The organism is Kribbella sp. NBC_01505 (assembly GCF_045040285.1).
In the GTDB taxonomy this organism is placed as follows: domain Bacteria; phylum Actinomycetota; class Actinomycetes; order Propionibacteriales; family Kribbellaceae; genus Kribbella.
This window is the reverse complement of the sequence record NZ_CP109425.1, coordinates 9,802,608-9,859,017: the sequence shown is the minus strand read 5'-3', so window position 1 is coordinate 9,859,017 and position 56,410 is coordinate 9,802,608. Positions and strand designations below refer to the sequence as shown.

Genomic DNA, 56,410 nt, shown 5'->3' with positions numbered 1-56,410 from the left:
GAACCGGCCGTTCACGACGACGCCGTCGACCCGGGCGTAGGTCGGTTGGGTGCGGGCCGCGGAGAGCGCGTTCTTGGCGCTCTCCAGGGTGGCGGGAGTCGGCTCCTCGAGCGTCGACACGCCGCCGAACATCTGCTGCACCCGGTAGTCACCAGCTGCCGGGCGCTTCACGACCGCGTGGCTGTACTCGCCGCCGAAGAACAGCAGCGACCACTCGCCGTCGGTCTGGATCTCCGGCAGGAACGGCTGCACGAGGTAGACGTCGTCGGGCAGCTCGCTGAGCGCCTGCTCGAGCTCGGCCGAGCCGGCCAGGCCGCGGACGGTGTTGAAGGCCGCGCCGCTCACGGTGGGCTTGACCACGATCTGCTGACCGTCGAGCCCGGCGACGACCTCGCGCAGGCAGGCGCCGGCCGCGACCTGGGACGGCACGATCGCGACACCCTGCTCACGCAGCTCGAGCAGGTACCGCTTGTCGCTGTTCCAGCGGACCAGGTCGGTCTCGTTCAGCACCAGCACGCCGGACTTGTCGAGCAGCTCGAGCCACTCGGTGAACTCGACGTGCCGCTTGTAGTAGTCCCACACCGAGCGCACCAGCACCGCGTCGTAGGCGGACCAGTCGATCGACGGATCCGTCCAGACCAGGGGAACGGCGTCGAGGCCGGCTGCCTCGAAGGCGGCCAGCAGTGGGCCCCGCTCTTCCGGGAGCAACTCGGGCCAGTCGGCCGACGTCGCGACCGCGATGCGCTTCTTGAGACCGTTAAGTGTCACGTTGCTCAGTGTTGGTTGGCGGTCAGGCTCTCGTCAAACTGCTTTGCGGCGATCGGACGGTGACGCAGGGTAGTAACGATGACAACGATGACAAGGGCGGTCATGTAGATCAGTCCCTGCCGGCTGTCCTGCCCGACGGTGGCATAGGCCAGGTAGGCCGCCAGCGGTACGACGATCCACTCGGGCCGTCGGGAGAGCGCGGCCAACGCGATCAGCGGCAGGCCGTACCACGGGTAGGTGGGGGTGGCGAGCAGCAGCGCGGCGCCGTACAGCCAGCAGCAGGTGACGGCCAGGGGCTCGCGGCCGCGGCGCCGGAACGCGAGTACGGCGAGCGCTCCCGCGATCAGAACGGCGACGAGCTGACGGGCCTCAGGAGGCAGCAGGAGCGAGAGAATCGTGAACCGGGTGCTGCCGTCGGAGAACCCTTCCTGCGACAGGTAGCCGGGGAGGAAGCCCAGCACCAGGGCGCCGGATGCCACCAGGTACGGGATGTAGGTCGCGATGAAGGTGCCGAAGGCAATGAACGACTGCTTGACCCGGAATGCGGGCACGAGCAGCAACGGCAGCAGTTTCACGCTCGCGGCGGCGCCGAGCAGGATCCCGGCGAGTCGGGGACGCCGGGCGGCCACGATGACCGCGCCGGTGATCAGCACTGCGCCGAGAACGTCGACATGGGCTGCGCTTCCGGCCTCGAGAACCACGATCGGTGACCAACCCCACAGCGCTGCCCAGCGGCGATCGCTGCTGCTCGCGGCGAGTAGCCAGGTGAGTACAAGCGCGAGGAGACCGGCGGCGATCTGGAGTCCGAGGGTTCCGGCCGCCCAAGGGGTGACGGCCGCGACCGCGGTGAAGTACACCTGCGCTATCGGCGGATAGATCGTCGGAACTCGCGGGCGGTTGATCAGGGTCCGCGGGTCATCGGCGGCAAGTGCTGCCACCACGGCGGGATCGCTGGAGAGACTCGGGGGAGCGCTCACTCCCGATCTCTGGGTCGGCGACAACCCCGGGAACAAGAGCGGATCCCGCAACCCCGCCAAGGCGTCGTCCAGCGGGACATGCGCGTACGGCGAGTGCCCGGCCAACTGCACGCGGCCGTCCCACACGTAGCGGTACGCGTCGGTGCTCGTGATCGGGGCGTGTGTCAGACCTGGCACCTGGCACAAGGCGGCAACCACCATCACGCCCGCGATGCTGAGCCCGCGTCCGAACCGCCAGATCAGCCCGGCCACGACCAGACAACCGGCCACCATCAGCAGATTCGGCCACCACGAGACAGCACGAGCCCAGATCGTCACCACCGCAACGCCGACCGCAACGCCCCCCGCCAGCCAAGGGCTCAAGGAGCGAGGCGCAGGGGAGCGGTACGGGTCGGCAGACCGGTCTGTGGGGTGGTTCATGCGGTGCGGCGGAGGGTTAGGAAGGCTCGGTGTGGGGTGCGCCAGTCCTCGGTGGGGTGGAGGGTTGTTGTGCGCGCATGGCGGAGCAGGGTCCGGCTGCCTACCCTTGCCCAGGGCAAGGGAAATGACCGGCGGCCGGTCGAGCTGCGCAGGACGATCGGATCGGTGTCGTCGAGATCGTCGTCGGGATCGACCTCGACCAGGACGAGGCCGTTGGGCCGCACGAGCTCGGCGCAGCGACGAAGCAGATCGGCGGGATCGCCGCCGATCCCGATGTTGCCGTCCATCAGAACGACGCTGCCCCAGCGCCCCTCGGCCGGCAGCCGATCTTGCACCGGCCGTTGCAGGGCTGCCGCGCCACGTGACGTCGTCAGGGAAATTGCTTGTGGCGACACATCGACTCCGAGCGCGGGAATCCCTTGCTCAGCAAGGGCTGTGACGATCCGACCCGGTCCGCAACCGATATCGAGCACCGGTCCCTCGCAGCGGCTCAAGGCGAGTCGATCGACCTCATCTGCCGGGGATTGCCAGCGGTCCAACTCCGAGAGCGCCGGCAGGGTGCGTCCGTCGATGCCAGTGGCAACCACTTGCGCCGTACCGCCGAGTGCCTGCTCGAACAGCAAGGCCGGATGGGCCGTGTGCTCCAGCCGCCGGAACAGCCTCGACATCCGCAGCGACGGGTACTCCGCGGCGATCGCGGCTGCGTCCCACGGTGTGTCCATGTCGCGCAAGGTCGGGAGCAGGAGAACGCGCTTTCCGAGTTTCTCGAGGCGTCGCAGCTGATCCTGGCCGGTGTGATCGGTCGACATCGGTACGCCGATCAGCGCGTCGTCATCGGGTTCGCGGAACCCGAGACACCAGTACCCGCCGTCCTCGGTCAGCCCGAGCACAGCGTCGTACCCAGGCCAGTTGAAGCCCAGCAGTTCGGCCGGCAGCTGCGGTGTGTCCATGCCGACCAGCAGCATCGGCGAGCCGTCGTACGAGTCTCGGAAGGCGGCGGCGAGTCGCTCGTCGAGGCCGCCGCCGCGCTGCGGGACCACCTCGAAGCCGGGCGGTAGCCACGGCCCCGGACGGCCTTCGAGGACGATCACGCGGCGTGCCGCGGCAGCCGACCGCACCGTGGTCAGCGTGTCGACCAGAGACGCGCGGGCGAGCGCGGCCGCCTCCGCCGGGGTGAACTCGGTCTGCAAACGAGTCTTGACCCGCCCGGGGAGCGGTTCCTTCGCGATCACGATCAACGTGCCGCTCATGCCTTCAGCACCTTCGACATGTCGATGACGGCCCGAGCAGCGCCGAGCGGCGTACCGGTGACCTTCGAGCGGCCTGAGCGTGGCAGGTAGTCGATGTCGACCTCGGAGATCCGCCAGCCCGCATCGGCGGCGCGGACGACGGTCTCCAGCGGGTAGCCCGAGCGTCGGTCGAGCAGCGCGAGATCCAGCAACGCCGTTCGCCGGGCTGCTCGCATTGGTCCGAGATCGTGCAGGAGCACGCCGGTACGGCGCCTGATCCGGCGGGACAGTTCGGCGTTCGCCAGCCGGAGATGCCACGGCCAGGCGCCGCGAGAGACCGCTCTCCGGCGGCCGACCATCAGATCCGCGTTCCCGGCCAGGATCGGGGCGGTCACCCGGACCAGCTGCCGCGGGTCGAGGGAGGCGTCGGCATCCATGAACGCGACCACCTCGGCCTCGGCCGCCTCCAGGCCGGCATGACACGCCGCGCCGTACCCGCGGACCGTGCAGCGCACGACGGTCGCTCCGAGCTCCGCCGCGATCTCCGGCGAACCATCGGTCGAGCCGTTGTCCACGACAACGGCTCGGACACCGGCCGGAAGCCGGGTGAGTACCCAGGGGAGCGCCGCCGCCTCGTCGAGGCACGGCAGTACGAGATCGACAGCCACCCTTCGACCGTAGGGAAGATCAGGCCCGTCAGGGGCCCGCCGGCGGCTACGGGTCGCTTACGGTGAGCGCTCTCTCAGGGTCTCGGTCCAGCACCGGGGCGGCCGGAAGACCCAGTGCCCCGCGTCGGAGGTTCTTTGGCGCTTGCGACGCCCAGCCACGCGCCTCACGGCACCGGAGGGACGGCCACGATGGAAAAGCATCGAGGCCGCCCCTCCGGCACCGCGATCCACGCACCTGAACGCCGCAATCGCTCAAACAACCTCCGACGCGGGGCACTAGGCTCTGACCGTGGCTACTCGTGTGCTCGTTGTCGATGACGACCCGACCGTGTCCAACGTCGTCTCGGCGTACCTGACCAAGGCCGGGTACGACGCTCGCGTGGTGGCGGACGGAATCGCGGCCGTCGAGGTCTGGCAGCAGTGGAAACCGTCGGTCGTCGTCCTGGACGTGATGCTGCCCGGGATGTCCGGTCTGGAGGTGCTGCGCCGGATGCGCGCGGCCGACGACGGCGCCGCGGTGATCATGCTCTCGGCCCGCGGCGAGGAGGAGGACCGGCTGGTCGGCCTCGAGTTCGGCGCGGACGACTACGTCGTCAAGCCGTTCAGCCCGCGCGAGCTGACGCTCCGGGTGCAGGCGATGCTGCGGCGCGAGGAACGGCTGGCCGGCCTCGATCTGACGCCGACCAAGCTGAGCGCCGGACCGATCTCCATCGACACCGCGGCCCGGATCGCTTTACTGGACGGGACAGAGCTCGCGCTGACGCATCGCGAGTTCGATCTGCTCGCGTATCTGGTCTCGCATCCGGGCAAGGCCTACACGAAGGCCGAGCTGCTCCGCCGGGTCTGGGGCTGGGACTTCGGTGACTCGTCGACGGTGACCGTCCACGTCCGCCGCTTGCGGGAGAAGATCGAGGCGGATCCGTCGGATCCGCAGCTCGTGCTGACCGTGCCGCGCACGGGCTACCGATTCGCGGGGGAGTCCGAATGAACCGCGACACGATGACGATCCTCGCGCTCACCACCCTGTGGACGCTGGTGGTCGCGGTGATCGGCGGCGCGATCCTCTGGCAGTTCCGGCGCCGTTCGTTGCGGGTCACGATGATCGTCGCCGCGCTGGCGCCGATGGCGGCGGCCCTGGCCGCGGTCCTGCAGAGCGTGCGGGCGATGTTCATCTCCGAACACGACTCGTGGGTCGTGCTCTGGACACTCGCGTTCGCGGCCCTGCTCGGGCTCGGGATGTCGGTGCTGCTGGGCCATTGGATCAGCAAGGGCTCGCGCGACGTCGGGCAACGGTTGCGGCGGTTGGGTACGACGTATGAACCCTCGGATCGCTTCAGTGGCGCCGTACCGGCTGAGCTGGCTGCGCTGACGGATGAGCTCGAGATGACGCGGGAGAAGTTGGCCGCGTCGCACGCCCGGGAGCGTGCGTTGGAGGCGAGCCGGCGGGAGCTGGTCGCGTTCATGTCCCACGACCTGCGGACTCCGCTGGCCGGGTTGCGGGCGGTCGCGGAAGGCCTGGAGGACGGGGTGATCGACGACGTACCGGGGGCGCTGCGGCAGATGCGGTCGACCGTCGATCGGATGACTGGGCTAGTGGACGACCTGTTCGAGCTGTCGCGGTTGTCGGCGGCTGCCCTGCCGCGGAAGCGGTCCGCGGTCAGCCTGCGCGAGCTCGCCGAAGACGTGGCGGGCGAGAACGGTGCGCACGCCCGGGCGTCCGGTGTCGAGCTCACGCTCTCGACGCCGTCCGGCGCCGATCGGCTTGCTGTGCAAGGGGATCCGGACGAACTGACGCGCGCGGTGACGAACCTGGTGGGCAACGCGATCCGGCACACGGCACCCGGCGGGACGGTCACTCTGGCCGTCGACCGGGAGCCGGATGGACGAGTGCGGCTCGCGGTGACCGACGGATGTGGCGGGATCCCGGCCGATGACCTGGAGCGGGTCTTCGACATCGGCTGGCGCGGCGACGAACAACGGACCCCGGCTCCGGCCTCGACCTCGGCTCCAGGCACAGCGGCGGTGACAGCGTCGGGTGGCGGCGGTCTCGGGCTGGCGATCGCACGCGGCGTCGTCGAGTCGCACGACGGCCAGATCGGCGTGACCAACATCGACGGCGGCTGTGCCTTCCAGATCGACCTACCCCCGGTCCCCGCCAACGCCTCCGCCACCGCCGACGTCAGCTAGCCAGCCCGGGTGGGGCGGCTGCTGCTTGGAGGGCGGTGCGGGCGGCGGTGATGGCGGGGTGGTTGGCGGTGCCGCGGCGGTAGGCGAGGTGGGTACGGCGCTGGATGAGGAGCGGCGTGAGGACGACGCCATGCGGTGGGGTGGCGACGGCCAGGTCGGGGACGAAGGCGGCACCTTGGCCAGCGGCGACCAAGGCTAGTACGGCGCCGAAGTCGTCGGCGTGGTGACGGATCTGCGGGGTGAAGCCCGCGGCCTCGCAGGCCCTGATGGTCAGCGTGTGGCAGAGCGTTCCGGGTGTGCCGGCGATCCAGGGGGTGGCGCGGAGGTCGGCCAGCGATTCGGTACGGCGTGCTGCCAGGTGAACGGTTTCTTCGAGCAGCGGCTCGGTGTGCAGGCCGGGATGGGGTGCGACCGGTACATGGTCGTACTCCTGGACGAGCGCGATGTCGACCGCCTCGGTACGGAGCGCGTCGGGGACCGAGGCGGGATCGAGCTCGACGACGGTCAGGCCGAGACCGGGATGTTCGGTGCTCAGGGCAACTATTGCCGGGGTGACGACGGCGGGGATCGCGGTCGGGAACGCCCCGATCCGGAGCACGCCGGAGAGCGCTCTCGCCACGTTCTCGAGGTCGGCGGCGGCCTCTTCCAGGCGGGCCAGGATCGCTTCGGTGTGCTCGACGAGGCCGTGGGCGGCTGGGGTGAGCGTGACCCGGCGGCCGGTGCGTTCGAGCAGCGGTACGCCGGTTTCGCGTTCGAGGGCGGTGAGTTGCTGGGAGACCGCGGACGGGGTGTAGGCCAGCGCCTCGGCGACGGCCGCGATCGTGCCGCGGTGGGCGAGTTCGCGGAGCAGCCGGAGTCTGCGGACATCGAGCATAAGGTCAGCTTACGCTCGACGATGGAAACCCGAACTAGACCTGATGGATCGCGGTGGGCGATCGTCGAGGAATGGCATTCACCGGGCTCTTCGTTCCCCTGATCACCCCGTTCACCACGACCGACGAGCTCGCCGAAGACGCGCTGGAAGCGCTAGCTCACGCCGTACTGGACGGCGGCGCGACCGGAACCGTTGCCCTCGGCACGACTGGTGAGCCTGCCACGCTGACGTCCGGTGAACGTCAGCGAATCCTGGAGATCTGCACCTCCATCTGTGCTGAGCGCAACGCCCCACTGATCGTCGGCGCGGGCTCGAACTCGACCGCTGCCTCCAGCAACGAACTCGCCGTCCTCGGCCGCGGCGTCAGCGCTGCGCTGGTCGTGGTGCCGTACTACACCCGGCCGTCCGAGGACGGAGTCGTCGAACACTTCCGCCAACTTGCCGCTGCGAGCCCGGTGCCGCTAGTGATTTACAACATCCCGTACCGGACCGGCCGGACGCTGAGCGCAGACACGCTGGTTCGGTTGGCCGAACTGCCCAATGTCGTCGGCTTCAAGCATGCGGTGGGCGGGATCGATGAGGCCACCGTCGAGTTCATGGCGCGGGTGCCCGCTGGCGTGAGCGTCCTGGCCGGAGACGACCTGTACGCCGGTCCGATGCTCGCCCTGGGAGCCGCCGGAGCAATCCTCGCGAGCGCGAACGTGGCGCCTCGCCAGTACGCCGAACTCGTCGCGCACTGGCAGGCCGGAGAGCTGGTCCTTGCCCGAGAGAGCGCTCACCGCCTGGCCCCGCTGTCACAGGCGCTCTTCGCGGAGCCGAACCCGGTGGTGACCAAGGCGGTGCTCGCTGCCCAAGGCCGGATCCCCACACCGCACGTACGGCTGCCGTTGCTTCCGGCCGGCCCGGCCGCACTCAGCCAGGTTCGTCGGCTGGCTGAGTGGTTGCGGCCAAGCTGGCAAGAAGCCTGAGGCTGTCGGCGGTCGGCGTACCGGCGGCTGCCGTGTAGATGAGCAGCGTGAGGCCAGGGTGGGCAGGGAACTCCATTGCCTCGAAGGTGAGATCGAGGTTCCCGACGGCCGGGTGGCGCAGATACTTGATGCCGGTGCGGTGGAACCGGACGTCATGGGCGGCCCACCGGCCGCGGAAATGGTCGCTGCGGGTGGAGAGCTCGCCGATGAGCTCGATCAACTTCTTGTCGTGCGGGTTGCGACCGGCTTCGGAGCGCAGCATGGCCGCGATGTCGTCGGCGGTCCGTTCCCAGTTCTGGAAGAAGTCCCGCGAGGCCGGGTCGAGGTAGACGAACCGCGCGTTGTTGCCCGGCCGGCGCGGATCGGCGAGCAGCGGCGCATAGAGCGCACGCGCCATCTGGTTGGTCGCGAGCATGTCGTGGCGCGCGTTGCGCACCCAGGCCGGCGCGTCGGTGATCGCATCGAGGACCAGTTGGACACTGGCCGGCACGGTCGACGGCGCGGGTTTCCGCTGCCGCGCAGTGGCGGGCGTGGCGGCACGGGCGAGGGCGAACAGATGGGTGCGCTCGGCATCGTCCAGCTGCAGCGCGCGGGCCAGCCCTTCGAGCACGGTGTCCGAGCAGCCGGTCAGGTTGCCGCGCTCCATCCGGACGTAGTAGTCGATGCTCACTCCGGCGAGCAGCGCGACCTCCTCCCGCCGGAGCCCCGTGACCCGGCGATTGCCGCCGTACGCCGGAAGTCCGGCCTGCTCGGGGGTCAGCCGGCCACGCCTCGAGACGAGGAACTCACGGACCTCAGCTCGGTTGTCCATGCCACCACCGTAGGCGAGGTACGGGGCGGCAAGGAGGTACTGGCGTTACCCGGAAGAGCAGGGACTCCCGGGCGCGCCGTAGTCGCTGTTGGCTGGTCGGGACGAACGCGAGAGGGAGTGGAACGATGATCTACCGCAGACTCGGCAGTTCCGGCCTGAAGGTCAGCCGTATCGCGCTGGGGTGCATGAGCTTCGGCGACATCTCCCGGGGCGGCAACCCGTGGGTGCTCGACGACGCGGCCGCCGAGCCGATCTTCCGGCGGGCGCTGGAGCTCGGCATCACCTTCTGGGACACGGCCAACATCTACGGCCACGGTACGTCGGAGGAGATCGTCGGCCGCGCGATCCGCACGTACACCCGCCGCGAGGACATCGTGCTCGCCACCAAGGTGAGCCGCCCGATGCACGACGGGCCGGGCGGCTCCGGTCTGTCCCGCAAGGCGATCCTGGAGCAGATCGATGCCTGCCTGACCCGGCTCGGCACGGACTACGTGGACCTTTTTCAGATTCATCGCTGGGATCCGGAGACTCCGGTCGAGGAGACGATGGAGGCGTTGCACGACGTGGTCAAGGCCGGGAAAGCGCGCTATCTCGGGGCCTCGTCGATGTGGGCGTGGCAGTTCGCCAAGCTGCAGCACGTCGCCGAACGGCACGGGTGGACGAAGTTCGTCGCGATGCAGAACCAGTACAGCTTGATGCAGCGCGAGGAAGAGCGCGAGATGTTCGGTCTGCTCGCCGATCAGGGCGTCGGGTCGAACCCGTGGAGTCCGTTGGCCAAGGGCCGCCTCGCCCGGGCCTGGGGCGGCTCGACGGTGCGGTCGGGCAACGATCCGGTAGCCGACCGGATCTTCGCCGCCGACGACCGCTCGATCGTGGACGCGGTCGAGGGCGTTGCCGCGGCGCGCGGCGTACCGATGGCGCAGATAGCGCTCTCCTGGGTTCTCCGGAACCCGGTGGTCTCCGCCCCGATCGTGGGTGCCACCGATCCGCAGCACCTCACCGATGCCGTGGCCGCTCTCGACCTCACGTTGACCGACGACGAGGTGGCTGTGCTGGAGGGTACCTACAGTCCGCGGCTTCCGACCGGATACTGAGCCGGTGCCTAGTTGCCGCTGGCAAGTAGGTCGGCGAGGCCGGTGCGGAGGTCGAGGGTGGGCTTCCAGCCGAGGTCGTTGCGGAGTTTGGTGGAGGACGCGGTGATGTGGCGGACGTCGCCGAGGCGGTACTGGCCGGTGACGACAGGGGGCGGGCCTTGGTAGGCGTGGGCCAGTTCGGTGGCGAGGTCGCCGATGCTGTTCACGGTGTCGGTGCCGACGTTGTACGCCGTGAACGGGGGCTGGTGGGGGAGAGCGCCGGCCGCGGTGGTGACGGCGGACGCGATGTCGTGGACGTGGATGAAGTCGCGGCGTTGCCTGCCGTCCTCGTAGACCTTCGGGGCCTCGCCGCGCTCCAGAGCTGACCGGAAGATCGCGGCGACACCGGCGTACGGCGTATTGCGCGGCATGCCGGGGCCGTAGACGTTGTGGAAGCGCAGAGCGGTGACGCGGCTGCCGGTTTCGCGGGACCAGGAGGCGGCGAGGTGTTCGCCGTTGAGCTTGCTGGCGGCGTACGCGTTGCGAGGATCCACGGGAGCGCTCTCCGCGATCAGGCCGGGGCGCAGCGGTTCGTCGCACAGCGGGCACGGTGGGTCGAACTGGCCGGCGTCGAGATCCTCCGGACGGCGTGGGCCGGGCGCGACCTGGCCGTGCCGATCGCAGTCGTAGCGGCCCTCGCCGTACACGACCATCGAGCTGGCGTAGACGAGGTGGCGCAGGTTCGCGTGGGCCATTTCGCGGAGCAGGACGGCGGTGCCGAGGCTGTTGGTGGAGACGTAGTCGTCGATGTCGTCCAGGTCGACGCCGAGCCCGACCTTGGCGGCCAGATGGATCACCGTGTCGACCCCAGAGAGCGCTCTCCGGAGATCTTCGGCGTTCCGGATGTCGCCGACGACCAGGTCGTCGCTCGGCTCCGGGCGGGTCCGGTGTACGTCGGGGCGCAGGGAGTCGAGCACGAGTACGTCGTGCCCCTCGCCGGTCAGCTGGGTATGCACGTGCCGCCCGATGAATCCGGCACCGCCGGTCAGCAGAACCCTCACCGCTGTCCCACCTCGCTGAGCTCACTCGGGGCGGCGGCGGTGCCGTCCAGGTGATGGTGGCAGGTGCAGTCGGTGGTGGGGGAGGGGAGGCGGGGGATGACATCGGTGAGGAGGGATTTGAGGCGGTCGATGCTGTGGGCAAAGACCTTGTAGACCTCGGCTTCGGTGACACCTTCGCCTTGCTGCAGCCCGGCGTCGTGGTCGGTGACGAGGGCGAGCGAGGTGTAGCAGAGCCCGAGTTCGCGGGCGAGGGCCGCCTCGGGTGCGCCGGTCATGCCGACGACCGACCAGCCTTGGGCGGCGTGCCACAGGGACTCGGCGCGGGTGGAGAAGCGCGGACCGTTGATGACCACCATCGTTGCGGCCGGTACGACGTTGCCGGTGGCAATGATCGTGTCGCGCCCGAGCGGGCAGTACGGGTCGGCGGCCGAGGTGTGGACCGCGATGTCGTCGTACACGGTCTGCGGCCGGCCCCACGTGCGGTCGACGTACTGGTCGGGGACGACGAAGGTGCCGGGGGTCAGCTCATGCTTGAGCGAGCCGACGGCGCAAGGGGCGAGCACCTGGCGGACACCGAGTTCGCGCAGCGCCCAGAGGTTGGCCCGGTAGTTGACCCGGTGCGCCGGGAAGCGGTGGTCGGCGCCGTGCCGCGGGATGAACGCGACCTCGCGGCCGGCGAGCTCTCCCACGACCGGCGGTTCGCTCGGCGGACCGAACGGCGTACTGACCTCGACGCGGCGTGCGTCCGCCAGGAACGAGTAGAAGCCGGAACCACCGAGGACACCGATATCAGCCATGACTCCGACGCTAAATGCCGCGGAGCCGCCGATGACGCGATTCGGCCGGACCGTGAGCGCTCCGTAAGGGTGGTCCAATGTGGTGGTGAAGGTGACCACGGCACTGCTCGCGCTCGGCGTCGTGCTGCTGTTGTGCAGCGGCTACGCCAGCTGGACCGCAGGTCGCCTGGACCGGTTGCACCACCGTGTTGAGCTCGCCCGGGCCGCATTGGAGACAGAGCTCGCCCGCCGCGCCGCACTGGTCGCAGAGCTGGCCTGTGCTGGTGTCCTGGACGCCGCCTCCTCGCTGTTGCTGCTCGACGCCGCGCACCGGGCGCGCACCGCCTCACCTGAGGACCGTGAGCAGCGCGAGTCCGCGCTGACCCGAGCGGTGAACGCTACTGGGACCAATGCCGAGCCATGGTCGGGTGAGCTGGCGCTGGCGATGCGCCGGGTGCAGCTGGCTCGTCGCTTCCACAACGACGTCGTCGTCTCGACCCGGGACCTCCGACAGCGCCGCCTGGTGCAGTGGTTCCGGCTGGCCGGTCGTGCGCCGATGCCGTGCACGATCGAGCTGGAGGACGGGCGTTGACCGCCTTCGAGGCCGGGATTGAGCAGTACCGGCACGAGCTGCGGGTGCACTGCTACCGACTGCTCGGTTCGTACGACGAGGCCGAGGACATGGTCCAGGAGACCTACCTCCGGGCCTGGCGTGGTCGCGACACCTTCGAGGGTCGGTCCAGTCTGCGCGCTTGGCTCTACCGGATCGCGACGAACGTCTGCATCGACGACGTACGCCGTCCGCGCCGCGTGCTGCCGTACCAGCTCGAGCCCGCGTCGTTCCCGGCCACGGCACTGCCGGCCAGGGACGACCTGCCGTGGCTGCAGCCGTACCCCGACGTGCTGCTGGACCGAGCCGAGGAACCGGACGCCCAGCTGGTACGGCGCGAAACGATCGAGCTGGCGTTCCTGGTCGCGATCCAACACCTGCGGCCGAGACAACGCGCCGTACTGATCTTTCGCGACGTACTCGGCTGGTCCGCCAAGGACACCGCCGCCGTACTGGACCTGACCGTGGCGGCGGTCAACTCAGCACTCCAGCGCGCCCGTCCGGTACTGCGGGAGCAACTGCCGCCGCACCGGCTCGAGTGGTGCGCGACGCCGTCGACCGCCGAGGAACAGGCGTTGCTGCGCAAGTACGTCGACGCGTGGGAGGCGGGCGATCCGGATGCGCTCACCGCGCTCATGCACGAGGACGTGCGGATCACGATGCCGCCGTACCCGTTCTGGTTCGAGGGAAGGGCCGTGGCGCGGCAGACGATCGTCGCGAACCTGGACCCGGCCTACCGCGGTCAGTGGCGTTACCTGCTCACCACCGTCAACCGTCAGCCCGCGCTCGCCGCCTACCTGCGCGGACCGGCGGACACGGTCTTCCGGCCGTTCGGCCTGGACGTGTTCCGGATCGAGGGCGAGCTCATCGCCGAGCTGACCGCCTTCCAGTTGACCGACTTCTCGAGCCACCACCTGCCGCCCTACTTGGCCTCCGCATAGGTCTTGACGGTCGCCGTACTGAACGCGAACTGCGTCGGCGTCGGCCCGAAAGTCAGTGTGCCGGCGAGATCGCTCGCGGTCTGGATCGCTTCGGCGACGACCGGGGCCTCCTCGCTCGGGCAGTGCACGATGACCTCGTCGTGCTGGAAGAACACCAGCTCCGCCTTCAGCGGACCGAGCGCCTGCCGTAGCGCCGCGAGCATCAGCAGCGCCCAGTCGGCGGCGCTGCCTTGGACGACGAAGTTCCGGGTGAAGCGGCCGCGGGCCCGCGCGTGGCGGGAGTCGGTCTGCGGCTCGTCGACGGGTGGACCTTCGAGCGTCGCGTCGTCGAGCGGTGCGCCGCTCGGCGGGCAGGTGCGGCCGAGCCAGGTGCGCACCAGTTTGCCCTCTTCACCCGCGCGGGCGGCGTCGTCGACGTACGCGACGGCTTGGGGGAATCGCTTGCGCAGCATGGCGAGGTTCTTGAGTCCGTCGCCGGAGGTCTGGCCGTAGATCGCGCCCAGCACGGCGAGTTTGGCCATCGCGCGGTCGCCGGAGAACGCCTGGTCCGACACGGCTTTGTAGAGGTCGCCGGGGTCAGCCGCCACCTCCATCAGGGCGCGGTCCCGGGAGATCGCGGCGAGGATCCGCGGCTCCAGCTGGGACGCGTCGGCGACGACCAGACTCCAGCCGGGATCGGCCACGACCGCGCGGCGGATCACCTTCGGGATCTGCAGCCCGCCGCCGCCGTTGGTGATCCAGCGCCCGGACACCGTGCCGCCGGGCACGAACCCGGGCCGGAACCGGCCGTCGTGCACCCAGTCGTTGAGCCAGGACCACCCATTCGCCGTGTAGATCCGGTAGAGCTTCTTGTACTCGATCAGTGGCTCGACGGCCGGGTGGTCGATCGTCTCCAGCTCCCAGCGCCGCGTGCTCTTCAGCTGGAACCCGGCCTGCTTGAACGCCTTCAGCACGTCGGCCGGCAGATCCGGCCGGACTCTGCGACCGAACGCGGCGGACACCTCATCAGCCAGCTCGGTCAGCCGACGCGGCTCACCGGTCCCGCCGAACCGCTCACCGAGCAGCTCGGCCAGCATCTCGCGATGCGTCGAAGCGCTCCACGGCAAGCCGGCCCGGTCCATCTCCGCGGCGACGAGCATCCCGGACGACTCCGACGCTGTCAGCAACCGCATCCGATCCGGGTGCTCGGTATCGCCGTGGCGCCGCAGTTGATCGGCGTACACCCGGAGCAGCGCCTCGAACGCAATCGGCTCCTCCTGGATCTCGAACAGCGACGACTGTTCACCCGGTACGACGGCGCGCAGCGGCGGGTCTTGTGGAACAGTCGCACCGGTCATCCGGGCCCACGCAGCCGCCGCCGACCGCGGCTCGCCGAGCCGACCGGCATGACCGAGCAGCAGGCCCTCACTGTTCTCGATGTCGTAGCAACGCTCGACCCGTACGCCGCTCGCCAGCAGGCGCGGGTAGATCTCGGCCGACGCCCGCCAAACCCACCGCGTCACCTGCGGCCGCGACCCCACCGCCGCCGCGAGATCCGGCTCGTGCACGACCGGCCCAGCAGGCTGCCCGTCCGGATGCAGCGCAACGAGAACCGCCCCGCCACCCTCCTCCGGCGCCACCGCCCACCGCTCGTCCATACCCGCATCCTCACACCCCCCACCGACACAACCCCACCCGCGAGCCTCCTCACCCCCTCCCAACCACCCCCACGCCCGCCCCAACGCTCCCCAAAGTCCCCCTCGCGCCCAAAGGTGGGCCGCCTGCTCTTTGTGCACCGAAGCGATCTTTGGGTAGCCACCAGCCGTTCTGGGGCGCTGGAAGTGGTTGGTGGGCGCCCAAGGTTGCGGTTCGTGCCCAAGGTTGCGGTTCGTGCTCAAGGTTGCGGTTGGTGCCCAAGGGTGGGTCGGCTGTTCTTTGTGCATCGGAGGGGTCTTTGGGTAGCCACCAGCCGTTCTGGGGGCGCTGGAAGTGGTTGGTGGGCGCCCAAAGTTGCGGTTCGTGCCCAAGGTTGCGGTTCGCGCCCAAGGTCGCGGTTGGCGCCCAAGGGTGGGTCGGCTGTTCTTTGTGCATCGGAGGGGTCTTTGGGTAGCCACCAGCCGTTCTGGGGGCGCTGGAAGTGGTTGGTGGGCGCCCAAAGTTGCGGTTCGCGCCCAAGGTTGCGGTTCGTGCTCAAGGTTGCGGTTGGTGCTCAAGGTTGCGGTTGGCGCCCAAGGGTGGGTCGGCTGTTCTTTGTGCATCGGAGGGGTCTTTGGGTAGCCACCAGCCGTTCTGGGGCGCTGGAAGTGGTTGGTGGGCGCCCAAAGTTGAGGTTCGCGCCCAAGGTTGCGGTTGGTGCTCAAGGTTGCGGTTGGCGCCCAAGGGTGGGTCGGCTGTTCTTTGTGCATCGGAGGGGTCTTTGGGTAGCCACCAACCGTTCTGGGGCGCTGGAAGTGGTTGGTGGGCGCCCAAAGTTGCCGTTCGCGCCCAAGGTCGCCCCTCGCGCCCAAAGGTGGGTCGGCGGTTCTTTGCGCATCGGGGCGGGGTTTGGGTGGGCGTTGGCCGTTGTGGGTTGTGCTCGGAGGGGGCGGGGTGAGGCCAGTGGTGGGAGACTGGACTTATGTGGCGGGCGGGGGAGCTGGAAGCGGCGGACGGGACCAAGACCGAGCAGGTCGAGGCGCTCGTACTGCGGCGGATCGAGCGGGGGGAGTTGTCGATCGGGTCGCGGTTGCCGTCGGAGCGGGTGCTGGCGGAGCGGCTCGGGGTCAGTCGGGTCACGGTTGTCCGGGCGCTCGATCACCTGCGGGCGGACGGCGTACTGGAGACTAAGCGGGGTTCGGGGACGCATGTGCGGCCGACTGACCGGTTGCTCGACCCGATCGCGCCGGCGTCGACCTTCAGTGGGGCTGTCCGGGCGGGTGATCAGCCTTTGCTCGACCTCCGGTTCGCAACGACCGCTGCGCCGCACGATGTGGTTGAGGCGGCGGCGCAGATGGTCGAGGACAGCCTGCCGCAAGCCATGGGTGGTGACGGTCCGCCGTCAGGTGGCTCCATTGAGCTCCGTACGGCGCTCGCCGCGCGACTGACCTCTGAGGGCGTACCGACCGAGCCGGACCAGCTCACGCTCACCGTCGGCGCAGCAGCCGGTCTGAATGCCGCACTGGCGGGGCTGGACCTCGGACCGGGCGTAGCGATCACCGAAACCCCGACGTACCCGGCCGCCTTCGACCTGCTGCGCAAACACCGGCTGGACGTCGCCGGGTGGCCGGCTGGGGTCTGGGACACCGATCAGCTCGCTCACCTGTGCAGACGGCACCGGCCGAAGGTCATCTACCTGCAGGCCGACAACCACAACCCGACCGGCCTCAGCCTCCCGGCTGATCGACGTACGACGGTTGTTGAGATCGCCCGGCGCTATGGCGCCGCACTGATCAGTGACGAGACCATGCGACCGCTATGGCTGGCCAGTGGCGAGCAGGCCGACCCACTGAGCCGCTATCCGCGCACAGTGAGCGTTGGGTCGTTGTCGAAGACGGTCTGGGGCGGACTCCGGGTCGGCTGGGTCCGCACCGGCAAGCAACTAAGAAGGCGGATCAACACCGCGGCACAGCTGAGTGTTGCGTCGCCCAGTGCGCTGGACGACCTGCTGGCCCAGGCGATCGTGCAGAAGCTCGACAAGGTGATCGGCAGACGCCGTACCCGGCTCAGGGCCAACCTGCATGCCCTGGAGACCGGGCTGAAGACGCTGGACGGGGTGACCTGGACCACGCCGACCGGTGGGATGACGCTCTGGCTGGAGCTGACCGACGTACGGGCCCGACGGGTTCTGGACGCGGCGCGGGAACACGGGTTGCTGCTCGGTTCAGGCGACCTGTTCACGCCGGACGGGACCGACCGGCGGCACATCCGGATCCCGTTCACCGCGCCACCGGCCACTCTCCGGCTGGTGGTCGCCCGGCTCGGGGATGCGCTCGCTCAGTCCACTTGAATCAAGGTGGACTGAAGATTGGTCACTCGTGAGCCCTAGCCTGGTGAACGGAGCCCCACGACCAGGAGGAACGCAGTGAGTGAGAACGTGACCCCGCAAACCGGTACCGCGAAGGTCAAGCGCGGGATGGCGGAGATGCTCAAGGGCGGCGTGATCATGGACGTCGTCACCGCCGAGCAGGCGAAGATCGCCGAGGACGCCGGTGCGGTCGCCGTGATGGCGCTGGAGCGTGTTCCGGCCGACATCCGCGCGCAGGGTGGCGTCTCCCGGATGAGCGACCCGGACATGATCGAGAGCATCGTCAGCACTGTGTCGATCCCGGTGATGGCCAAGGCCCGGATCGGTCACTTCGTCGAGGCGCAGGTGCTGCAGAGCCTCGGGGTCGACTACATCGACGAGTCCGAGGTGCTGACCCCGGCCGACTACGCCAACCACATCGACAAGTGGAACTTCACCGTTCCCTTCGTCTGCGGCGCGACCAACCTGGGCGAGGCGCTGCGCCGCATCACCGAGGGCGCGGCGATGATCCGCTCCAAGGGCGAGGCCGGTACCGGCGACGTCTCCAACGCGACCACGCACATGCGGCAGATCCGCCAGGAGCTCCGCAAGCTGCAGAACCTCCCCGAGGACGAGCTGTACGTCGCCGCCAAGGAACTGCAGGCGCCGTACGAGCTGGTCAAGGAGGTAGCCGCCCTCGGCAAGCTCCCCGTCGTCCTCTTCACCGCCGGCGGCATCGCCACCCCCGCCGACGCCGCCATGATGATGCAGCTCGGCGCCGAAGGCGTCTTCGTCGGCTCCGGCATCTTCAAGTCCGGCAACCCCGCCCAGCGCGCCGAAGCCATCGTGAAGGCCACCACCTTCTACGACGACCCCGACGTCATCGCCAAGGTCTCCCGCGGCCTCGGCGAAGCCATGGTCGGCATCAACGTCGACGAGATCCCGCAGCCGCACCGCCTCGCCGAGCGCGGCTGGTAGCCGACCGGAGCCGGTATCCAGGGATCGGCGGTCCCTGAATCCGGAGGCGGCGATCCGGCAGGCTGAAGTGGACATTCCAGCTGAAGGCTTGAGGAGTCCACGTGAACGCCGATCCACAACAACTGCCGGAGCTGGTGCTCGCCCGCTCGGTCGCGCCCAGCGACACGAGCACCAGCATCGTGGTGTCCGGGGCTTCGGAGCCGCAGATCCGCACCGGCGTCGTGGGCGTCACCGCTCATACCGACGTCGTCTATGTGACTCGTCAGGATGCCGATGGCGCGGACCTACCGATGCGTCTTGATCTCCTGGTGCCACAGACTCCTGGACCTCAGCCGGTGGTGATCTTCCTGCCCGGTGGCGGCTTTGTCCTGGCGAACAAGGAAGCGGCGCTGCAACGCCGCACTTTCGTGGCCGAGGCCGGGTACGCCGTTGCGAGTGTCGAGTACCGGACGGTGCTTACCGGGGCGACGTACCGGGATGCCGTTGCCGACGTGGGATCGGCGATCCGCTTCCTGCGCGCCCATGCGGCTGAGTTCGGTCTGGATGCCGCGAACGTGGCGGTGTGGGGTGAGTCGGCGGGCGGCTATGTGGCCTCTCTGGTTGGCACCAGCCAGACTACGGACCTGGGCGTACGGGCTGTGGTGAACCAGTTCGGTGTGAGCAATCTGTTGAAGTTTGTGGACGACTTCGCTCCCGACGAGCAGCAGGCGCTGCTGCGACCCGGTACGGCTGCGGCGCGGTTCGTCTTCGGTCCGGGGACGAATCTGTCGTTGGCGGATGATCCAGAGGCGGTCGCCGCCGCCGATCCCGCTCGATACGTGACCGACCAGACGCCGCCTTTCCTGCACTTCCACGGCAGCGCGGACAACGTCGTACCGCCTCGTCAGTCTCTGCTTCTGCATACGGCATTGCTCGAACACGGTGTGGAGAGCACCCGGTACGTACTGACCGGTGCCAGGCACGGTGATCTGTCAGCCGTGCTCGGCGACCCGGCGGCTGCACTTCCGTGGTCCACCGAGGAAGTTCTCGGTTACATCACGGGCTTCCTCGGCAAGCACTTGCACGCGTGACCACAGCCCTGAGCGTGTGATGCTGCTGGTAGTGGCCGTTGGCAACGGTCCGTTAACCAGGGATCGGCGATCAGTGGATAAGTGAGCTCTGAATGCGGGTGCTGGATCGGCGGATCATGGCTGTTATCAGGCCGATGCAGCGGACCGGGTCCGCTCAATAAGGAGACTTTCATGGCACGCCACGTCGATATCGCCGTTCCGGATCTGACCGGCAAGCTCGCGCTCGTCACGGGTGCGAGTGACGGGATCGGGTTCAACATTGCCGCCCGGCTCGCTGGCGCGGGTGCGGAGGTAATGATGCCCGTGCGCAACGAGGCGAAGGGCGAGGCAGCCGCGCAGCGGATCCGGCAGGCAAGGCCGGGGGCGAAGGTTTCGGTTCGGAGTCTGGATCTGTCGTCGCTGGGCTCGGTCGGTGCCCTCGCCGACCAGTTGCAGGGGGAGGGGCGGCCGATCAACATCCTGATCAACAACGCCGGGGTGATGACACCGCCGACGCGTCAGGTCACGAAGGACGGCCTCGAACTGCAGTTTCAGACCAACCACCTCGGTCACTTCGCGCTGACGGCGCAGTTGCTGCCACTGCTACGTGCGGGCAAGGCGCACGTGACGACTCAGGTGGCGCTGTCGGCGAACCAGAACGGCATCAACTGGGACGACCCGAACTGGGAGAAGGACTACCACGGGTTCCGGTCCTACAGTCACTCCAAGATCGCCCTGGGGCTGTTCGCGATGGAGCTGCATCGCCGCAACATTGCGCAGGGCTGGGGGATCCAGAGCAATCTGGCCCACCCCGGAGTCTCGCCGACGAACCTGCTGGCTGCACAACCAGGGATCGGCCGTCCGCGGGACACGATGGCGGTGCGGAGCATCCGGACGATGTCGCGTCTCGGATTCCTCTTCGGTACGGCGGAGTCCGCGGCGCTGCCCGCTGTCTACGCGGCGACGAGCCCCGATGCCAAGGGCGGCTTGTTGTACGGCCCGAAGGGTTTCCATCACCTCGGCGGTGCGCCCGCGGAGGAGCCGATGTACACCCGTCTGGCCGGCCCGGACGACGGCCGCAGGATGTGGGAGCTGTCGGAACGACTGGTCGGCGTATCCACTTCATGACCTTCACCCTGCCTGGTGGAAGTGCCGGGCCTCGCTACGCTTGGCGAGCGGATCATGCCGCGTCTTGCGGAGATCGGAGCCTGATTCATGGACAGAGCGCAGCTTGCGGACTTCCTCCGCCGGCGCCGCGAGGCGCTGCAGCCTGAGGACGTCGGCCTCAACCGCGGACCCAGACGGCGCGCCGAAGGGTTGCGCCGCGAGGAAGTGGCTGCCCTGTGCGAGATGTCTGTGGACTACTACAGCCGCCTCGAGCAGAGCCGTGGACCGCAACCGTCCGAGCAGATGCTGGCCGCGATCGCCCGTGGACTTCGCCTGACCCTCGACGAACGCGACCACCTGTTCCGGCTCGCAGGCCACAACGCACCGGCCCGGATGTCCCGCAACGAGCACATCTCGCCAGGCCTGATGCGCGTCCTGGACCGGCTGCAGGACACCCCGGCCCAGGTGATCACCGAGTTCGGTGAGACCCTTCTGCAGACGCCGACTTCGCGGGCCATCTTCGGTGACGAGTCCCAGCTCACCGGCCTGTCCCGCAGCGTCTTCTACCGATGGTTCACCGACCCGAACTCGCGGGCCATCTACCCGCCCGAAGATCACCCGGCTCACAGCCGCAACTTCGCCGCGGACCTGCGCACCATCTACACCAAGTACGGTCCGTCCTCACGCGCCGGCGTCATCGTGGACGCGCTGCGCAAGGAGAGTCCCGAGTTCGTCGACGCATGGGCAGTACACGACGTGAACACCTTGCACTCCTACGAAAAACGGTTCCAGCACGCCGAGCTCGGCGTACTGAGCCTGCAGTGCCAAATGCTCCACGACCACGAACAGGGCCAGTCCCTGCTGGTCTTCACCGCAACCCCAGGCACCGAGAGCTACCAGAAACTGCAACTCCTCGCCGTCATCGGCAACCAGCGACTCGCCTCCTCAGACCAGTAGGACCTGCGGGCCGCTGCCGAGATACAACAATCTTGAATCACGGCATCAACGTCGACGAGATCCCGCAGCCCCACCGCCTCGCCGAGCGCGGGTGGTAGGGGCATTGGCAGTCTGCAGGATCAGTTGGACGTGTGCCTCCGGCCGGCTTCGTGTATCTGGGTGCCGGCTGTCCCGGCGACGACGGCGGTTGCGTCGTCGAGGGATCCGATCGCCGCCCGGCCGTTGGTGGCTTCGACGAAGAGGCGGGCTGCGGTGACCTTGGGGCCCATCGACCCGGCGGGGAAGGCGTACTTGTCGAGGTCGGTGATCGCGACCGCGTGGAGTGGTCGTTGGCCGGGGGTTCCGAAGTCGACGTACACGGCTGGTACGTCGGTGAGCATCACCAGCAGGTCGGCGTGCAGCTCGGTGGCGATGAGGGCGGCGACGTAGTCCTTGTCGACGACTGCTTCTACTCCGGTGAGCCCGTCGGGGCCGTCAACGACCGGTACGCCGCCTCCGCCGGCGAGGATCACCGTCGTGTGGTTGCGCAGGAGCAGTTCGGCGGTGTCGAGCTCGACGATCCGTTGTGGTCTGGGGGAGGGGACGACTCGTCGCCAGGTGGATCCGTCCTGGCGAACGGTCCAGCCGTTCTGTGCGGCAATCTCCCGAGCGGTGGCCTCGTCGTAGCCGCTTCCCACGAACTTGGTTGCTTCGTGGAAGCCCGGATCGTCTCTGTCGACCACGGTCTGGGTGACCAGCGCGACGGCTGGACGGGGCAGCCCTGCGTTGGCGAGGGCTTGCTGGATCCAGTACCCGATGATGCCCTGGGTTTCGGCGACCAGATCACTGAGCGGGTACGGCCGCGACAAAGTAGTGTCTGCGGAGCTCTCCAAGGCGAGTAGCCCGACTTGTGGCCCGTTCCCGTGAACCAGTACGACGTCGTGCTCCGACGCGACCTTCGCGAGTGCCGGCGCGGCGGAGACGAGGTGCGCGAGCTGGATGGCGGCGTCGGGTCGTTCACCGCGCCGGAGGAGGGCGTTGCCGCCGAGTGCGATCACTATTCGCATGGTTCAGCGTCCCACGTGTGGCCACTGCCAGTTGCGTACCTCGGGCAGGTCTTCGCCGTGCTCGACGATGTAGGCGTGATGCCGGGCGCGTTGGTCGGTGAGCCACTGGCGGGTTTCGGCCGCGCGTCGGCCGAGGCCGGGGACGCGGTCGATCACGTCCATGGCCAGGTGGTAGCGGTCGAGGTCGTTGCGGACCACCATGTCGAACGGTGTGGTCGTCGTACCTTCTTCTTTGTAGCCACGGACGTGCAGATTGGCGTGGTTGTGTCGCCGGTAGGTGAGCCGATGGATCAGTGCCGGGTAGCCGTGGTAGGCGAAGATGACTGGCTTGTCGGTGGTGAAGATGGCGTCGAACTCGGCGTCGGACAGCCCGTGCGGATGCTCGGAGTCAGGCTCGAGACGCATCAGGTCGACGACGTTGACAACGCGGATCTTCAACCCAGGCACGTGTTCGCGCAGCAGGCTCACCGCGGCCAGTGTCTCGAGAGTCGGTACGTCGCCCGCGCAGGCCAGCACGACGTCGGGGTCGCCGTCGTCGTTGCTCGCCCACTGCCAGACGCCCACGCCGCGGGCACAATGCAGCACGGCGGAGTCGTGGTCGAGCCAGCTGGGCTGCGGTTGCTTGCCTGCGACAACGACATTGACGTAGCCGCGACTGCGCAGGCAGTGGTCGGACACAGCGAGCAGGGTGTTGGCGTCCGGCGGTAGATAGACGCGGATCACCTCGGCCTTCTTGTTCACCACATGGTCGATGAAGCCGGGATCCTGATGGGAGAACCCGTTGTTGTCCTGGCGCCAGACGTGGGAGGTGAGGAGGTAGTTGAGGGAGGGGATCGTGCGTCGCCAGGGGAGCGCTCGCGACACCTTGAGCCACTTGGCGTGCTGATTGACCATCGAGTCGACCAGGTGCACAAAGGCTTCGTAGCAGGAGAACCAGCCGTGCCGTCCAGTCAGCAGATAGCCCTCGAGCCAGCCCTGGCAGGTGTGCTCGCTGAGGATCTCCATCACACGGCCGTCGGCGGCGAGGTGCTCGTCGGTCGGTAGCACCTCGGCGTTCCAGGCCTTGGCGGTGGTCTCGTAGATCGCGTCGAGGCGGTTCGAGGCCGTCTCGTCGGGTCCGAAGACCCGGACGTTGCAGGGGTTGGCGCTCATCACGTCGCGGAGGAAGGTGCCGAGCACCCGGGTGGGTTCGTGCGGCCCGCTACCTGGCTGCGGGACGGCAACGGCGTACTGCGACAACGGCGGCAGATCAAGAGATCGGGTCAGCAGCCCGCCGTTCGCGTGCGGCGTCGAACCCATCCGGCGTTCTCCGGACGGGACCTGGTCGGTCAGCTCGGCGACCGGGCGACCTTCTGCGTCGAGCAGTTCTTCGATGCGGTAGCTGCGCAGCCACGTTTCGAGCATGGCGAGGTGTTCCGGGGAGGTCCGTACGCCGGTCAGTGGGACCTGGTGGGCTCGCCAGGTGCCCTCGATCGGGACACCGTCGACCTCGCGCGGTCCGGTCCAGCCTTTCGGCGTCCGGAGAACGATCATCGGCCAGGGGCGACGCGGCGTACCGGGGTTGGTGCGTGCCTCGGTCTGGATCTCGGCGATCTCGTCCAGTACGACGTCGAGTGTCGCGGCGAGTGCCTGGTGGACGAGCTCGGGGTCGTCGCCGTCGACCAGGTAGGGCCGATGGCCGTAGCCCTCGAGCAGCTTGGTGAGTTCCTCGTCGCCGATCCGGGCCAGGACCGCCGGGTTCGCGATCTTGTAGCCGTTGAGGTGCAGGATCGGCAGTACGGCGCCGTCGGTGCGCGGGTCGAGGAACTTGTTGGAGTGCCAGGACGCGGCCAGCGGTCCGGTCTCGGCCTCGCCGTCGCCGATCACGCACGCAACCACGAGGTCCGGATTGTCGAAGGCAGCGCCGTACGCGTGGCTGAGTGAGTAGCCGAGCTCACCGCCCTCATGGATGGAACCGGGGAGTTCGGGTGCGACGTGGCTGGGGATTCCGCCAGGAAAGGAGAACTGGCGGAAGAGGGTTTGCAGGCCGGCCGCGTCGCGGGTCACGTCGGGGTAGGTGTCGGTGTAGCTGCCTTCGAGCCAGGTGTTGGCGGCGATGGCGGGACCACCGTGACCGGGCCCGATGACGTACATCATCGACAGGTCGCGCTGCTTGATCACGCGGTTGAGGTGGGCGTAGATCAGGTTCAGGCCAGGCGTCGTACCCCAATGACCGAGCAGGCGTGGCTTGATGTGTTCGGGCTGCAACGGCTCGGTCAGTAGGGCGTTGTGCATCAGGTAGATCTGGCCGACGGACAGATAGTTCGCGGCTCGCCAGTAGGCGTTGATCGCCTGGAGTTCGGCGCTCGCGAGTGGTTTGTCCAGCAGTTGGCGCATGGGGGACTCCCGATCGTCGGTGCAGGTCACCACCAGCGTCGCTTCGCACCATCACCTACCGCTGCGGGCAACGGTCCTGAACCGTCGGGCCTTTCGGCACCTGAGCGGGTGACCACGGGCTCTGCCGGCAGCCGGCCACCGGGCGGCACGATCGGAGCACACCCTGAACCGGAAGGAACCACCGTGTCTTCCACCACGCCGTCACCCGAAACCGTCCGCCCAGTGATCCAGGGCCCACTGGATGCGGCGGCGGCCTCCCAAGCACAGATCGTCGTCATGGGCGGGCATCACCGTTCCCACCTGTCGGTTCTCCTGCTCGGCTCGGTCGTCCGTGGTGTCCTCCAGCATGCGACCTGTCCGGTCGCGGTGGTCCACTGCGACCAGTCGGACTCTGCCTGATGCCCGATGCGCCAAGTGCCGGTCCGGTGGTGGTCGAAGTCGACGGATCGGCTGAAGGCCTGCGCGTGATCGACTACGCCTGTACGGAGGCGATCCGTGACGATGCGGACCTGATCCTGGTAGCCGCGCATGGATCGACGGGTGGCGAGTATCGGCTGTCGGCCGAGCGCGCTGATGAGTCGCTGCGAACGGCCGTCGCTCATGTTCGGCGGCAGATCGGCGACGCGCTCAAGGTGACTCTGCTCTGCCGGGCCGGGGCGCGGATGAAGGTGTTGCCCGCCTCGGCCGGTGGTGCCCGTGCGTTGATCATCGGCCGTCCGCGGCATCGCGGACCGGAGCGCCTGATCGCGGCCCGGAACAACCTACAGCTGGCTCGGCGGATCGACTGCCCGTTGATCGTCGTACCGGGCTCGTGGAAGTCGGCGCCGTCGCAGCGTGACGTTGCTGTGGGCGTCGACGGTACGGCGCTGTCGGCCGAGGCGGTCGGGTATGCGTTCCGCGCGGCGGCCGCTCGCGGCGGCAACGTGCTCGCGGTTCATGCCGCGCCGCGCCTGTCGGCTCCGGACGGGGCGTGGGTCCGCAAGGCTGAGCTCGAGCTGTCCGAGGTCCTCGGAGAATGGGCGAAGGACTACCCAGGAGTGAAGGTCACGAGGTATCTCACCTGCCGGCCGGTCGTCGCAGCCCTGATGCACCGATCTCGCGAAGTCAGTCTGGTGGTTCTGGGAGCCCACGCCGGACTCTTGCCGATCGGAGACCCGGTCACCCGTCGCGCCATGGCCGTCGTCGACGGACCGGTCGCGATCGTCCCGCATCGCCCTGCCTACGGGAAGCAACTCACCGACCCGCGGATGCCTCTCGAGGAGGCTTCCGCGTGACCGCCATCGAGCTGGACCCCACCGAAGCTGCTACCGGCACAGGGTGGGACACCTTGACGATCGACGGCTCTGTCGTTCATCTCCGCCCGGTGCGCGCGGACGACGAGGCCGCGTTGCAGGCACTGAACCATCGCGTGTCGGATCGCTCGATCTACCGGCGGTTCTTCGCCGTCGATCGCCACGGCGCGGACATCCAGGCTCATCACCTGGTGGCGCCTGCCGCCGGCGCTCGGCCGGTCGCGTTGATCGCTGAGATCGCGGGGCAGGTCGTCGGCGTGGGTAGCTTCGAGCTGATCCGGACAGGTGCGGCCGAGATGGCGTTCCTGGTCGACGACGCGGTCCACGGGCGTGGGATCGGTACCTTGCTGCTGGAGCAGCTCGCGGCGGTCGCGCGCGAGCAGGGCATCCAGCACCTGGTCGCTGAAACGCTGGTCGACAACGGCCCGATGCTGTCGGTCTTCACCAGGTCCGGTTTCGACCAGGTCCACACTCTCGATCACGGTGTCGTCGAACTGTCCTTGAACACCGACTATGCGCCGACCGGGACCGACCAGATGGCCGAACGGGAGCGTGCGGCCGGCGACCGGTCGCTGAGCCGGTTGCTGACGCCTGCCTCGGTGGCGGTGATCGGTGCCGGCCGCACGACGGGCGGGATCGGCCACGAAGTCCTGGCCAACCTGGTCGAGGGCGGTTTCACGGGCGAGTTGTACGCCGTGAACCCGCAGACGAACGTGATCGACGGCATCGCGTCGTACCCGTCGATCGGAGCTGTCCCTGGCCCGGTGGATCTGGCGGTGATCGCGGTTCCGGCGGCCAAGGTACTGGCCGTTCTGGAAGAGTGCGGGCGAGCCGGCGTCGGCGGTGCGGTGATTCTGACGGCCGGCTTCGGTGAGCTGGGCCCCGAAGGAGGGGAGGTCCAGTGTGCCCTGGTGGTCGTCGCGGGCTGTCGTCGCGAAGCCTCCGGCTGCCGGTGGTTGGCTCGATCCCCAGGCCGCAGAGCAGCTCATGGGTGCCGTTGGCATCAAGACTGTCCCGACGACGGTTGCGAGTGATCGAGCGGCTGCGATGGCTGCGGGGGAGCGGCTTGGGTATCCGGTGGCGTTGAAGACCGCGGCTGCTGGTGTCGTGCACAAGACTGATGTCGGTGGTGTGCAGTTGGGGATTGCCGACAGCACAGACCTCGGTACGGCGTACGACGCGGTGGTGGCCGCAGTCGGCGATCCACAGGTGGTGATTCAGGCCATGGCGCCGGCGGGGATCGAGCTGGTCGCAGGGCTGGTTCGTGATCCGTTGTTCGGGCCTGTCTTGATGGCCGGCAGCGGCGGGGTGCTGACTGATCTGCTGGCCGATCGCCGGTGGTGTGCCCTCCCACTGACGGATCTGGATGCGGCCGAGATGGTGCGATCCTTGCGCTGTGCGCCCCTGCTGGCCGGGTACCGCGGCGCGCAACCGTCGGACGTGTCCGCCGTACTGGAGGTCCTGCACCGGATCGCCTTGCTGGCCGAGCACATCCCCGAGGTCGCCGAGCTGGACATCAACCCGCTCGTGGCAACCCCGGCAGGCGCGTTCGCTGTCGATGTCAAGGTCCGCATCGCGCCGGCTGCCGCCGTACCCGCCGCCTATTCTCGTCGGCTCCGATGAGGGCCTCGCGGCCAGACAGCAACGATCAGCGGACGACGGCGACCGGGCATCGGGCGTGGTGGAGGACGCTCAGGCTGACCGACCCCAGGAGAAGGCTGGCGAATCCGTCCCGGCCACGGGAACCGACGATCAGTAGCTCTGCGTTGTCAGCCGCGACGACGAGTGCCTGGGCCGGGTGGCCCGTCATCAGGACGAGATCGAATTCGACGTCGGGGTAGTCGGTTTCGGCGCCTGCGAGTGACTCCGAGACGAGTAGCCGCTCCTCGTTCGCGATGTCGACCGGGTCGAAGACGAGCAGGCCGAGTCCGCCGGCGAAGGTGGGGGCCGGGTGTGGAGTTACGTTGACGACGGCGACCCGCGCCTGGCGGGACTCGGCCTGGGCGAAGGCGAAGTCGATCGCTTTCGCCGAGGTCTTCGAGCCGTCGACTCCCACGACGATCGTGGGCTGGGCCTGGATCCAGGGTGAGGTGACTGCTGGGACCACGACGACGGTGCCGGCGGAGTGGATGCTCACCTGCATGGCAACCGAGCCGAGCAGTACGTCGGTCCAGCCACCGAGGCCTCGTGAGCCCAGGACGGTGACACGGGCGCGCACGGACTCGTCGATCAGCGCAGAGGCGGCGGAGTCTTCGATCAGGACGCTGTCAACGGTGAGCTTCGGGTGCTGGAGCCGGATGCCTTCGGTGAGTGTGTCGAGAGTGCGTTCCTGGAGGCGGCGCAGTTCGGCGACAGACACCGTTTCGGCGGTGCGGTAGCCGAGCGGGATCGGCTCGGATACTTCCACGATGCGCAGCGGCGCGAGGTGCCGGACTGCTTCCGCGGTGGCCCAGCGCAAGGCAGCGCGGCTGCCGGGCGAGCCGTCGTACCCGATGACAACAGGATCGGGTGTGGTCAGTGCCATGAGATCTCCTCGAACAGTGGGCAGACGGGCGGGGCATAGGCTGGGAGCGGATCGAGGGCGTGCAGCCGTCGGCCGGCCCGGGATGAGGCACCATGACGATCAGCGTGTTCCTGCTCGACGATCATGAGGTGGTCCGGCTCGGGGTCCGGCAACTGCTCGAAAGCGAACCGGATATCGAGGTGGTCGGTGAGGCGTCGACCGCGGCGCAGGCATTGGCCCGGATCCCGGCGTTGCGCCCCGATGTGGCCTTGCTGGATGTGCGATTGCCTGATGGTGACGGCGTGACGGTGTGCCGCGACGTCCGTTCGGCGATGGAACATCCGCCGGCCTGTTTGATGCTGACGTCGTTCTCGGACGACGAGGCCTTGTTCACGGCGATCATGGCTGGTGCCGCGGGGTATTTGCTGAAGCAGGTCAGCGGGCTCGACCTGGTGGGTGCCGTTCGCCGGCTCGCTGCGGGGGAGTCGCTGCTCGATCCGGCGATGACGAACGCCGTACTGGAGCGGTTGCGCAATCCACTGGGTGAAAGCGAGGACGATCCGCGGTACGGCACTCTGACCGAGCAGGAACGGCGGATCCTCGATCTGATCGCCGAGGGGAAGACGAATCGGCAGATCTCCGTGACGATGTGCCTGGCCGAGAAGACGGTCAAGAACTACGTGTCCGGGCTGCTCCGCAAGCTGGGCGTCGACCGTCGTACCGAGGCCGCCGTGTACGCCGTCGAGCGGGCCCAGCGCATTCCTCCGCAGTAGCACCGACAGGATCATCTGCTTCCGGCCGCGGCCAGGACGGTCACTTCCGCGAGGTCGGTGACCACGACGTCCGCGCCATGAGCGGTGAGGTCCGCAGCGTGACCGGTGCGGTCCACGCCGATCACGAGACCGAATCCTCCGGCACGCCCGGCCATGATTCCGGCGGGCTTGTCCTCGATCACCACCGTCCGGCTCGGCTGGACGATCAACCGGCGCGCGGTGGCCAGGAGGACTGCAGGATCCAGGGCCGTGGCGATGCCATCGCCCCGAGGCGGGATGACGTCGACGGTCAGTCCGGCGGCCTTCAGCCCGGCGATCAGCGCCAGGGTGCCAAGACTCGGTACCCGCCAGACGTCGGGGCCGAACAGAACTGCGTCGTACCGGTCCGGGCTGAGTTCCATCGGCTGGCCATGGTTGCGGAGCGGAGCCTCTGGGCCGGACCATGCCATCCGTCGGGTCCAGTCGCTGAGGGTGGCCCGGCCCGGGCCTGGCCGCCCGGCGGTTTGCAGGGTGTCGTGGATGGTGACCGTCCATCGCTTGATCGCTGCCCAGTCGCGGGAGTCGCCGGACAGGCGGCTGCGTGCCATCCAGTGAGCCAGTACGCCGCGCGCGGTGTGCCGTTCGAGGCGCCCCGCGAACGTTTTCGGTGCCGCGCTGCCGAGTTGCTTGGCCAGCCGGGCGACTCGGCGGGGCGCGGTTTGCTCGACATCCTTGTCAGGTCCGACCGGTCCGCTGTGGAACAACCAAACCGGTCGATGGTTGCTGCTAGCAACGAGCATGCGGAGTACGGCGACCGCCTCCGGGCGCCATCGGCCGAGGTAGATCGCGCTCCCGACCACGACAGCGCCGTACGGCGTCGTGTCGGTGACGTTCCCGGCGTCGATGACGTCGACGCCGTGCCCGTAGCGGCGAAGGGTCTGGCCGATCGCCTCGGCGATACCGGCGGTGCCGCCCATGCGGCTGGCGTAGGCCACCAGTATCTTCATGACGTTTCACCCGGTACGACGTCGGCCAGCGGGCGTCGCGGTGACGTCGCGTGCTGGGTGGTGTGGGCGAAGCGGATCACCATGTGGGCGAATCCGGGTTTTCCGGTGAGGTGCTGGACATCGGCGCGGAGGTCGTCGAACTCGAGCGGCTGATTGAAGAACGAGGCGGTCAGCCCGTCCCGGGTCGCGGCGAGAAGCACATGCTCCAAGGCGATACCGGCCATCAGCTGGTCGACCGGCCGGTCGTGGTCGGTGGACAGCACAGCCAGCGCCGCGTCGGCTTCGAACGCGGCTCGCGGGCGTGATCGGTCGGCGGGACGGACGCCGAGGTCGCGGACCGGAGCTGTGTAGCCGGCCGGGCGTGGCCCGAGGACGCTGCTCGGGACTCCGTCGACGGCACGCTCGCCGCCGATCCACTTGCTTCGCTCGGCGGTTCGTTTCCAGTCGCCGACCTCACGGAGGTCGACGTCGAGCGTCATCCCCGTCAAGCGTGCCGCGTCGGTCTTCTGCAGCCAGGTGAGCTCGGCGCCTTCGGCAATCGCCGCCTGCATCAGACCGATCCTGGAATCAGCTGCCGGCGGTGCGGGACGGGCCGGGAGCCGGCTGGTATGACGCCGTACCACCTGCTGGTAAAGCTGTTTCAGGCTTGGGTCGAGCTGCTGCCCGTCCTCCAGCACGATGCGAGCGACCAGGTCCGGCTCGAGCGGATCGGGTGCGAGTCCGAACCCGGAGCCGAAACCCAGATGAGCCGCGGCACAGCGCAGGTTGAACACTGCCGCACCGGCCGCGATCCGCATCGCCCGCCCGGTGGGGTCCTCGGCGGGCAAGGCCCGCGAGCCGTCCAGGAACACATCGATGACCGTGCCGTTGATCTCGAATCGCCACGGCTGCGTGTTGTGCATCGACGGTGCCGCGACCGCGGCCCTGAGCAGTACGTCGATCTGTTCCATCGACAGCTGGTCGTCCATGGGTTGCCTCCTCGGCGGGCCAGGCTGGCCACGTTCTCAGCCTGCGCGAGGAACGGCGGTTCCGGCTGCGGGCGTCGGTCCCGACCTGACAGGTCCTTCGGCACCTGTGCTGGGGACCACGGGCCCTGATGCGCACCGGCCCGGCGACCGCAGCATTCAGGTGTCACATCGAATCTGAAGGAGCGATCATGACCATCACCCCGAACCGCCACCGCATCCCGGCCGCCACCGACGCACCGAGCAGCGCACCGAAAGCCGATACGACGACCGGCCGGGTGCTCGCGGTGTTGCGGATCGCGTTCGGCCTGACGTTCTTCTGGGCGTTCGCCGACAAGCTGTTCGGGCTCGGCTACGCAACCCCGGCCGGCAAAGGGTGGCTCGACGGCGGCAACCCGACCGCCGGGTTCCTGAAGGGCGCCGAGGGGCCGTTCGCCGGCTTCTACCACTCCCTGGTCGGTGACTTCTGGGTCACTCCGCTGTTCATGATCGGCCTGGCCGGCATCGGGCTCGCGCTGATCTTCGGCGTCGCACTTCGCATCGCCGCGGTGGCCGGAGTCGCGCTGTACGTGATGATGTGGGGCGCTTCGTTGCCGCTGACAACCAACCCGCTGATCGACGACCACATCCTCGGCGCCATCACCCTGGTCGCCCTCGCGCTGCTCGCCGCCGGCCGTACCTGGGGCCTGGCCGACCGCTGGAACCACCTCAGCATCGTCCGCCGCTACGCATGGCTGCGCTGATCGCCGTACGGGTCATGCGCTGGTGCATCCAGGGGCGCCCGGAGCTCGAGGACGGTGCCGTGCGGTTGGCGTTCGGTCACTCGTACTGCACCGCCGAGGAGGGCGGCGCGTTCGCGGAGATTGCGCAGCCCACTCTCGGTGGCCGTCGATTTGATCCCGATCCCGTCGTCAAGGATCTGAGTGGTGACCTCGCCGGCCGCGACGGTGACATCGACGGTGACGCTCGTCGCGCGGGCATGCCGGGCGACGTTGGACAGGGCCTCTCGTACGGCGGCGAGGATCTGCGGCCTGGCCAGGGCGGGGACGACACTGTCGATCGGGCCGGTGAAGCGAAGCCGCGGTGCGAAGCCCAGCGTCACGGCGTACTCGTCGACCAGGGTCCGAAGGTCGGCGCGCAAGGAGCGGCGGCCCGGCTGGTGCTGGAGCTCGAAGATCGATGCCCGGAGATCTCTGATGGTGGCGTCGATATCGGTGACGGCCCGGCTGATCCGCTCCTGAACGTCTGGAGTGACGCTGCGGTGAATGCCCTGCAGCTGGAGCCCGGTGGCGAACAGTCGCTGGATCACCAGATCGTGCAGATCGCGGGCGATCCGGTCGCGATCGGCCAGCACAGCCAGCGCGGACCGGTCGTGGCGTGCGGCGGAGCGCTCGAGGGCCAGGGTGGTCTGGTTGGCGAACATCGTGATCAGGTCGGTGTCCGCATCGCCGATCGGCAGGTCGCCGTGCTGGCCGGCCACCATCAAGATCCCGGCTGTGTTGCGGGTTCCGGGCGGGAGCGGGACGAAGATCGTCCGGCCGAGCCCGCCCAGCTCCGGCACGTTGGCCAATTGGCCGGTCTCGGTGGCCAGCTCGGCAAGGTCCTCGACGACTACGGGCCCGGTGCCTCGTAGGACATCGCGCAGTACCGGCCGGTCGGTGCTCATCCGCAGGCCGACATGCCGTGCCAGTCCTGACGGACCGTCCACGGTCTCGATCACCAGATCGCCTTCCTCGACGACCAGTACGGCGCCCAGCACCGCGCCGGAGACCTCGCGGGCCCGGCGCGCGATCAGCTGCAGCGCTTCCGCCGGTTCGAACTCGCCCAGCAGCAGTTGGGTGATTTCGGCCGTCACTTCGTACCAGCGGCGCCGGCGCTCGGTGTCGGCGTACAGGCGCGCGTTGTCGATCACCACGCCCGCTGCGGCAGCCAGAGCGGTCACAGCATGCTCGTCGTCCTCGGTGAACTCCGCGCCGTCGGCCTTCTCGGTCAGGTAGAGGTTGCCGAAGACGTGATCGCGAATCCGGACCGGCACACCGAGGAAGGCCTGCATGGGTGGGTGATTGGCCGGGAATCCGTACGACGCCGGGTGGCGGCTGAGGTCGGCGAGCCGGATCGGCTCGGGCCGGTCGATCAGCAACCCGAGAATGCCATGGCCTTCGGGATAGGGACCAATTGCGGCGATGGCCTCCGGGTCGATTCCGTGGGTGATGAATCTGGCCAGCTTCTTGCCGTCCGGGCCGACCACGCCGAGAGCGCCGTACCGGGCTCCGGCCAGCTCGCAGGCGGCGGTGACGATCCGGTCAAGAGTGCTGTTGAGGTCCAGGTCGGAGCTGATGCCGACCACGGCATCGAGCAGCGCCCGGAGGCGTTCTTGGGAATCCATGACCTCGTCGACGCGGCCGAGCAGTTCCTGCAGGAGTGCGTCGAGACGGACGCGAGACAGCCCGGTGTTGTCCAGGGCGCCGTCGTCCCACGATCCGGTGCGGGGTGGTCCTCGACCGGTCATGGCCCCACCGTACGGACTCCCGGCAACCCAGGGAACGGATGGCCATAGGCGGTGACGCGCCGGCCACGCAGCGACTCGATGGTGAGCCGGATGAAGTGGGGCCGCCAGCCCGGTACCAAGGAGCGGGGCAGGAGGGCGAGCGACACTTCACTGATCTCGGTGTTGGTCAGGCGCGAGAGGCGTCCAACCACGGTCACGGTCCAGCCGGTCTGGCTGACTGCGTCGATCTCATCGGTTTCGAAGGCGACGATGTCACCGCGTTCCGCGGCCCGGTACTTGTCGCCGTCCGCGGTGCAGAACACCACGGTCTCGCCATCGACGGTGAAGTTCACGGGCCGGACGGTGGGCAGGCCGCCCTCGGTGAAGACGAGGCGGCCGATCGGCACGGTCTGCATCAGCTTCAGGCAGTCGGGCTCGTCGAGAATCTCGAGACCGGCATGATCGATTCGCTGCGCTCGAGCGAGCCCAGTGCTTGGATCGGTCGTCATCGCGCTCATTTCCACCGTCGGAGAAAGTTGCCTACCTCCATGGAAGCGCTCGGATGCCATCGCCAGGCAGTGCCGGACTACCCCCGAACGAGGGCCATTCGGCCCATCGTCGGGTCCCCGGGTCCGGTCTACGCCGGCGCATGTGGGCGTACGATCGACGCGCTTGCCGGGCGCAACAATCGTGGACCACGGCATGGGGACCGACAGGGTTCAGGTGCCGTGGTCCCGCCCCCGGAGTTGGGCAGAACGACCTGCAAGGTGTGGATCATCGGGCATGCTCCATCTTGTAGTGCAGGCGCACCATCGAGGTGCGCCGGATCCGAAGTTCGTGGTCGGTGCGGAGTACGCCGTAGGGGTCGCAGTACAGGCGGAAGGTCTCGTGGAGCGGGACGCGCGCCGCGAAGTCCCGTCCGTCGTCGTGCACAACGACGTACGCGCCGTCCTGCCCGAATCGCCCTGGGGGCGACTCCAGGACGAGCCCGCCCCCGTCACTGATGACCGGGCGCAGGAAGACCTGGACGTTCCCGGACTCGAGTGGGAACGCGACATGGACGCTCGGCTGCGTCGCGCCGGGGAGACGCCGCGCCGAGTAGCAGCCGCTGAACACGTAGCGGCCCGACGGCCGGAGCGTCCGCAGCCACGCGGCGCCTACCTGCTCGCCGTCCCGGTCGCGGATCACGCGGACCCGGCTGTCCATCCCGTACGCGACGTCAAGCGGGCGCATCGGGAGAGACAGCTGCTCCACCCGGCGGCCGAACAAGCGCGCGATCAGCTCACCTGCCGGCCAGAACAGCGGTGACCATCCGGTCCACACCTCCATGTGCCAGGCGGCGGTGTGCTCATAGAAGTCGCGGATCCGTGGATCCAGCCGGGAGGCGTCGAACCCGGGGCCGTCGAGGATGGTCATCGCAGGGAGCAGACCGGGTGCTGGGCCCGCTGAAGGATCTGTGGTCGCGGCATCCTCGTCGACCGTGCCGCCGTGGTGCGCCGCCTCGGCGGAAAGCCAGCCGTCTCCGACCGCGGCGGAACGACTCATCGGGGCGCGTAGCCAGGAGTGGTCCCCGGCGAGGTCGACAGGCTTGCCGACCAGCCGCCAGAACTTCCGGGACCCGAGGTCCAGCACATGGTTCACGACAACGCATTCTTGCAGGGGTCCGCCGATGAACTCGCCTGCGGATGGGTGCGGGGCTCCCGCGATCTTGCCCACATCAACGTGGGCCTCGGCGGTCCGGCGACGACCAATACCTCGCCACTGAACCGAGGTGCTCTGATCAATATGTAGGTACTGTCCGCGCCGTTACGGGACTCGACAATTTTGACCACGGCATCAATGGTGAAGAAGAGGCTGCCCCAGTGCGCGTATGCCTCGCGTGGTCACGGTGCGAGCATGCGAAGCGGGACGACGTCGACCCCGTCCGGTCGGCGGGCTGCCAGGCCGCCGTTGGTCAGCACCGCGAGGAAGGCGCACCGGTTGTCGTCGACGAGTGAGGCCATCTTCTTCAAGTTCTCCGCGGCGGTGTCGATGAGGTTCGTCGCCGTGCCGAGCTTGATCTCGAACGCGCCCCACCGGCCGTCGTGCAGTTCCACGATCGCGTCGACTTCGAGCTTGTTGTAGTCGCGGTAGTACGACACCCGTCCCCCCAGCGGCTGGCTGTACACGCGCAGGTCACGCACTGCCAGGGACTCGAACAGCAGCCCCAGCGTCTTGACGTCGGTGGCCGTCGTCGACGACGCGGGGCAGATAGGTCACGGGAGTGGTCGACATGGGTCCAGCCTGCAACTTTCGCGATCTGAGGCAGGCAACTTTCGTATCTTCGAGTAGGCAGATTTCGCTATCGACCGTCGCGACCAGGCGCCCGATGCCTTCGCGTCGCTCGCCGCGGGCGACAGGACGCCGGGCAAGGTGCGCGCGGGTCGCACCACAGGACCAGGGCGTGTCTCTCAAGCCTCATGCGTCATTAACATGCCCTAGTTTGTGGCCGGAGACAGGCAGGCGGGACCGGAGACCTGTGGTGCGGGGTCCCTGGCCACCGTTACCTGTCTCCGGCCACCGCCCCTGCCTCCTCAACCACCGCGTCACTGAGCCGACAGCCGGGGGTTTGAACAGGAACTGGTGGGGGTGGACAGGTCATAACTTGTTCAAGCCCGCCCTGCGGTGTCGACGCCCCCGACGGCTGGCGGCGGGGACAGGTTCTGAGGGCCGGAGACCTGTGGTGGGGGTCTCCGGCAACTGTTGACTGTCTCCGGCCACCACTCCGGCCGCGGCGACTAGCGGACTCCCTGTCGATCCCAGGTCTGCTCGAGTGCGCGTCAATCTTGGGCCACGGCATCAACGTAGACGAGATCCCGCAGCCGCATCGCCTTGCCGAGCGTGGCTGGTAGGAGGTTCGGCCTAGGCTGGTGGCGCTTCTGGGGTGGGTAGGTGCTGGGTGATGAACAGGGCCGCGCGATCCAGTGCTTGGTCGGCCTCGTCCAAGGGGCCGCCGGCGAAGGATTGGAAGACGTGGGGTACGTCGGCTGTGACGTCGAGGATGACGTCCACGCCGGCTGTGACGGCGCGGGTGGCCAAGCGGGTCGAGTCGTCCAGGAGCAGTTCGTTCGTCCCCACCTGCAGCAGCATCGGCGGGAGCCCGGTCAGATCCGCCGTGACTGCCGGGCTCAGGAGCGGTTGGTGGGGGTCCTGCCCGGCCGTGTACATGGCGCCGGTGCGCTCGACGGCCGCGCGGGTGAAGATCGGATCCGCGCTCGCTCTGGTGGTCATGCTCTCGCCTGTCCTGGAGGCGTCCAGGCCAGGGGAGAACGCCACGATCGCGGCGGGCAGTGGCAGGCCGGCGTCGCGAGCGGCCAGGCTGGTCGTGATCGTGAGGCCGCCGCCCGCCGAGTCGCCGGCGAACACGATCGTCGAGGGGTCCACGCCGTCGTCCAGCAGTGCGCGGTAAGCGCCGAGGGTGTCCTCGACTCCGGCCGGGAACGGATGCTCGGGTGCGAGCCGGTAGTCCACCGAAAACGCCGGGCATCCGGTTCTGACGACGAGGTTCGCCGTCAGCGACAGCGCTGTCCGCGGTGAGCCGAACACCCATCCGCCGCCGTGGAAGTACAGGATCGTGCCCGGCCGCCTTCCCTGCTCGGGCTCGACGTACAGGGCCGGCCGGTCTCCGAGAGTCGTGGTGCGGGTGCGGATTCCGCCCGGGACGATCATCTGGGACATCAGCGTCGCGAACCCGGACCGCAGTGCCTCGACCGAGGGCGGTGGGCCGTCGGGGCGTGGTTGCCGGAGGAATGCGTCGATCTTCTCCCGCTGCTGCTTGCTCACTGCTCTCCTCAAGGAAGGTGCATGCCGGTACAGTATATGCCGTGGCATATACATTTCACGCTAGCACAGCAGATCTCCCGCAGCTCTTCGCGGATCTGGTGAGGTGTGAGACCCGCCTGTACAACGCCCTCAACGACTCCTTGCGGGAGGCGCACGGCATCGTGACCTCGCAGTTCGAGTTCCTGCGCCATCTCCGCGATCACCCTGGATCCCGGGTCGCGGACATCGCCGGCGAGTTCGCCATCGGCATCGGGGCCACCAGCAAAGGGATCGACCGGCTGGAGGCCGTGGGGTGGGTCCGCCGTACCCCCAACCCCGCGGACCGGCGCTCGTCCCTGGTGGCCCTGACCGCCGCCGGCCGCCGCCTGACAGACGCGGCGGAGGTCACCTTCACCGAACGGACGTCGGAGTTGATCGCGGACGCTCTCACAGCCCGCCAGATTTCGGCCGCCGCCCAGGCGCTGGCACTGCTGCGCTCCCACCTGGAGCACGACCAGATCGGCACCCCCACAGGCTGAACCGGTCACTGTGGCTGCGGATCCGGGTCAGCGGAGGGTGAAGGTGAATTCGTGCATTTGGTTCTGGCCGGTGCGGAGGAGGCCGGCGCAGGTGGCGAAGTAGCGGATCTTGCGGTCGAGGTAGGCCTCGTCGACGACCTCCAGGGCGGCTGAGCGGGACTGCTCCAGACGCGTGCCGAAGTGGTCAAGGGTTCGGGCGTAGTGGTGGCCGAGGTCGGGGGACACCTCGACCTCGAAACCGATGGAGCGGGCGGTGTCGACGACGGTCTGCTTCGGCATGACCCGGAAGACTGGGCGGTCGGCGGTGACGCACACCATCACCATCCGGCCGGACGGCGACAGCAGGTCCGCGCAGCGGCGGAGGAAGGCCGGCTTGTCGGCGAAGTTCTCGAAGGCGTTCACGCAGACGATCCGGTCGGTCGGTTCCCGGTAGTCCTCCCAGGCCTGGAGCCGTACGTCGACCGGCGGATCGAGAGGCTCGGCAGTCAGTCTGTCGAGCAGATACGCGTACTGATGGCGGTCTGTGGTGATGCCGGTCGCGTGTACGCCGTACTGCCGGGCGGCCGTCCAGAGCAATGATCCCCAGCCGCAACCGATGTCGAGCAGGCGCAGGCCCGGGCTGAGGTCACAGCGGGTCAGGACCGCCGCGGTCTTGGCCTGCTGCGCGTGGTCCAGGGAAACGTCGTCGTGCTCGAAGTAGCCGGAGCTGTAGTTCAGCCGATCATCGAGGAACAGTTGGTAGAACTCGGTTCGCGGGCTCATCGCCGGGTCCTTCCTCGAGGGTCATTCGACCAGGTGTGGGGGAGCGGCCAGCCAGTCGGCGACCAGCTGGTCGATCCGGGGCGCTGCTTGCAGTGCGTCGGCGATCGGGCGCGGCCGCAGGTCCTCGGCGACCAGGCGATCGGTCGGCAGCCAGCTCGCCCGGTAGCTGCCCCGCGACGAATCGGCCGGGCTCGACATCTCCTTGCCGGTGCCCGAACCGAAGACACCGCTGGTCCAGTGGGCCACGAAGTAGTGCTGCAAGGCGTTGTCGAACTCGACCACCCCGAGCAGCCCGCCGACCGAGATCTCGATGCCGAGCTCTTCGAACGCCTCTCGCCGGGCCGCGTCGGGCAGCGTCTCGCCACGCTTCACCCCGCCGCCGGGCAGCAGGTGATAGCGATCGCCTTGCCGGACCCGCTCGATCACCGCGACCCCCGCAGCCGACAGCAGCACGATTCCGGCTCGCCCCTGCCGGGGCTTGACTTCACTCATCGATCGCCGATTCTACCGGAGCACACGGATCCGCGAGTTGCAGGAAGTGGCAACCAGTGAAGGGTTTTCAGGCCCCGGCCGCCTTCATATCCTGCAGTGATGGCGGTCGACGATCCGGGCTCGACGCAGCAGGTTCGGCTCTCGTTCGAGGGCCTGCCGCAGCGCTCCGCGCCGCTCAGCTGGTCGCAGCTGTACATGTGGGACTTCCTCTCCCGGATGCGTCCGCACGACGGTCAGTACACCGTGTGCCTGGAGACCGAGGTAGGGCAGCCGGTCGCGGTCGACGACGGCCTCCGGATCGTCGGCGAGCTGATCGCGGACCACGAGGCGCTGCGCACGTCGTACCGGCCGGACGAGACCGGCTTGCCGCGTCAGTACGTCGCTGGCAACGGGCAATCCGACGTCTACGTCCTGCAGGAGTCAGCGGCCGACGCGTGGCTCGCGGCCCAGCGCGAGCGACGGTTCGGCACGTCTGGTCCACCGGTCGACTTCGCTCTGGTGCAGGCCGGTGGCACCATCAGTCGGGTCGCGGTCATCGCGTCGCACCTGGCGGTGGACGGGTGGAGCGCCGCCGTCCTGCGGCGGCAGCTGCGCAAACGCCTGGCCGGCCGGTCCTGCCGAACACAAGAAGCCACCGTCCAGCCGGTGGATCAGTCGGACTGGGAGGCCACCCCGGCAGGCCAGGAAGCAAACCAGGCAGGTCTCGAGCTGTGGCGGCGCACGATCGCCGAAGTTCCGCCCGGCCAGCTCAGCCCGGCCGCTCTGGATTCGAGGCCGCGATACCGGCAGGCGCGAGTCTCGTCGTACGCCGCTGGGAGCGCTCTGCTCGGGCTTGCTCGCCGGCATCGGACGGTTCCGTCGGCGGTGCTGCTGGCCGCGTACTCCCAAGCCGTGGCGACGACTCTCGGCCAGCGCCACCCAGCCTTCTGGGTGGTCGTCCACAATCGCTTCGCGCCCGAGCTGCAGGAGTCGGTCGGCTGCTACTTCCGGGAGACCCTGGTCTGCCTCGACACCGAGACGCGGCGAACCGGTGACCAGATCACCGCGGCGGCATCGGCTCTCCTGCAGGCCTTCCGGCGCTCGCACACCAACCCACGGCAGGTGACCGAGCTGCTCCTCGATCACGACCGCGCTTCGTACTTCGATGTCGCGCGGGCGTTCTACTACAACTTCACCGTCAGGTCCGGAGCCGCCGGACCCCCGGTGGAACAACCGGATCCCGAGTGGGTCGGTGCGAAGGAGTTCGACGGACAAGTCATGCATCTGAACGCCGATCTCAAGGGCGATCAGCTGACCATCAGGCTGATGGCCGACACGTGGTGTGTGCCGGCTCAGCAGATCGAACGGATTCTCTCGTCATGCTTGGACTATCTGCGCGCCGGCTGATCGGCGCGGCCTTGCCGGAGTTGCTGGCCGGTACGACGCCCGTCGCGGTCGGCGTACAGGGTGGGGTCGCGCGCGGGACGGCCGACGAGTTCTCCGACACCGACCTGGTCTTCGTCTACCGCGACGAGGAGTCGGCGGCCGGTGCCGGACGCGGGCATTTCCTTGACGAAGGCCGGCGGATGTGGGGCATCCGTCATCTCCATCTGTCGCGCCTCGACGTGGCGCGCTGGCCGGACGGGCGCCGCTACGTCTACGGGTACGAGACGATCCCGTACGCCGACGAGGACGGCGTACTCGCGGCGATCTGTGCGGAGGCGCGACCTGGGCGGGCGGAGCTCGGCGAGCGAATCGCCTACCAGGTAAGGAAGATCGCCCAGCGGGGCATCGCCTACCCCGACCGGTTGCCGGCCCGGTGGCGTGGGTTCGACCTGACCGAGATCGATCCCTGGCTGGCCAGGGGCGACCTGCTGTCGGCCCATCTGCGGCTCAACCAGACGCTGGAGTTGCTCGTCGGGTTGATCTATTCGGCCAACGGTAGGCCGCGGCCGTCGGCCAAGGCCGTTTACAGCATCCTCAGCTCGCTGCCCTGGTATCCGGAGGCCGTCCGCGCGGGGCTGAGCAAGCTGGCCGAGGTCCGGGCCTTGGACGAGGCCAGCCATGCGTCACGGAGCCGAGCCGCGCGGGCCGTCCTGATCGCCTGTGTGGACGAGGCGACCCGCGCAGGGCTGGCCGCCGACGACCTGGGTGCTGTCTATGCGGCCGCGAAGCCGGCGCCGACCGACGACTAGGGGGACGCCCGTACGCCGGACGCGTCGATCGTGACAAGGGTGCCTGCCGCGATCTCGTCGGCCGCATCCACCACCGCGGGGATGCCGTGTTCGCGCAGGACGATGGCCAGATGCCCGAGCAAGGAGCCCTGGTCGAAGACGAAACCCACCACGCCGCGGACGAAGGGGATCAGACCGAGCGACGGATAGGCGGCGGCGAGCACGACCGGCTCCGGGCCATTCAGCAAGGCCAGCAACTCCGCCGCGGCCGGATCGGCGAGCGGCGCGTCGTCGGCACTGTGCGAGTAGACGCTCACCTCGTGCCGGCGAGCCAGAACCTCCAAGGGGCCAAGGTCTTCGATCCGGACCAGCCGGCCAGTCGCCTGCCCCGGACTGAGCACCTTGGCCTGATCGGCCGGGGTCCGCAAGGGCGCCGATTCCAGCGTGATGTCCTTACTCGTGACGAGGCCGTCGGCCACGTAGAACTCGTACCGGATCTCGCCGAGCGCTGCGGTCAGAGCCCTGGTCTGGTGACCGACCTGGTCGAGCACCTCGGGCGCCAACTCGATGGGCACCGGCGGGTGATCCTGAGGGATCCATCGGGCGGTGTCCGGATCCAGCCGGGCGGTGCGGGTGGTGCTTGAGGTGAGCACGGCCGACCATTGCCGCGTGCCCGGGTCGAGGCGGTACGTCGTACCCGCCAGCCGGCCGGACTTCATCCCGGATACGCCGGCCGGATACACCTCCGCGACGATGCCGCCGTCGATGGTGCACGAGGCGATTCCGGACCATTCGGCGGCCAGCAGCTGGCCGACCTGCACGCACGCCAGCCCGTCGCCGACCGGATTGGCGGCCGCACCCGCCACCAACGCATCGGCCAACTGGTCCGCTGGAACCCGCTGCGGGCCGTCGCCGAAGTTGAGCAGCAGGAAGTCACCCGGCACCTGGCTGCTGATCCCGGCCGCCTCCTCCTTGACCGTCCGCGGGTCGTAGACCGCGTAGCAGATGGGGAAGACAGGGATGCCGAGGTCACGGGCCGCACGACGCAGCCAGACCTTCTTCTGCAGCTGCCTGGCGAACACCGCCGCGGTTCGGCCCAGCACGAGTGACCGGACGGTGTCGATGTCCTCCTGGTCGGCGACGGCACGGACCGGTGTGGGGACGGCCGTGATCGGACGGACCTGCAGGATCTGGATCCCGGCGGCGGTGCCGGCCCATTCGATGTCGACCTCGGCGTCGAGTTCGTCCCGCAACCGCCTGCCCGCGGCGAGCAGCCCAGAACCGAGCTCTGCCGGCAGATCCCCCGGATCGGACGGCCAGTGGGCCAGGACGTCCGGCGCCTTCCCGGAGGTGATCGCGGTCGTGTCCGCTCGGGCGGCCTCGATCACGATGCCATCGGTCGGTCCGGTGACGGGATCGCTGGTGAAGGCGACTCCACTCCAGTCGGCGTCGACTTGCCGTTGCACGATGACGGCGGTCAAGGCCAGGCCGTCGTGGTCGGTCCGGTCCCAGTGATAGGCAGCTCGGTCGGTCAGCATGCCCGCCCAGCAACGGCGTACCGCATCGACGATGTCGTCGGGCCCGTGAACGTCGAGCTCGGAGTGATAGACGCCGGCCATCGCCCGATCCCGGCGGTCCTCGTCCGGCGCGGACGATCTGACCACCACTGTGCCCTGTACGGCGAGGGCGGCCACCTGCGGCCCGAGATCGCCCGCGGTCAGGGGAAGGTCGAGCACAAGCCGCCGGAGGCGAGCCAGAACCGTTGTCGCACTGGCCGGGCGGGCTTTGATCCCGGCCAGACCGGCGGTCAGCAGCGGCAGTACGCCGTACCGCTGGAGCAGCTCGCGATGGGCATCGGTCGTGATGACGACCGCCTCGGGGACGACCAGACCTGCACGCAACACGAGACTCAACGCGCTCGCCTTTCCACCGACCAGGCTGACCGGGTGGTCTGTCGAGTCGAGCTGCAGAAACGGCTGGATCGGGTCAGGCACCGGCAAGCTCCGCTCGGGTCAGGTAGGGGCCTTCGCTGCCGTGCCCGGCCTCGATCAGGCCGCGCAGAATCGGCGTCAACGGGCGCAGCCATCGCAACGTCGGGACAGCTGAGATGTCTGCTGAGTAGATGGTGACGGCCAGCGTGACTGCCTCCTCGAACGGTCGGTCCAGTGTGGACACCATGTCACGGACATCGCGCGGGCACAGGCCCCCGCGGTAGTCGTCGTTCCGGATGCCGCGGTCCATCAGGCCGGGCAGATCATGATGGGCGATCAGCCAGGAGACGAGCTCCGCCTCGCGATCCGTCAGCCAGGCCGGCCGGTGGCGCTGCCACAGGGCCGCGCCGATCTTCCCGTGCGCGCCAGGCGTCCAGACGTTCTTCACCTTGCCGATGTCGTGCAGCAAGGTGGCCACCCGGAGCGCTCGGCGATCCGCCGGCGCGACGGCCGCGGTGTCGAGCATCAGGCAGGCGGTGAAGCCGTGCCGGGCCACCTCCCAGCCTTGGTGGGTGGGCTTCTGGGCGTGGCTGCGTTGGGCGGCCATCGCGGTGGCCAGGAAGTCGTCGGGCCGGCCGCTCCGGGTCACCTCGTGGTCGATCAGCCAGGACCGGAAGCCGTCGTCGTCGGCCTGCCAGGGATCTCCGGCCGGCAAGGCGCTCAGCGGTACGGCCGGAACCGTCTCCGGCCGGCGGTGCGCGACCTGGTGCCACCGATCGAGGGCGGCCAGCCAGGGTCGCTCGTCGATCGTGTAGACCCGCGGCCGGAGCCGGCCGCCTCGTTCGCCGGCCTTCGAGGCGATGTGGGCGGTCTCGAGTTCGCCGACCACGGGCTGGGCGTGATGCCCATCGGCGTGGATCCCCGGCCACAGATGAAGAAGCTCGGCGGCCAGCGGCTCGTCGGCGGCGCTGTGATAGCGAAGCCGGCCGTCGGCGAGATCCTTGACCAGGCTCTCCTCGGCGTAGACCAGCTCCGGACGATCGTGGCGCCATCGCAGGCCGCACTGCAGCAGGTTGACCGAACTCTCCGCGAGCCGGTCGAACCGCCAGCGGACGCGTGGAGCGAGCGCGGTGAGGACCTCGGCGGCCCGCGCTGAACCGATCCCCGTGACGTCGACCTCGATCGCTTCGGCGTCAGGCCCGAACACTCCGTTGAAGTACGACGAGAGGGCGGCCGGGCCCGCGAGCACGGCGTGCGGATCGGCCACCCAGAGTTGCCGCAGGACCGAATCGGTCTGGGCTGTCAGTGGAGCCGAGACGGGACGCGCCAAGGTCGCGCGCTCCAGCCATCGCGATGTCATCGGTACCTCCTAGTCCTCAGGGATCGGCGACCGCGGGATCGTCGTGTGGTCGACGCCGGACAGCAGGCGGTCCCGGAGCGAGTTCGTCCACTGCGCCGGAGCCTGGTCCTCGGCGCCGTAGCCGTCGAGAACCTGGTCGGCCTGGTCGGGCCGCAGTTGTTCGAGATGCTTCTCGGGGACCACGCCGGGATACAGAGAGGTCAGGTGTGCAAGGGCGTAGAAGCAGGGGACGGTCGCGTTCAGCGCCGTGGCCCGCTCGGTCAGGGAGAGCCAGTCCGCGTTGTCCCACGCGGCTGTCGACACGACGAGATCGTTGAACTTGCGGAGCTCGAACGCCTTCCCGCTGCGGATGTACCGCAGTCCGTTGGCTTCCTTGTGGAGATGGGCACAGAGGTCGAGGACCGCATCCACGGGATCGAGGACCCAGCTTCGTTCGCCGCAGACGACGGCGGGTCTGGCCTGGGCGAGCAACTGGGCGGCCGAGTCGCCGGAGGCCTGCCTGGTCTGCAGGAGACCGTGGCACAGATCGACCTTGAAGTAGTCGATCTCGTCGGTGAACGCGGCTTTGACGAACGGCAGGCTGTTGTTCAGATAGGCCTTCCACAGCAGTTCGGTCGAGCGCTGGAACGGACTGACCCCGCGGCCGGTTGCGGCGACCTTGCCCTGGGTGTAGCCGAGCGAGTCCAGTACTTCCCGGACGACGGGGATGTCGTCACGGCTCACCAGCAGATCCAGATCGTTGGTCTGCCGAACCCCACGATCGACGTAGTGGTGCTCGATCAGGGCCGGGCCCTTCCGCACCGCGTGCCGGACATCGGCCACCCGCAGCGCGCCGATGACCCGGCCGAACTCCCCGAACAACGCGTCGTTGCGGCACCGGTTCCCGAGATACACCGCGGCGAGCATGTCGCGGGCGATCCCATGATGCCGCTGCGCCGCACTGCGGAGTGCGCCGTACCTGACGACGTTCCGGCCGATCAACGGCAGCACCCGGTTCCGCAGGCCGAGGTCGACCAGCCGGCCCCAATCGAAGTCGCCGCCCGCCCCGCGCAGAATCTCCGCGGTCCGTTCGGTATCGGCGGCCGCGACGACCGGGAGTGCGAGAAGGAAGAAGACGTCGTCTTCCGGAACGGGCATCGGCGTACCTCCGGAGCAGCGGATCAGGACTGAAGGGTGGTGACGACCTGCTGGAGCGAGGCCATGGTGGCGAACGTCGACGCGGACAGGAGCTCGTCGGGGATCTCGATGGCGAAGGTCTCCTCGAGCTCCAGCAGCAGGGTCACCGTGCCGAGGGAGTCGAGGCCGAGCGAGACCAGCTCGGCGTCCGGCGGCAACTCGGCCTCGTCCGGCAGCAGCGGAAGGTGGGCGCGCACCTTCTCCTCAAGGATCTTCAGCTCTTCAGTAGACATCGTCGTGCTGCCCTTCCCTCGGTTCGTACCGCATCGCCACCGGCTCCCGCCGCAGCCGTAGCCGGCCGGCACGGACCGCTCCGGAGCTGTCGACGGGGACCTCGATCGGCATTGGTCTGCTGAGAAAACCGGTCAGGCTCGCGGACAGCCCGTAGGCGCCCACGTTGCGAATGGCGACCAGGTCACCGGGCACCACATCCGGTACGGCGGCGTCGAAGCTGAGCACGTCGGCCGGCGTACACAACGGCCCCGTGACGACGGCCCGCAGACCGGAGGCGGCCGGATCGGGCCGCCCGAGCACGGTCAGCTCGACCTTGGGACGCATCATCCGCCCGGTCCCCGACAGCCCACCGAGATGGTTGATGCCGGTGTCGAGCACCACGTAGCGGGCTCCCTGGGAGAGCTTGACGTCCATCACCTCGGCGACGAGGGTGCCGCAGGTCGCGGTCAGCCGACGCCCTGACTCGAAGGCGATCGACGGATCACCCCGTCGCCAGGCCGGAAGACATTCGTCGAGTGCTTGCTCGAGTTCTGTTTTCAGCCGCGGGTAGGCGGGCGGCGCGGTCCCGATCGCGTACGGCGCTGCGAACCCGCCACCGAGGTCGAGAGAGCGCAACTGGAGCCCCAGCCGGTCGCGGAGCTCAGCACTGAGCCGAACCGCGGAAGTGAGCTCGTCGATCAGTGCCGACTCGTCGGAGACGTTGCTGACACTGAAATGGTGCAGGCCGGTCAAGGACGCGCCCTTGATGTCCTGGAACGCGCCCGGGTCGGCTGTCAGCGCATCGATCGGATGGCCGAACTGCGAGGCACCGCCGGTCATCCTCAGGCCGCTCGCGCCGCGAGCTGTGCCGGCTACGCGCAACAGGACCTCCGCCTCGATCCCGGCCTGCTCGGCGCCCGCGGCGATCCGCCGGAAGTCGATGGGTGATTCGGTCGAGAAGCTGCGGACGCCGGCCCGGGCGGCGGCCAGGATCTCACTCGCTGTCTTGGCCGGACCGGTGTACATCAGGTCCTCGGCCGGGAAGCCCGCGGCCAGGGCGACCTCCAGCTCTCCGAGGGAGCTGATCTCCGCTCCGCAGCCCGACAACCGGAGAGTCTCGGCCACCTCGGGGTGTGGATTGGCTTTGACCGAATAGAACAGCTTGGCGCCCGCTGGAAGATCCGAGCGGAGCTCTTCGGCGCAGCGCCGCGCTTCGGCGAGGTCGTACACGTAGAGCGGTGTGCCGAAGGCCGCGGCGAGCTCGCGCAGTCCGGTCATCCGGTCACCTCCCGGCGGAGGGTGGTCCGGTCGAGCTTTCCGGAGGTGTTGGTGGGCAGGCGGTCCAGGAAGACCACCACCGGTGGCGTCCTGGCCGGTTCCAGCAAGGTCGCCAGCTCGCCGAGTACGGCGTCCCGGTCGCCTTCCGTCACCAGGCACAACGTTGCCTGGCGCAACTGATCCGGCGGTACGACGGCCGCCTGGGTCACACCGCTGAGGCCGGCCGCGATCGCCTCGATCTCGGTGACGCTGGTGCGGACCCCGTTGAGTTTGAAGATGTCGTCGCGACGACCGAGCAGGTACAGATAACCGTCCTCGTCGAGGCGACCCTGATCACCGGTGTGCAGCACGATCCCGGCCGCCGTCGTACGGAAGGTCCGTGCTGTCAGTGCCGGGGCCCGCCAGTAGCCGGACATCACGTGGGCTCCGCTGACGGTGATCTCGCCGTCCTGGCCGGCCGGTAGCGGCGTACCGTCGTCGTCGACGATCGCGACCGTTGTCCCTGGCAACGGTCTGCCCACCGAGCCGGGTCGGTCACGATCGCCGTCCGGTGTCAGCACGCTGATCCGCTTGCACTCCGTCGTGCCGTACATCAGCTGCACGGCGGCCGCCGGGAACGAGTCGCGCAGGCGATCGATCAGCGCCGAGGCCAGCCACTCACCGGTGTTGGTGAACAGCCGGACGGTGTGCTCGGCGCCGTCGCGGCCGGCGATCGCGACGAGCATCGCGGCCAGCGTCGGAACCAGCGGTACGACGGTCGCCCGGCACGCTCGGATGTCCGCCAGGATCCGCGGCCCGGCGGCCGGATCGGCGATCACCAGACAGGCACCCGCGGCCGCGCACAGGAGCACCTGATAGAGGCCGTAGTCGAACGAGAAGGGCAACCGGCAGTAGACGACGTCGTCGGGCCGGTAGTCGACCACTTCGGCGATCGCCCTGGTCGCGAAGACCACCTGACGATGAGTGCAGACCACCGCTTTGGGCATCGCCGTACTGCCCGACGTGTAGATGAGCAGAGCGACGGCATCGGGGTCATGCCGGGGGGACGGGGCCGGGACGATCGGTGCCGAAGCGAAGTCGTCCGGCAGCTCGGTCAGGATCAAGGCCGGCTCGGCATCCTCGACGACGTGTGCCCAGTGGGTCGGGCCGATCGACGGACTGACCGGGATCAGCGTCGCGCCGATCCAGGAACACCCGTACAGCAGGCGGACGACGTCGCGACCCGGCGGCAGTCTGACCAGCACCCGATCGCCGGCCTGGACGCCGTGCGCGGTCAGCCACTGGGCTGTCGCGTGCACGGCATCGGTGAGATCGGCATAGGTCAGAGCTCCGGCGCTGTCCTGCAGCGCGCGGCGTTCGGGGTGCGCCTGACCGGCGGCGATCAGCAGGTCATGGATCAGCTGATCGTGGTCAGGCAAGGTGCACGCCCCGATCGAGCAGGCTGAGTGCGCCGGTGCCGACCCACAGCTTGTCGTTGGAGAAATTCAGCGCCGCGGACCGCAGATCCCGGAACGTTCGTTCGAGCGCACTGGGGGCGAGCCGGTTGTACCCGACGGCCAGCCCGGACAGCTGGACCATCCGGTCGGCGGCGCGGAAGCAGAGCTCGGAGGCGGCCAGCTTCAGTGTGTTCAGATGGATCTTGTCGGCCGGCCGGTCGAAGACGCGTCCTGCGGTCCGCGCTGTCGCGACCTCGGCCGTGACCGTCCGCAGGTACGAGCTGACCAGTTCGAGGTCGACCCGGATCCGGGCCACCCGTTCGTTCAGCAGGTCCGACTCGAGCGGGCTGCCCGGTTTGCCGGCCGTCTTCAGCAGCCGGGCGACGAGTTGGGTGAACGCGTTCTCGGCGGCGCCGAGCCAGCAGGCCGACCAGCCGATGTGAGCCAGCGGGACCAGGCTGTCGTCGGCCACGCGCTGGAACGTGCCGGCACCGACCACCGCATCCGCAGGCGTGCTGCCCTTGAGCCGAAGGCCACCGCTAGCGGTGGCCCGCATCCCCAGCATGTCCCAACTGTCAGTGGGCTCCAGGACGAGATCAGCCGCATCGACGTACAGCAGCGAGACCTCCCCACCCGGTGTGGTCGAGCTGTCCCGGCGGACGGTGAGAAGGAAGCCGTCGGCGGCCGTCCCACCGGTGACGACCGGCGCGTCCCGGTCGATGGCGAGACGGGCGCCGCCGCTCGCCGTCGAGGTCGTCCCGGTCAGGCTGGAGCCACCGGAGCGATCGGTCGTCACCGAGGCGATGTACACCTCGCCGCGGATCACTCGAGGCAGCAGCCGGTCCCGCAAGCCGCTCGTGCCGTGCCGGACGATCGCATCGACCTGCTGGCAGTGCATCGCCCAGATCATCGCCGTCGACAAACACACGCCGCCGATCGCGCGGGCGGTCGTCACCAGCTCGGTCAGGAACGCCTCCGGCGTGCCGTGCACGGCGGGCACCGCCAGCCCGAGCAGACCGCCGGCCCGCAGTTCGGCCAGGTTCTCGGCCGGGAAACGCGACTCCTGGTCGAGTTCGGCCGCGCGCTGGGCGATCCTGGCCAGCAGTTCAGCGTCGATCATCGGCACACTCCTTCGTGATCAGCTCGAGGATTCGGCGGTGCAGGGAGTCCTGGTCGTCGGTCGCGTCCAGACGATGTACGGCGGCCGTCGCGCGCAGATGGATCAGGCCGGCCAGGGTGTGGGTGCGAAAGGTCGCGAGTTTGCCCTGGAAACGCAGCAGGTCCTCGGGTCCCGCCGGCTGGTTCTTGCTCAGCGCGCGGCTGCGCTGCCGGTCGATCGACCGAGCCTCGGAGTCACCACCGAGGTCGAACTCGAAGACCACCAGCCGACTGGCCGTCGTCGGGTCGGCGAGCAGCAGCTGCGACTGCAGCAGGCCCTTCGGGTGCCCGTCCAGGATGGTCAGCGGGGCGTCGCTGGTCGTGACCAGCTCGATCACAGCGTGGTCGAACGCCCGTGGTGCGAGTTGGCCGAGATCTCTGGCCGCGGCCGCTTGAGCGGCCAGGCCGTCGAGTTCGTGCCGCGCCCGCTGCGACAGCCGGTCGAGCAGGCCGGGGTTTCCCTTGCGCAGCAACGGAACCGAGACGATCAGGCTGCCTTCGACCGCCTCGGAGAGCAATCTGCTCTGGGTGCTCTTGCCGGTGCCGGGCAGACCGAGCATCGAGATGATCGGGCCTTTGGATCCGGCCGATGTCACAGCCATCGGTTCCCCTCCAGGAAGTCGGTGAGGATCGACCGCTCGGTGGCAGCCACCTTCGCCAGGTCGGTCTCGTGTGCGGGTGACAGCGGCCGGCGTCTGTTCAACGTGTGCTTGAGCCCGGCCAGCCGAAGTCGTTCCATGTCGCCGACCAGCGAGCTGTAGGCGGAGATCGTCGCCTCGTGCTCGCCCGGGGTGGTCAGCAACCGGAGGCGATCGAGCACGATCCGCTTGTGCTCGGCCAGCAGGTGCACGACCCGGTAGTCGTAGCGGACCTGGCCTTCCGCCGCGGCGCGCAGATGTTCGCGGGCGTCGTCGTACACATCCAGGCCGAATTTGATCCGCTCTCCCGGAGCCACGTCCGCCGCACGCGAGTACCACCAGTAGCCGCCGTACGGGTCGAAATCGTCCGGTACGACGGACAGCAGGTACCGACGGAGGGCGGCGACGATCCGGGCGGGGTCGGCGACGGCGGCGGGGCGCGGGCCCGGGGTGAGCGTCTGGGCCACCGCGGTCATCTTGTTCCAGCGTTCGGACGTCCGGATCTGTTCGAGCCCGGACCGGAAGGCGGCCTCGAGGGCGGACGCCGGGAACAGGAATTCCTGGAAGCGGCGATCGCGATCGAATCCGGCGGCGACGAAGGACCTGGTCGCCGGCTCGAACCCGTAGACCAGGAACTCGTGCATGAGCGTCCGGCCGAGGTCCTGAAGCCGGTTGAGGTCGACGAACAGGATCACGTAGGTGCCGGCTGCGACCGCGGCTTCGAGATAGTCGGCGACATTGTCGAGTTGCTCGGCCTGCTCGAGCCCGACGACGTCGGTGCCGAGGAGGCCGCGATAGGCGAAGGTGTCGTTGAAGTCGATCCAGGAGACCCCGCCGTCGGCCGCGATCCGGTAGGAGTGCAACTCGGCGAACCGCTCCTCGAACCAGCCGGTGTGGCCGGTACCCAGGACCACACAGAGAGGCAGCGCACCACTCAGATAGTTGTTGAAGTGCCGCTGCAGTTCGATCGGGAGTCTCATCGGCCCTCCTGCTGCAGAACGGCCGCGAGGTCTTCACCGGTGTCGGCACAGGCCGCACGCACCTGGTCGAGAACCTGGTCGGACAGCTGGGCGCGGTCCGCTATCGCTTGGCGCGCGCCGCGCAGCAAGCCTCGGCGCCACTGCGCCGCACGGTCTGCTCGCTGGGGAACGACGGTGTAGGCGGGTGTGTACGACGTGCCCTGGTCGACGTAGTCGCGATGCACCCTGCAGGCCCAGTTCCGGCCGCCGGTCCGGCTGCGGGCCGCGTAGCAGGCGAAGAAGAGTCCGATCATCTCTTCGGCGAACTCTTCGTCGTCGATCCGGCAGCCGGTGTCCAGCCGGGGTATGGCGGCCGACGCGATCAGAGCGTCGAACGAGTACCCGAGCCGCGTCACCCAGTCCGCACCGGCGCGTGCCGGGTACCGGCCGACGGCCCCGAACTTCAGATGGATCGCGCCGAGCCGGGGATCGGGCGCGTGGCGCACCTGGAAGCCGCGTTCGGCCAGCTCGGCCGAGACCAGCAGATGATCGGAGTACGACGTCCGCCACTCCGACAGGTCCGGGAAGCCGCCGATCGCCGTCAGGGCGTCGGCCGCGAACAGGCAGAAGCCACTGACCATGGTCGTTAGCACCGGGAGCAGCAGACCGAGTTCGTCGAGCTGATCCGACGGCGGCAGCCGATCGAAGTTGGTGGTGAAGTAGCCGTCGTCAAGATCGAGCCGGCCGAAGTCATCGCCGGCCGCCGTCGCGTACGGCGAAGCCGCGCGGCCGTAGTACGGCAGCGTCAGGGCAGCTGTCCGGGGATCCTGCTGGCGCAGGCGTGCGAGCTGCCAGATGGCCGGCTGGAGAAAGCCCGGCTGCAGAACCAGATCGTCGTCGAGCAGCAGTACGACGGGAGTGCGGGCCAGCGAGAGGGCGGTATTGCGCGCGTGTGCGCTGCCGCGATGCAGGCTGGTCCGGACGACCCGGATCCGGGTCGGCCACTGACTCCGGAGCCGGCCGACGACCGCCTCGGTGGCATCGGTCGACCCGTCGTCGACGATCACCACCTCGACCTCGGAGTCGGCGGTCAGGAGCGTCGTCACGCTGAGCACCAAGGGGTTCTCGGCGAATCCTGCACCGGCACCGAAGGGACACCGGTTGTACGTCGCGACCAGCGCGGTCACCCGGGCCGGAACGGCAGGGGCAGGAGCCGGCAACGATCTGAGCCGCTCGACTCGCTCGGCCACGGTCGTCATCGGACCTCCTCGCACTGCCCGGCGGCGAGCTGCAACCGGGCTCCCGGTGCGATCTCGCCGGTCGCGGAGTGGCGCACCACAGCCGGTACGCCGGCCTCGCGCAGGATGATCGACAGATGGCAGAGGGTGGCCGCGTCGTCGAAGACGAAGCCGGCCACATGGTCCACCAGCAAAGCCAGGCACGTTCGCGGCCACGGGGTGACCACGATCGGTCTGGTCAGCCCACCCAGCAACCGGGACCGGATCTCGTCCGCCGCCGAACTGCCGTGTGCGGCCAGGAACTCGGGGTCCGGGATCACGCTGCGGTCGCTGAGGATCTCCTGCAACGGCGCGACGTCGAGCAGGATGACGGCCGGTCCGGTGGCCTGGCCGGGCGAGATCGTTCCGGACATCCGGGCGGGCAGCTCACGGCCGCTTTCGACCGACAGGTCCCACAGCCTGATCTGCCCGGTGTCGGTGCGGATCCACTCGATGCGCACTTCGCCCAACTCGAACTGCAGTGCTTCGGTGATCCGGCGGATCTCCGCGAGCGCGGTGGCGTCCAGTGCCTCCGGCGCTCGCTGGGTCGGCCGCCGGGTGATCTGCAGGGTGTCGGCATCGAGCGCCCAGTAGGCGTCCGCGGATCGCCGCTGTTCCGTTACCGGTACGCCGGTGGTGTCGGCGATCACCGTAGAGAACGGGCCACTGCCGAACATCAGGCCGCCGGCCGCACCCGGGAGGTACTCGACCACCAGTTGGCCGTCGGACTGGAGCGCGGAGTATCCACTGGTCAGGCCGACATGCAGGTCAGCGACGAACGCCGTTTCCCCCGGGCGCCAGTGCTCGGCGAACCACGCCGGCAGGGCTTCTCGCCGTACTCGTCGCAGGGGCGATCGTGGCAAGGCGATCTCGAGCACTTCGGTGCCGGTGAGTTTCGCCGCGGCGTCGGCCATGGCCTCGGCGGACGCTCCCGATTCGCTTGCCTGCAGCAACCATTGCTCGTCGAGGACGAGGTCGTGCCGGCGGGCGGCGGCGCGGACGTAGTGGTGCTTGTCGATCCGGCGCTGGACCAGTTCGAGCAGCTCGCCCGCTTCGCGGACCAGTGCCGAGGCCGCCGTCAGGTCGTCGATGGACACCGCGGTCACCGGACCGATGCGGACCGATCCGACGGCCGCCGTGCCCGTGATCGGGCGAGCTTGGAGGATGACCGGTCTGGTCTCGCCCGCGACCAGGGCGAACTCGATGTCCACCGGCACTCCGAACAGCTGTTCCACCGCGAGCATCTCGGTCCGCAACCTCTCGAGATCCGGTGCCGACAGCGGTCCGTCGGTGACAGCGGCCGGCTGGGTCGCGGTTCGATCGAGTGTGTAGCGGTATGGGATCCCTTCGCCGCTGAGCAGGGACTCGGCGCTGCCCTGGACGCATTCGATGACGAGCCGGTGCGTGCTCCCGCTCAGCGGGTCGACGGTGAAGCAGACCCCGGCGACCACCGGCCGGACCTGTCGCTGGACGATGACCGCCAGATGATCGGGGGGAACGGTATCCGCGAGGGCCAGCGCGAGGGGGGAGAAGCCTGAGGACCAGACCTGCTGGACAGCATCGACCGCAGCGGCCGGCTCTACGTCGAGCAGGGAGGTGAACGTGCCCGCCAGCGAGCTGTGCAGGCCGTCCTCGAGCGTGCTGGAGCTCCGCACGGCCAGAGAATCACCGAGGACCGGGAGCACGTCGCCGATCGGACCGAGGTCGATGTCCCACAGGAGAGCCCGGATCATCCCGCTGTTGTTGAGTCCGCGGTGCAGGTGCCGGCGGATCGCGTCGCCGGCACCGGACGACTCCGCGACGGCCCAGAGCAGATCGTTGGGGATGACTACAGCGTCCGGGACGACGAACCCCGCCTTGGCCAGCCGATCGAGGTTCCAGGCCTTCTCACCCACCCGGTCGCGGGTGCCGTCGGTCAGGTCGCCGACCCGGAGGAGTCTCATCGCAGCCCTCCCAGCGCCAGCTTGATCTCATCGTGCGCACCGGCTGGGTCGAGGACCTTGGTGGCAGGCGCCGCGGGGGTGCCGAGGGTGTAGAAGATGCCCGCGGTCTCCTCGTGATCGGGGTGGTAGCCGTGCATGCCGCGAGCGGTCGAATCCGCCGGCCGGTGGATGCCGGTGAAGTAGTCGGGGACGAACAGCCCGCCGGGATCGAGGACGAAGATGTGGTCGCCCCATCGCGGGTCGGTGACCCCGAACGCGCGCCGGTCGGCCTCGCTCAGCAACTGCCCGGATCCGGTCGCTGCCAGCGCCTGAGCCGCCTCGGCGCAGCGCTCGTCGCCGCCGCGTGCGGCCCACAAGCGGATCATGGTGGCATCGACGAACGCCAGCACGTCCCGCGGGAACCGGGGCGGTCGGCAGTGCTGGGTCACCGGCGTCATCGAGTGGTCCGAGAACAGGACTACGGCGCTCCCGGGATCCGCCTCCTGGCCGACGTCGATGAGTCCGGCGATCTGATCCCGGTACCACGACGCCCGGCGCCGGTACTGCGAACTGTCGGGACCGAAGTCGTGCCCAAGACCGTCGAGGTAGGTCAGGAAGAGGACCACGTCACGCTTGTCGCGCAGCGCCTGACGGGCCTGCTCGATCACCGTGGCGTCGTGATCGCGCCCCGGGAGTCCGTGCGGATGCGCGAGGAAGACCGGTGCGTCGGCGAAGATCGACCGGGGCGTGTTGGGACCGTGCGCGACGTCGGTGCCGATCTTGCCGAAGTAGGGACACATCCGCCACGGGATCCGGGCGGTGTCCACGCCACGCTGCCGAAGCTTCCGGCGTACCCACAGATCGGCGGCCGGGAACCGCTCCAGTGGATCGAGCCACCGGGCGAGCCGCGGATGCCGGCCGAGCGGCGCCCGGTCGGGGGCGAGCCCCCACTTGTTGAAGAAGCCCGCCGCGTCCGGCCCGAGACCCGCGAAGACCTCGGTGATGATGTTGACCGTGTAGCCGATGCCGGTGCGCAGTGATCTGGCCGAGTCGAACAAGGTGTCCAGCCCGGCGTCGTGCGCCGCGTCCTGGCCGATACCGTCGATGAAGATCACTAGCGTCATGCGCGGCCACCTCTCCTGATCTCCTGCCAGGTGTCCAGCAACGCGTCCCGCGACGAGCTCCAGGAACCGGTCCAGCCCGGCAAGGAGGAGTCGGCAACAGCTGCCAGTTGTCCTTGCAGCCCTGGGTCGGCGAGACAGTGGGCCAGAATGATCGTCGAGGTCTGCAACCCGTGTTTTGCCCGCTGCGGAGTGCCGGCGTCATCCGGAGGTATTGATCGGACTTCGGATCGACCGGCCTCACTTGTCCAGCCGCTCAACCCATGCGCCAGCTCCGAGGGCTCGGCCGCGGGTTCGAAGAGACCATCGAGCAGACGTAGCACCGACGGCGCCCACTCACGCCAGAGCGC

The 56,410-nt window shown here is 68.8% G+C and carries 54 protein-coding genes (2 of these 54 only partly in view); 20 read left to right on the top strand and 34 right to left on the bottom strand.

Translation table 11 applies throughout. The features are described 5' to 3' along the window. The 4 genes from OG474_RS45795 to OG474_RS45780 form a co-directional block, all read right to left on the bottom strand. Nucleotides 1–768 carry the 5' portion of a RimK family alpha-L-glutamate ligase gene (locus tag OG474_RS45795; protein ID WP_405059997.1) on the bottom strand. It extends 99 nt beyond the left edge of the window, so the window shows 768 of its 867 coding nt (coding positions 1–768); it begins with the start codon at nt 766–768; the stop codon falls past the left edge of the window. A 5-nt stretch (nt 769–773) separates the two neighbouring features. Continuing rightward, a complete protein-coding gene (locus tag OG474_RS45790; protein ID WP_405059996.1) occupies nt 774–2,063 on the bottom strand; it encodes a glycosyltransferase 87 family protein in 1,290 nt (429 codons plus the stop codon). Between the two features lie 98 nt (nt 2,064–2,161). Further along, nucleotides 2,162–3,415 carry a DUF2064 domain-containing protein gene (locus tag OG474_RS45785; protein ID WP_405059995.1) on the bottom strand — a complete coding sequence of 418 codons (1,254 nt, stop codon included), beginning with the start codon at nt 3,413–3,415 and terminating at the stop codon, nt 2,162–2,164. Continuing rightward, nucleotides 3,412–4,062, bottom strand: a complete 651-nt coding sequence (locus OG474_RS45780) for a glycosyltransferase family 2 protein (RefSeq protein ID WP_405059994.1) — start codon at nt 4,060–4,062, stop codon at nt 3,412–3,414. The genes OG474_RS45785 and OG474_RS45780 overlap by 4 nt, the downstream gene beginning before the upstream one ends. Before the next feature lie 289 nt (nt 4,063–4,351). Here OG474_RS45780 and OG474_RS45775 point away from each other — a divergent pair, with 289 nt between their 5' ends. Together OG474_RS45775 and OG474_RS45770 are read left to right on the top strand one after the other, a co-directional pair. After that, on the top strand, nt 4,352–5,050 hold the full coding sequence (locus OG474_RS45775) for a response regulator transcription factor (protein WP_405059993.1): 699 nt from the start codon (nt 4,352–4,354) through the stop codon (nt 5,048–5,050). Next, nucleotides 5,047–6,249, top strand: a complete 1,203-nt coding sequence (locus OG474_RS45770) for a sensor histidine kinase (protein ID WP_405059992.1) — start codon at nt 5,047–5,049, stop codon at nt 6,247–6,249. The genes OG474_RS45775 and OG474_RS45770 overlap by 4 nt, the downstream gene beginning before the upstream one ends. On the opposite strand, the gene OG474_RS45765 is transcribed toward OG474_RS45770, so the two are convergent. Next, nucleotides 6,242–7,123 carry a LysR substrate-binding domain-containing protein gene (locus tag OG474_RS45765; protein ID WP_405059991.1) on the bottom strand — a complete coding sequence of 294 codons (882 nt, stop codon included), beginning with the start codon at nt 7,121–7,123 and terminating at the stop codon, nt 6,242–6,244. The genes OG474_RS45770 and OG474_RS45765 overlap by 8 nt on opposite strands. Nucleotides 7,124–7,194: 71 nt before the next feature. Here OG474_RS45765 and dapA point away from each other — a divergent pair, with 71 nt between their 5' ends. Beyond that, on the top strand, nt 7,195–8,091 hold the full coding sequence (gene dapA, locus OG474_RS45760) for a 4-hydroxy-tetrahydrodipicolinate synthase (RefSeq protein ID WP_405059990.1): 897 nt from the start codon (nt 7,195–7,197) through the stop codon (nt 8,089–8,091). Here the strand turns inward: dapA and OG474_RS45755 are convergent. Continuing rightward, entirely contained in the window at nt 8,036–8,902 is an 867-nt protein-coding gene (locus OG474_RS45755) for a helix-turn-helix transcriptional regulator (RefSeq protein WP_405059989.1), read from the bottom strand. The two genes, dapA and OG474_RS45755, sit on opposite strands and share 56 nt — an antisense overlap. Before the next feature lie 125 nt (nt 8,903–9,027). Between OG474_RS45755 and OG474_RS45750 the strand changes: the two genes are divergently transcribed. Further along, nucleotides 9,028–9,996, top strand: coding sequence for an aldo/keto reductase (locus tag OG474_RS45750; RefSeq protein WP_405059988.1), 969 nt, complete (start codon nt 9,028–9,030; stop codon nt 9,994–9,996). Between the two features lie 8 nt (nt 9,997–10,004). On the opposite strand, the gene OG474_RS45745 is transcribed toward OG474_RS45750, so the two are convergent. Together OG474_RS45745 and OG474_RS45740 are read right to left on the bottom strand one after the other, a co-directional pair. Next, on the bottom strand, nt 10,005–11,036 hold the full coding sequence (locus tag OG474_RS45745; RefSeq protein WP_405059987.1) for an NAD-dependent epimerase/dehydratase family protein: 1,032 nt from the start codon (nt 11,034–11,036) through the stop codon (nt 10,005–10,007). After that, nucleotides 11,033–11,833, bottom strand: a complete 801-nt coding sequence (locus tag OG474_RS45740) for an S-methyl-5'-thioadenosine phosphorylase (protein ID WP_405059986.1) — start codon at nt 11,831–11,833, stop codon at nt 11,033–11,035. Before OG474_RS45740 ends, OG474_RS45745 begins: the two co-directional genes overlap by 4 nt. A gap of 85 nt (nt 11,834–11,918) precedes the next feature. Here OG474_RS45740 and OG474_RS45735 point away from each other — a divergent pair, with 85 nt between their 5' ends. Then, entirely contained in the window at nt 11,919–12,404 is a 486-nt protein-coding gene (locus tag OG474_RS45735; protein ID WP_405059985.1) for a hypothetical protein, read from the top strand. Then, on the top strand, nt 12,401–13,363 hold the full coding sequence (locus OG474_RS45730; RefSeq protein WP_405059984.1) for an RNA polymerase subunit sigma-70: 963 nt from the start codon (nt 12,401–12,403) through the stop codon (nt 13,361–13,363). Before OG474_RS45735 ends, OG474_RS45730 begins: the two co-directional genes overlap by 4 nt. Here the strand turns inward: OG474_RS45730 and OG474_RS45725 are convergent. Further along, nucleotides 13,345–15,000 carry a bifunctional 3'-5' exonuclease/DNA polymerase gene (locus OG474_RS45725; RefSeq protein ID WP_405059983.1) on the bottom strand — a complete coding sequence of 552 codons (1,656 nt, stop codon included), beginning with the start codon at nt 14,998–15,000 and terminating at the stop codon, nt 13,345–13,347. The genes OG474_RS45730 and OG474_RS45725 overlap by 19 nt on opposite strands. Nucleotides 15,001–15,959: 959 nt before the next feature. On the opposite strand from OG474_RS45725, the gene OG474_RS45720 reads away from it, so the two are divergent. From OG474_RS45720 to OG474_RS45700, 5 genes are all read left to right on the top strand, one after another. After that, entirely contained in the window at nt 15,960–17,327 is a 1,368-nt protein-coding gene (locus tag OG474_RS45720) for a PLP-dependent aminotransferase family protein (protein ID WP_405059982.1), read from the top strand. Nucleotides 17,328–17,402: 75 nt separating this feature from the next. After that, a complete protein-coding gene (gene pdxS, locus OG474_RS45715; RefSeq protein ID WP_405059981.1) occupies nt 17,403–18,302 on the top strand; it encodes a pyridoxal 5'-phosphate synthase lyase subunit PdxS in 900 nt (299 codons plus the stop codon). A 101-nt stretch (nt 18,303–18,403) separates the two neighbouring features. Continuing rightward, a complete protein-coding gene (locus tag OG474_RS45710) occupies nt 18,404–19,372 on the top strand; it encodes a prolyl oligopeptidase family serine peptidase (RefSeq protein ID WP_405059980.1) in 969 nt (322 codons plus the stop codon). 171 nt (nt 19,373–19,543) lie between these two features. After that, complete coding sequence (locus OG474_RS45705) at nt 19,544–20,479, top strand: SDR family oxidoreductase (RefSeq protein WP_405059979.1); 936 nt, start codon at nt 19,544–19,546, stop codon at nt 20,477–20,479. 87 nt (nt 20,480–20,566) lie between these two features. Further along, nucleotides 20,567–21,415 carry a helix-turn-helix transcriptional regulator gene (locus OG474_RS45700; RefSeq protein WP_405059978.1) on the top strand — a complete coding sequence of 283 codons (849 nt, stop codon included), beginning with the start codon at nt 20,567–20,569 and terminating at the stop codon, nt 21,413–21,415. Between the two features lie 119 nt (nt 21,416–21,534). Here the strand turns inward: OG474_RS45700 and OG474_RS45695 are convergent, their stop codons facing one another. Together OG474_RS45695 and OG474_RS45690 are read right to left on the bottom strand one after the other, a co-directional pair. Beyond that, entirely contained in the window at nt 21,535–22,461 is a 927-nt protein-coding gene (locus OG474_RS45695) for a carbamate kinase (protein WP_405059977.1), read from the bottom strand. Nucleotides 22,462–22,464: 3 nt separating this feature from the next. Next, nucleotides 22,465–24,837, bottom strand: coding sequence for a phosphoketolase (locus OG474_RS45690; RefSeq protein ID WP_405059976.1), 2,373 nt, complete (start codon nt 24,835–24,837; stop codon nt 22,465–22,467). Nucleotides 24,838–25,020: 183 nt separating this feature from the next. Here OG474_RS45690 and OG474_RS45685 point away from each other — a divergent pair, with 183 nt between their 5' ends. Genes OG474_RS45685 through OG474_RS45670 form a run of 4 tightly spaced genes read left to right on the top strand, consistent with a single transcriptional unit; the run spans nt 25,021 to nt 27,752 of the window. Next, nucleotides 25,021–25,236: a universal stress protein gene (locus OG474_RS45685; protein ID WP_405059975.1), complete on the top strand. Its 216-nt coding sequence runs from the start codon at nt 25,021–25,023 to the stop codon at nt 25,234–25,236. Continuing rightward, nucleotides 25,236–26,111, top strand: a complete 876-nt coding sequence (locus tag OG474_RS45680; RefSeq protein WP_405059974.1) for a universal stress protein — start codon at nt 25,236–25,238, stop codon at nt 26,109–26,111. The genes OG474_RS45685 and OG474_RS45680 overlap by 1 nt, the downstream gene beginning before the upstream one ends. Continuing rightward, the gene (locus tag OG474_RS45675) at nt 26,108–27,163 is read left to right on the top strand and encodes a GNAT family N-acetyltransferase (protein WP_405059973.1); all 1,056 of its coding nucleotides are present in this window, start codon (nt 26,108–26,110) and stop codon (nt 27,161–27,163) included. The genes OG474_RS45680 and OG474_RS45675 overlap by 4 nt, the downstream gene beginning before the upstream one ends. Next, nucleotides 27,117–27,752, top strand: coding sequence for an acetate--CoA ligase family protein (locus OG474_RS45670; RefSeq protein ID WP_405059972.1), 636 nt, complete (start codon nt 27,117–27,119; stop codon nt 27,750–27,752). The genes OG474_RS45675 and OG474_RS45670 overlap by 47 nt, the downstream gene beginning before the upstream one ends. 25 nt (nt 27,753–27,777) lie before the next feature. On the opposite strand, the gene OG474_RS45665 is transcribed toward OG474_RS45670, so the two are convergent. After that, nucleotides 27,778–28,653: a universal stress protein gene (locus tag OG474_RS45665; RefSeq protein ID WP_405059971.1), complete on the bottom strand. Its 876-nt coding sequence runs from the start codon at nt 28,651–28,653 to the stop codon at nt 27,778–27,780. A 92-nt stretch (nt 28,654–28,745) separates the two neighbouring features. Here OG474_RS45665 and OG474_RS45660 point away from each other — a divergent pair, with 92 nt between their 5' ends. Next, nucleotides 28,746–29,405, top strand: a complete 660-nt coding sequence (locus OG474_RS45660) for a response regulator (protein ID WP_405059970.1) — start codon at nt 28,746–28,748, stop codon at nt 29,403–29,405. A gap of 11 nt (nt 29,406–29,416) precedes the next feature. Here OG474_RS45660 and OG474_RS45655 read toward each other — a convergent pair whose 3' ends face one another. Beyond that, nucleotides 29,417–30,391, bottom strand: a complete 975-nt coding sequence (locus OG474_RS45655; RefSeq protein ID WP_405059969.1) for a flavodoxin domain-containing protein — start codon at nt 30,389–30,391, stop codon at nt 29,417–29,419. Next, nucleotides 30,388–31,359, bottom strand: a complete 972-nt coding sequence (locus OG474_RS45650) for an Acg family FMN-binding oxidoreductase (RefSeq protein WP_405059968.1) — start codon at nt 31,357–31,359, stop codon at nt 30,388–30,390. Before OG474_RS45650 ends, OG474_RS45655 begins: the two co-directional genes overlap by 4 nt. Before the next feature lie 188 nt (nt 31,360–31,547). On the opposite strand from OG474_RS45650, the gene OG474_RS45645 reads away from it, so the two are divergent. Continuing rightward, nucleotides 31,548–32,099, top strand: a complete 552-nt coding sequence (locus OG474_RS45645; protein ID WP_405059967.1) for a hypothetical protein — start codon at nt 31,548–31,550, stop codon at nt 32,097–32,099. Here OG474_RS45645 and OG474_RS45640 read toward each other — a convergent pair. From OG474_RS45640 to OG474_RS45620, 5 genes are all read right to left on the bottom strand, one after another. Further along, nucleotides 32,081–33,865, bottom strand: a complete 1,785-nt coding sequence (locus OG474_RS45640) for a GAF domain-containing protein (RefSeq protein ID WP_405059966.1) — start codon at nt 33,863–33,865, stop codon at nt 32,081–32,083. The genes OG474_RS45645 and OG474_RS45640 overlap by 19 nt on opposite strands. Next, nucleotides 33,862–34,353, bottom strand: coding sequence for a pyridoxamine 5'-phosphate oxidase family protein (locus OG474_RS45635; protein WP_405059965.1), 492 nt, complete (start codon nt 34,351–34,353; stop codon nt 33,862–33,864). The genes OG474_RS45640 and OG474_RS45635 overlap by 4 nt, the downstream gene beginning before the upstream one ends. Before the next feature lie 265 nt (nt 34,354–34,618). Next, entirely contained in the window at nt 34,619–35,485 is an 867-nt protein-coding gene (locus tag OG474_RS45630; RefSeq protein WP_405059964.1) for a hypothetical protein, read from the bottom strand. A gap of 242 nt (nt 35,486–35,727) precedes the next feature. After that, nucleotides 35,728–36,096: a DUF4143 domain-containing protein gene (locus tag OG474_RS45625; RefSeq protein WP_405064684.1), complete on the bottom strand. Its 369-nt coding sequence runs from the start codon at nt 36,094–36,096 to the stop codon at nt 35,728–35,730. 649 nt (nt 36,097–36,745) lie between these two features. Further along, complete coding sequence (locus tag OG474_RS45620) at nt 36,746–37,666, bottom strand: alpha/beta hydrolase (protein WP_405059963.1); 921 nt, start codon at nt 37,664–37,666, stop codon at nt 36,746–36,748. A 41-nt stretch (nt 37,667–37,707) separates the two neighbouring features. Here OG474_RS45620 and OG474_RS45615 point away from each other — a divergent pair, with 41 nt between their 5' ends. Continuing rightward, on the top strand, nt 37,708–38,184 hold the full coding sequence (locus OG474_RS45615; RefSeq protein WP_405059962.1) for a MarR family winged helix-turn-helix transcriptional regulator: 477 nt from the start codon (nt 37,708–37,710) through the stop codon (nt 38,182–38,184). Nucleotides 38,185–38,211: 27 nt separating this feature from the next. On the opposite strand, the gene OG474_RS45610 is transcribed toward OG474_RS45615, so the two are convergent. Together OG474_RS45610 and OG474_RS45605 are read right to left on the bottom strand one after the other, a co-directional pair. Further along, nucleotides 38,212–38,946: a class I SAM-dependent methyltransferase gene (locus tag OG474_RS45610; protein WP_405059961.1), complete on the bottom strand. Its 735-nt coding sequence runs from the start codon at nt 38,944–38,946 to the stop codon at nt 38,212–38,214. 21 nt (nt 38,947–38,967) lie between these two features. Beyond that, nucleotides 38,968–39,438 (bottom strand): NUDIX domain-containing protein, encoded by a 471-nt coding sequence (locus OG474_RS45605; protein ID WP_405059960.1) that lies wholly within the window; start codon nt 39,436–39,438, stop codon nt 38,968–38,970. Between the two features lie 99 nt (nt 39,439–39,537). Between OG474_RS45605 and OG474_RS45600 the strand changes: the two genes are divergently transcribed. Together OG474_RS45600 and OG474_RS45595 are read left to right on the top strand one after the other, a co-directional pair. Beyond that, the gene (locus tag OG474_RS45600) at nt 39,538–40,824 is read left to right on the top strand and encodes a condensation domain-containing protein (RefSeq protein WP_405059959.1); all 1,287 of its coding nucleotides are present in this window, start codon (nt 39,538–39,540) and stop codon (nt 40,822–40,824) included. After that, nucleotides 40,797–41,612, top strand: coding sequence for a nucleotidyltransferase domain-containing protein (locus tag OG474_RS45595; RefSeq protein ID WP_405059958.1), 816 nt, complete (start codon nt 40,797–40,799; stop codon nt 41,610–41,612). The genes OG474_RS45600 and OG474_RS45595 overlap by 28 nt, the downstream gene beginning before the upstream one ends. On the opposite strand, the gene OG474_RS45590 is transcribed toward OG474_RS45595, so the two are convergent. The 13 genes in view from OG474_RS45590 to OG474_RS45530 are tightly spaced (at most 23 nt apart) and all read right to left on the bottom strand, a layout consistent with a single transcriptional unit that may run on beyond the window. Further along, entirely contained in the window at nt 41,609–43,585 is a 1,977-nt protein-coding gene (locus tag OG474_RS45590) for a PEP/pyruvate-binding domain-containing protein (protein WP_405059957.1), read from the bottom strand. The genes OG474_RS45595 and OG474_RS45590 overlap by 4 nt on opposite strands. Beyond that, nucleotides 43,578–44,882, bottom strand: a complete 1,305-nt coding sequence (locus OG474_RS45585) for an HD domain-containing protein (RefSeq protein WP_405059956.1) — start codon at nt 44,880–44,882, stop codon at nt 43,578–43,580. The genes OG474_RS45590 and OG474_RS45585 overlap by 8 nt, the downstream gene beginning before the upstream one ends. Before the next feature lie 9 nt (nt 44,883–44,891). After that, nucleotides 44,892–46,019, bottom strand: a complete 1,128-nt coding sequence (locus tag OG474_RS45580; protein ID WP_405059955.1) for a nucleotidyltransferase family protein — start codon at nt 46,017–46,019, stop codon at nt 44,892–44,894. Nucleotides 46,020–46,042: 23 nt separating this feature from the next. Then, on the bottom strand, nt 46,043–46,291 hold the full coding sequence (locus OG474_RS45575; protein ID WP_405059954.1) for a phosphopantetheine-binding protein: 249 nt from the start codon (nt 46,289–46,291) through the stop codon (nt 46,043–46,045). Then, entirely contained in the window at nt 46,281–47,549 is a 1,269-nt protein-coding gene (locus OG474_RS45570) for a type III PLP-dependent enzyme (protein ID WP_405059953.1), read from the bottom strand. Before OG474_RS45570 ends, OG474_RS45575 begins: the two co-directional genes overlap by 11 nt. Further along, entirely contained in the window at nt 47,546–48,967 is a 1,422-nt protein-coding gene (locus tag OG474_RS45565; protein ID WP_405059952.1) for a class I adenylate-forming enzyme family protein, read from the bottom strand. Before OG474_RS45565 ends, OG474_RS45570 begins: the two co-directional genes overlap by 4 nt. Beyond that, entirely contained in the window at nt 48,960–50,105 is a 1,146-nt protein-coding gene (locus OG474_RS45560) for an acyl-CoA dehydrogenase family protein (protein ID WP_405059951.1), read from the bottom strand. The genes OG474_RS45565 and OG474_RS45560 overlap by 8 nt, the downstream gene beginning before the upstream one ends. Next, complete coding sequence (locus tag OG474_RS45555) at nt 50,092–50,745, bottom strand: hypothetical protein (RefSeq protein ID WP_405059950.1); 654 nt, start codon at nt 50,743–50,745, stop codon at nt 50,092–50,094. Before OG474_RS45555 ends, OG474_RS45560 begins: the two co-directional genes overlap by 14 nt. Then, a complete protein-coding gene (locus OG474_RS45550) occupies nt 50,736–51,761 on the bottom strand; it encodes a hypothetical protein (RefSeq protein ID WP_405059949.1) in 1,026 nt (341 codons plus the stop codon). Before OG474_RS45550 ends, OG474_RS45555 begins: the two co-directional genes overlap by 10 nt. Then, nucleotides 51,758–52,999, bottom strand: a complete 1,242-nt coding sequence (locus tag OG474_RS45545) for a glycosyltransferase family 2 protein (protein ID WP_405059948.1) — start codon at nt 52,997–52,999, stop codon at nt 51,758–51,760. Before OG474_RS45545 ends, OG474_RS45550 begins: the two co-directional genes overlap by 4 nt. After that, a complete protein-coding gene (locus OG474_RS45540) occupies nt 52,996–54,960 on the bottom strand; it encodes a PEP/pyruvate-binding domain-containing protein (RefSeq protein ID WP_405059947.1) in 1,965 nt (654 codons plus the stop codon). Before OG474_RS45540 ends, OG474_RS45545 begins: the two co-directional genes overlap by 4 nt. Further along, nucleotides 54,957–56,063 (bottom strand): alkaline phosphatase family protein, encoded by a 1,107-nt coding sequence (locus tag OG474_RS45535; protein WP_405059946.1) that lies wholly within the window; start codon nt 56,061–56,063, stop codon nt 54,957–54,959. The genes OG474_RS45540 and OG474_RS45535 overlap by 4 nt, the downstream gene beginning before the upstream one ends. Next, nucleotides 56,060–56,410 carry the 3' end of a hypothetical protein gene (locus OG474_RS45530; protein WP_405059945.1) on the bottom strand. The gene runs 687 nt beyond the window's last position, so only the last 351 of its 1,038 coding nucleotides appear in the window; the start codon falls outside the window, past its right edge; it ends in the stop codon at nt 56,060–56,062. The genes OG474_RS45535 and OG474_RS45530 overlap by 4 nt, the downstream gene beginning before the upstream one ends.

Excerpts from the sequence above, each read along its gene's own strand:
- OG474_RS45705 (WP_405059979.1), top strand. The coding sequence starts at position 19,544 with ATGGCACGCCACGTCGATATCGCCGTTCCGGATCTGACCGGCAAGCTC.
- OG474_RS45650 (WP_405059968.1), bottom strand. The coding sequence starts at position 31,359 with ATGGACGACCAGCTGTCGATGGAACAGATCGACGTACTGCTCAGGGCC.
- OG474_RS45725 (WP_405059983.1), bottom strand. The coding sequence starts at position 15,000 with ATGGACGAGCGGTGGGCGGTGGCGCCGGAGGAGGGTGGCGGGGCGGTT.
- OG474_RS45720 (WP_405059982.1), top strand. The coding sequence starts at position 15,960 with ATGTGGCGGGCGGGGGAGCTGGAAGCGGCGGACGGGACCAAGACCGAG.
- OG474_RS45580 (WP_405059955.1), bottom strand. The coding sequence starts at position 46,019 with ATGCCCGTTCCGGAAGACGACGTCTTCTTCCTTCTCGCACTCCCGGTC.
- OG474_RS45560 (WP_405059951.1), bottom strand. The coding sequence starts at position 50,105 with ATGATCGACGCTGAACTGCTGGCCAGGATCGCCCAGCGCGCGGCCGAA.
- OG474_RS45665 (WP_405059971.1), bottom strand. The coding sequence starts at position 28,653 with ATGGCACTGACCACACCCGATCCTGTTGTCATCGGGTACGACGGCTCG.
- OG474_RS45670 (WP_405059972.1), top strand. The coding sequence starts at position 27,117 with ATGGGTGCCGTTGGCATCAAGACTGTCCCGACGACGGTTGCGAGTGAT.
- OG474_RS45550 (WP_405059949.1), bottom strand. The coding sequence starts at position 51,761 with ATGAGACTCCCGATCGAACTGCAGCGGCACTTCAACAACTATCTGAGT.
- OG474_RS45680 (WP_405059974.1), top strand. The coding sequence starts at position 25,236 with ATGCCCGATGCGCCAAGTGCCGGTCCGGTGGTGGTCGAAGTCGACGGA.
- OG474_RS45660 (WP_405059970.1), top strand. The coding sequence starts at position 28,746 with ATGACGATCAGCGTGTTCCTGCTCGACGATCATGAGGTGGTCCGGCTC.
- OG474_RS45765 (WP_405059991.1), bottom strand. The coding sequence starts at position 7,123 with ATGCTCGATGTCCGCAGACTCCGGCTGCTCCGCGAACTCGCCCACCGC.
- OG474_RS45755 (WP_405059989.1), bottom strand. The coding sequence starts at position 8,902 with ATGGACAACCGAGCTGAGGTCCGTGAGTTCCTCGTCTCGAGGCGTGGC.
- OG474_RS45655 (WP_405059969.1), bottom strand. The coding sequence starts at position 30,391 with ATGAAGATACTGGTGGCCTACGCCAGCCGCATGGGCGGCACCGCCGGT.
- OG474_RS45555 (WP_405059950.1), bottom strand. The coding sequence starts at position 50,745 with ATGGCTGTGACATCGGCCGGATCCAAAGGCCCGATCATCTCGATGCTC.
- OG474_RS45700 (WP_405059978.1), top strand. The coding sequence starts at position 20,567 with ATGGACAGAGCGCAGCTTGCGGACTTCCTCCGCCGGCGCCGCGAGGCG.
- OG474_RS45535 (WP_405059946.1), bottom strand. The coding sequence starts at position 56,063 with ATGACGCTAGTGATCTTCATCGACGGTATCGGCCAGGACGCGGCGCAC.
- OG474_RS45605 (WP_405059960.1), bottom strand. The coding sequence starts at position 39,438 with ATGAGTGAAGTCAAGCCCCGGCAGGGGCGAGCCGGAATCGTGCTGCTG.
- OG474_RS45785 (WP_405059995.1), bottom strand. The coding sequence starts at position 3,415 with ATGAGCGGCACGTTGATCGTGATCGCGAAGGAACCGCTCCCCGGGCGG.
- OG474_RS45695 (WP_405059977.1), bottom strand. The coding sequence starts at position 22,461 with ATGCGAATAGTGATCGCACTCGGCGGCAACGCCCTCCTCCGGCGCGGT.
- OG474_RS45570 (WP_405059953.1), bottom strand. The coding sequence starts at position 47,549 with ATGACCGGACTGCGCGAGCTCGCCGCGGCCTTCGGCACACCGCTCTAC.
- OG474_RS45740 (WP_405059986.1), bottom strand. The coding sequence starts at position 11,833 with ATGGCTGATATCGGTGTCCTCGGTGGTTCCGGCTTCTACTCGTTCCTG.
- OG474_RS45575 (WP_405059954.1), bottom strand. The coding sequence starts at position 46,291 with ATGTCTACTGAAGAGCTGAAGATCCTTGAGGAGAAGGTGCGCGCCCAC.
- OG474_RS45750 (WP_405059988.1), top strand. The coding sequence starts at position 9,028 with ATGATCTACCGCAGACTCGGCAGTTCCGGCCTGAAGGTCAGCCGTATC.
- OG474_RS45690 (WP_405059976.1), bottom strand. The coding sequence starts at position 24,837 with ATGCGCCAACTGCTGGACAAACCACTCGCGAGCGCCGAACTCCAGGCG.
- OG474_RS45640 (WP_405059966.1), bottom strand. The coding sequence starts at position 33,865 with ATGACCGGTCGAGGACCACCCCGCACCGGATCGTGGGACGACGGCGCC.
- dapA (WP_405059990.1), top strand. The coding sequence starts at position 7,195 with ATGGCATTCACCGGGCTCTTCGTTCCCCTGATCACCCCGTTCACCACG.
- OG474_RS45585 (WP_405059956.1), bottom strand. The coding sequence starts at position 44,882 with ATGACATCGCGATGGCTGGAGCGCGCGACCTTGGCGCGTCCCGTCTCG.
- OG474_RS45770 (WP_405059992.1), top strand. The coding sequence starts at position 5,047 with ATGAACCGCGACACGATGACGATCCTCGCGCTCACCACCCTGTGGACG.
- OG474_RS45600 (WP_405059959.1), top strand. The coding sequence starts at position 39,538 with ATGGCGGTCGACGATCCGGGCTCGACGCAGCAGGTTCGGCTCTCGTTC.
- OG474_RS45595 (WP_405059958.1), top strand. The coding sequence starts at position 40,797 with ATGCTTGGACTATCTGCGCGCCGGCTGATCGGCGCGGCCTTGCCGGAG.
- OG474_RS45540 (WP_405059947.1), bottom strand. The coding sequence starts at position 54,960 with ATGAGACTCCTCCGGGTCGGCGACCTGACCGACGGCACCCGCGACCGG.
- OG474_RS45610 (WP_405059961.1), bottom strand. The coding sequence starts at position 38,946 with ATGAGCCCGCGAACCGAGTTCTACCAACTGTTCCTCGATGATCGGCTG.
- OG474_RS45635 (WP_405059965.1), bottom strand. The coding sequence starts at position 34,353 with ATGACGACCGATCCAAGCACTGGGCTCGCTCGAGCGCAGCGAATCGAT.
- OG474_RS45645 (WP_405059967.1), top strand. The coding sequence starts at position 31,548 with ATGACCATCACCCCGAACCGCCACCGCATCCCGGCCGCCACCGACGCA.
- OG474_RS45545 (WP_405059948.1), bottom strand. The coding sequence starts at position 52,999 with ATGACGACCGTGGCCGAGCGAGTCGAGCGGCTCAGATCGTTGCCGGCT.